Here is a 57,671-nt window from a genome sequence, read left to right as displayed (position 1 = left end):
TCCTATGCCGCATTGTTCGCCGTGAAGTGCCGGTTTTTCCAAGAGCATGTCCAAGGCATGGCTAAATAGGTGCTCCGCTCCGCTTGCTGGCCTTGATGAACCGGCTATGCTCATTGCAACACTGCTTGAGATTAGACCCTTGACAACTTTTCTAACACTCTCCTCGTTGCCAAGCCTTATCACATCGGCGTTTTTAATAACCATCTTGGCGCTCATTAGCGAGAGTGAAGCCGCATACTCGCTGTAGTATTCCCCCTTAAGCTTGTGAGCCAATTGCCAATCTTTTACAGCGGTTAGATTTGATATCATATCCCCCACACCAGCTGCTAAAAAGCGGTAGGGGGCGGTTTTGATTACCTTAACGTCCACTATAACCGCTATAGGAGGCTTTGCTTTTATGGACGTCTTTGCACCCAAATCTTTGATCGAAGCATTTGCACTCGCTATTCCATCATGAGAAGCGGTAGTTGGGAAGCTTATAAACGGGATATCCGCTTTAAATGAGCTCAGCTTTGCAACATCGATTATGCTTCCACCGCCAACACCTATTATCCAGCCTATTGAGTTGTCTTCTATGAACCTAATTACGCGCTCTACTTCCTGCATAGTTGGAGCTTTGATTGTGAGCGCAGAAACATTAAAATCCTCCTTTAAGTGTTTCTCAACCTCATTTCCAGCAATTTTCTTAGTTTTTTTGCCGTAGAGAATAAGAGCTCTTTCGTTTAATTTTAATCGCTTCGCAACTTCGCTTACTTTATCTTTTAAATTCTCACCCAAAATGACTTCACGGGGAAGCTCCATCAAGTGCATCTCACACCACTCCTAAGCTAAAGTATTGTTTTTGAAACTTAAAAACCATAGGGTTGAGAGAAAAAGCTTTAACGTTGGATGTGAACAACTAATCGGTGGTAAAATGGGAGTTGGTGAGATTTTCAGAGAATACTTTGTAAACCCAATTCTTTACAATACGGGATACAATATCGTGAATACGCTTACATACGCAATAATCCTAGGTCTCGCCGCTATGGGCATTTTTAAGGTCCTCAAAAAGCTTAACGTTAAATATGATAACGCTTTTTTTAGAGCACTCATTCCTTACATGATTTTGGGAGCATTTTCGAGAGCACTAACCGACGCTACAATAATCCCCAGGACTTTCCTAACTGTAACACCGGGCATATACTTCATGACTTTCATAATAACTTTCTCCGCTCTGCTGATAGCAATAAAAGCTTCTGAAGACTGGAGGAGAACATTCCTATACTTTGGATGGGCTTTGGTTGGTCTGGACTTGCTTTTGCTTATCACGCACCTTGACAAGGTCAATCTAACTGCAGAGCCGTTAAAGTACTTCATACCCTTCCTATTAGTTGCTGTGGGGGTAATTTATGCCCTTTCAAAGAGGATACGCTTAATTGAGGAGAATTCCTACATATTCTATGCTCACTTTTATGATGCCACCACAACATTTGTAGGCGTTGACTTTATGGGATACTGGGAGCAGCACGTCTTGCCGAGATATTTGATCGATTTAACAGGCACTGCGGCAGTAATGTACCTCCTAAAATTCACTGTCCTACTCCTAGCCCTCTACATAATGAGGGAAATCCAAGAGAGCGAAAGCGACAAAGAGCTGATGGATTTCATAAAAATGGTAATATTCATTCTCGGCTTTGCCCCTGGAACGAGAAACTTGCTTAGAATGTTAATGGGGGTTTAAGAATGTATGAGTGGAATGAAATTGCCCTGCAAATAGCAAAGGAAGTTGAGAAAGAGATTTTGCCCCTCTTCGGGAAGCAAAAAGCTGGAGAATTCATTGGCGTAAGTCCAAGTGGAGATAAAACGAAATTAGTGGATAAAATCGCCGAAAATGTTATTTTAAACTATTTGGAGCCTTTAGATGTGAATATCGTGAGTGAAGAGGTAGGAACTGTCGATAAAGGGAGCGATTATACAGTAGTAGTTGATCCTTTGGACGGTTCTTACAACTTCATACGCGGGATTCCCATATTTGGATTTAGCTTTGCAGTGTTTAAAAAAGACGAGCCATTTTACAGCATGATATATGAGTTTATGACAAAAAGCGTTTATGAAGCCATTCCTGGCAAAGGTGCGTACTTAAACGGGGAACCCATAAAAGTTAGAGAGATGAAAGAAGGAGCAGTAGCTTTAAACTTCTATACGAGAGGCAGAGGGATAGGGATACTCCAAAAAATCAAAAGAACGAGAGTTTTAGGTGCGATAGCCGTAGAGCTCGTCTATTTGGCCAAAGGAGCGACCGATGGCGTTGTAGACATAAGGAACTATGTGAGGCCTACGGACATAGCCGCTGGAGTGATGATTGCAAAGGAAGCAGGGGCAATAGTGACCGATGATAAAGGAAAAGAGCTCAAATTTAGCCTGAGTGCAGCGGAAAAGACCAATATAATAGCCGTAAACGATGAGAGGCTTTTAAAGATGATATTAGATACCATAGGGTAGAAGCGAAAACTTTAAAAATCAATGTTCACGAGCTATATTGGGCGCGCCGGGGTAGCTCAGCCTGGTCAGAGCGCTCGGCTCATAGGGTTGCTCCCTTCGGGGGAGCCTGAGAAACCGAGAGGTCCGGGGTTCAAAGCCCCGCCCCGGCACTATCCTATCAAACTTTTCTGGAGAGAGTTTTCATCAAAAGGACAAAATTTTAAAGCTGACTTTCTAATGCTTCGATATGTTGCTGACCAATCATGCCAAAGAGCGAATAGCAAAGAGGCTTTCTAAGCGGAGGAAGCTGGATAGGATATACTCTTCACTCTGGGCTTTTCTTGAAAAGGCTCATGAGATCAAGGTAAACGAAAAAGTGAGTATATTTACAGACAAGAGAAAAAGCCTCGTGTGTGTTAAGCTGAACTCTAAAATTTTAACGCTGGAGGAACTTAAGGAGGAGGTTTCAAAAATAAATGATGCCTATGAGTGTGTTTTCTTTGGAGATGAAAAGTTTGCTAAGATTACTCTCCCAAAAAAGTTCCTGAGCGAGATTGAGGATGGAGTTTACCACTTTTACATCAGCAAAGAAAAGAAAGCCCTTTACATTGGAGAGGTGCCTCCTTTTTTGGTAATAACACTGAGGCCTGCTAAAAGGCATGAAAGGGGCATGGAAAGACCAGACATGAGTGAATGAGTTTAATTCTAATGAAACCTTGAATTTAGGAGATTTTTCATCAGAAAAGCTTGCGTTGGTGCGGGGGGTGGGATTTGAACCCACGAACCCCTACGGGACGGGACCCTCAATCCCGCGCCTTTGACCAGGCTCGGCAACCCCCGCACGAGCCGATTTATTCTCCTCTCAAAAGCCCTTATAAACTTTTCTATTGGTATTAACCGAAAAATTTATAAAGGGTTTCTTCTCCTTTATGGATTGGACGCGACATGGGCCGGTAGCTCAGCCTGGTTAGAGCAGCGGGCTCTTAACCCGCAGGTCCGGGGTTCGAATCCCCGCCGGCCCGCCAACAGCGTTTCTAAAGGAACGTTTTAACGAAATAAAGAGAGTTGAGAAAATTGAGTTTTGAAAATTTAGGACTTTCAGGGAATACCCTAAAAGCTGTAAAAAGGAAGGGTTTTAAAAAACCAACTGACATCCAAAGAGAAGTTATTCCAAGACTTCTAAATGGAGAAAAAGACCTCATTGGGCAATCTCAAACGGGAACTGGTAAAACAGCTTCTTTTGCACTCCCACTCATTGAGCTGATTGAGGAGAAAAACAGACATGTGCAGGCTATAGTATTAGCCCCAACGAGGGAGCTTGCAATCCAAGTTGCTGACGAGATAAACTCGCTAAAGGGTAAGAAAAAGCTGAGTGTTCTCCCAATTTACGGAGGTCAGCCAATAGGGCCTCAAATTAGGGCATTGGAGAGAGGTGTGCACATTGTAGTTGGCACTCCTGGAAGGGTGCTCGACCACATAGAGAGAGGCACTTTGAGACTTGAGAACATTCATTATTTTATTCTCGATGAAGCAGATAGAATGCTCGATATGGGATTCATCGATGACATTGAGGAGATTTTGAGGTATACTAATGAGAACAAGCGTGTTCTCCTGTTTTCTGCGACAATACCAAGGGAAATTTTAAGGTTAGCACGAAGATACCTCGGCGAGTATGAGGTTATAAGAACAGAAGAAGAGAGCTTAGCGCCCAATTTGGTCGAGCAGGAGTACTTTGAAGTTGCCCCCTCCAAAAAGTTTGACCTTCTCTGCAGCCTCATTGGGGAGGGCTTTCATGGTATAGTTTTCTGCCAGACTAAAAAGGAGACGAGGGAGCTTTCTAAAAGGCTCGTTAAATTGGGTTACAGGGCTGAAGCTCTAAATGGCGACATTCCTCAAAGGAGCAGAGAAAACACCTTGAGGCGCTTCAAAAACAAAAGGACTAAAGTCCTCGTCGCTACGGACGTTGCCGCGAGGGGAATTGATGTTAACGACCTGACGCACGTCATAAACTATTCCCTACCCCAAAACCCCGAGGACTACGTCCACAGGATTGGAAGGACGGGGAGAGCAGGGAAGAAAGGTAAAGCGGTAACGTTTATTCGCCCTGGAGAATATAGAAAGCTCAGGTACATAGAAAAGATGGCAAAAGTGACGATTAGAAAGGGCAAAGTCCAGAACAAAGGCGTTGAAGCAGTAATGAAGAGGGAAGTAAAGAAGCACATAAGAAGAGGGAGCGAAGAATACATGAATATGGCTAAAGAGCTGTTGAAGGAAAACAGTGCGGAAGAAGTCGTTAGTGCTTTGTTGAAGATTGCTATGGGCTAAATGCATCAACATCAATTAGCAAAAGTTTCTTATGGCGGGCCCGGCGGGATTTGAACCCGCGACCTTCGCCTCCGGAGGGCGACGCTCTATCCATACTAAGCCACGGGCCCTCGCTACTAACTAGCTACCCCAAAATAAAAGCTTTTTGAATAAGCGAATAAAGGAGAAAGGGAATCAAATGTTCTCTCTCAAATCAATTATGTGTTCCATTTCCGGGCCGGTCTTTATCAGGCCGACGGGAACACCTACGCGCTCCTCAATGCCCTCAATGAACTCTTTAGCCCTTTGTGGGAGCTTGTCGTAGTCGGTGACGCCAAATGCTTCGCTGTCGTACTTGTCAAGCATTGTTATTGCGAGCATTGTGGCACCGTTGACCCTTGCGGAGTAGCGTGCGAACTCATAGTCAAACCATCCAACTCTTCTTCTCCTTCCCGTCACTGTGCCGTACTCCACTAGGCCCATTTTATCCGCCTCTTCCTCGCTCATCTCCGTTGGGAATGGGCCCGCACCAACGCGCGTTGGGAAGCTTTTGAACACCACGATAACATCATCTATCCTCGTTGGGCCGACTCCAACGTCACTCGCTATTGCTGAAGCGCTCGTATCCTTCGATGTAACGTAAGGATAACTTCCATAGTAGAGGCTTAATCCAAAGCCTTGAGTTCCCTCTATGAGGACTAAAGCACCTTCATCGAGCGCATCATTAACCTCTTGAGCAACATCCGTTAAGTATGGCTCGAGCTCCTTAATGTCCTTTGCCTGCTTTGCTATTCTCATGATCCTATCTGCATTTGCTGGGCCGCAACCGCTTCCTGTGGTTCCTATTTTACCGTGAAGGTGAGCGTTAGACCTATCCAGTTCTTTGTGCTGGGGCTCTATGATTGTGCACCTGTAGTCAATGCCCACCCTCTCTTTGACGTTGAAATCCTTGAGGTGCTCAAGCTCATGGAAGAAAACATCAGGATCAACTAAAACTCCGGCACCAACCAAAAGCCTTGCTTTAGTTTGCATAAAGCCTGTTGGCAATTGCCTTACCGCGTACTTGATGCCGTTTATGTAAACGCTGTGTCCAGCGTTTGTTCCTACTCCACCTCTTGCTATAACATCGGGTTCATCTTTTTGGGCAAGATAAGCAATTATAGAACCTTTTCCTTCATCTCCCCATTGACCGCCGACGACTATGTAGCTTGGCATTTTTTCTTCACCTAAAAGGGTTATCCATAGGTATGTAGGTGGCATCTTTAAAATGATTGTGGTTGAAAATTGACAAGAAAATGTTAAACTTCCCTCACCATTACAACCCACTTGCCTTCGGTTCCTACTTTCTTAAATCCCCAGCGCTCATAGAAGCGTATGGCATTTTCGTTTTTTACTCCAACTTCAAGAGCTATCTTTTTGCATCCTTTTAAATAATCTAAACAGGCCTCCATTAAAGCACCGCCGACATGGTGGCCTTGATACTCTTTATCAACCACGAGCTCCCCGATATAGCCAACCCTTTCACCCAAAAACTTATGATACCAGTCCCTCGCGCAGACGGCAAAGCCTACTATGTTATCCCCAATTTTAGCGACAAAAAAGCCATCTCTCATTTTTTTCAGGTACCAGCTTAAGTACCTCCTAGCATATCCCACGCCTTCTCCACCGTACTCTCTTAGCCCATCATAACCCTGCATGTAAATCTGAACTAACCTCTCAAGTATCTCCTCATTCCACTCCTTTAGCTTCTCAATTTTTAGACCATTCATACCTATTTGAAACTGAATGCAAAAGGATTTATAAATCCTTAGTTGGTTGTAATAGACAGATTTTTATCCTCCGGTACGAAGGTATAAGTGAGAAGGAGAAGGTGATAGTGATGCCAAAGAAACAGCCCAAACTCTGTGAAATCTGCGGTGCTCAAATAAGAGGGCCTGGACACACCATAAAGCTCGAAGGAGCGGAACTCTTAGTCTGCAACAGCTGTTATGAAAGATACTCAAAGAAAAAACCCGGAACCTGGAGCCCTATGCCTACAGGAAGAGAAAGGAGAAGAGAGGTTTCAAGACCAAGACCTAGACCCAAAACAATGCCCAAACGCGAGAGGCCGCTATACACCGAGGACATTGTTGAAGACTACGCTGAGATAGTGAGCAACGCCATTAGAAAGAGCGGACTGAGCTATGAGGAGCTCTCCCATAAAGTCGGACTTTCCGTCAATGTGCTGAGGAGAATTGCCCACGGCGAGTACATGCCTACCATCGATGATGCCAAGAAGCTCGAGAGGTACTTTAAGATAACACTCATTGAGCGTGTGGAAGAAGTCCACGAGGAGAAAGCAAAGATTCCAAAGGACTACGAGCCAACTCTGGGCGATATAGCGAGGATTAAAGTTAAGAAGAGAAAGAAGTGATCACTCTTCTTCGTCTTTACTTTCTCTTCTAATTTCCTTAGGCTGGTGGAAGCCTTTGAGCTTCTCGAGAGTGCCCCAAAGGCGCAGAAGTTCACCGTGAACCTTGCTCTGGGGAGGTATTACTATTATGTGAGCTGGAGGATGAATTTCCCTCAAGCGCCCTATTGCTTTTGCAGGGGGCAGGTCTATCTGTGCTACTACATGAGCGCTGTACCTTTTTTTGGGCTTCTCTCCCACCACTTTCTCAAAAGCCCAATCTGAGAGTGCAGGAGGAACTATCCTTGGCTCTCCCCTAATCTTCATCCCGCCGTATCTCACAAGATCAGCTAAGGCCACCATGGCCTTTTGGAAGTCGTCTGTTCTCACTAAAACCATCGTGTTTTTCATGATTCCTCACCATCCATAACTTCTTAGAGCCCCTATTTAAATGTATGCCCATGGAGTTCAATTTTAAACACTGAGAGTTGGAGTTACTACAATAATAAGCAGCTAAAGATGAACAAGAGTTAGTTTAAAGCACTAGATTTTGTCCTTTTATACGGTTAAGTTTAAAAAGGCTGGGGGGAGTATATAAAAGGAGGGTTTTTAAACCCACTAATCGGGGGTGTAATTTGTGGTAGATATGAGCAAGGTAAAGCTAAGAATTGAGAATATCGTTGCCTCTGTGGACTTGTTCACTTCTTTGGATTTGGAAAAAGTAATAGAGATTTGCCCGAACTCTAAGTACAATCCCGAAGAGTTCCCCGGAATTATTTGCCGCTTTGACGAGCCAAAAGTTGCTCTTCTCGTTTTCAGCTCAGGAAAGCTGGTCGTTACTGGAGCTAAGAGTGTTGAAGACATTGAAGGTGCAGTTTCAAAGCTCGTTGGAATGCTCTCAAAGATTGGAGCAAAGTTCCAAAGGGCACCTCAAATAGACATTCAAAACATGGTGTTTAGCGGTGACATTGGTATGGAGTTTAACCTCGATGCCGTTGCTTTGGCCCTTCCAAACTGTGAGTACGAACCAGAGCAGTTCCCCGGCGTTATTTATAGGGTAAAAGACCCGAGAGCTGTTATCTTGCTATTCAGCTCCGGTAAAATCGTGTGCAGTGGCGCTAAAAGCGAACACGACGCCTGGGAAGCTGTTAAAAAGTTGCTCCACGAGCTTGAGAAGTACGGACTAACAGAGAGCTGGGAGTTCTAAGCTCTTTTCTCTTTAACTTAGCTTTTTCACGAGAATTAAAATTTAGAAAAGAAGAAAAATCAAAGCCCTAAAATCTCTTTTGCGGCCTTGATTCCCAGGTCAAAGGCCTTCATGTTCATATCCACGGCCTTTGGTGGAACACTTATTCTTATGACTTCCCTCACGTGATCTTCCCCAAGGGGGAACTCTGGGACTTGGGTTAATGCTCCGATGAGAACTGTGTTGGTTGTAACGACGTGGCCCGCCTCAAGAGCAAGCTTCTCAGCGTTGAAGCCTATCCACTTGGCCTTAAAGTCCTCCTCAACGACCTTCTTAATCTCTTCAATGCTTGGGTATGTAGCTTTGCCCATTGAAACTTGAACTGGTGGAATTGGGCTTGTGTTAACGACAACCATTCCTCCCTTTTTGAGGTAGTTGATGTATCTTAGGGCCTCAACAGGCTCAAAGGACATTAAAACGTCGGCCTTTCCTTCGGGCACCATTGCTCCATAAACGTCCTCACCAAAGCGGACGTAGGAGATAACGCTTCCAAACCTTTGGCTCATTCCGTGAACTTCTCCCAATCTTACCTTGTGGCCGGCTCTAAGAGCAGCCCAACCAAGGATGTTTGAGGCCGTGAGAACACCTTGGCCTCCAACACCTGTGATTACAATGTTATACTCCCTCATTGCTCTCCCCCCTCAGTCTCAAAGGCCCCAAATGGACACACTTGCGCACATCCTCCGCAGCCCCAGCACATGGTTGGGTTGACCTGTGCGACTTTCTTCTCCTCGTTCCAATAGATAGCTGGACAGCCGTAGGTGTTTATACATACCCTACATCCCGTACACTTCTCCTCGTTCACGTAGTAGATTGGCCACTTCTCCTTCTTCTTCCTCATCTCGCCAATCTTGTGGAGGGCACATATTCTTCTTGAGACGACGACGCTAACACCTTCAACTTCAAGAGCCTCTTTTATTGTCTCGTAGGTCTTCTTAATGTCGTATGGGTCAACCACAGCAACATAATCTGCACCCATTGCCTTTGCAACTTCCTCAATTGGGATTTGCTTACCCATTCCGTGGGGTGTTTGTCCTGTGCTTGGGTTTGGCTGGTCTCCAGTCATTGCCGTGACAAAGTTGTCGAGGACAACTATGAGGACGTTGGATCTGTTATAGATTGCATTTGCCAAAGCTGGAAGTCCAGTGTGGTAGAACGTTGAGTCTCCAATTGTGGCAACAATAACCTTCTTCTCCTCATTTCTCTGGCTCTCGTTAATGGCACCGTTTTGAGCAATGCTTAAACCGTGAGCGATTCCTATTGAGCCTCCCATAGCGACGGTGGTATCAACAGCGTTGAGCGGTGGGAGCAGACCAAGGGTGTAACATCCAATATCACTCGGATAGATTGCCTTTCCTTTCGTGGCCTTCTTTATGGCGTAGAAGCTGTTCCTGTGTGGACAGGCTGGACAGAGGCTTGGTGGTCTTGGTGGGACCATAGCCTTAACTTTCTCATACTTTTCGTCGAGCTCCTCATAGTTGATTGGCATCTCCAATCCAAGGAACTTTGCAATGGCTTCAACGGCTCTTCTCGTGGTCATCTCATAAATCCTTGGAACTATCTCTTTGCCCTTAATCTCAATGCTGAGCTTCTTATCAAAGGCCCATGTCTTTATCTGCTCCTCAACGACAGGTTCGAGCTCCTCAACGATTAGAACTCTCTCAAGGCCGTCCATAAAGCGCTCAACGAGCTTGAATGGGACTGGGAATGGAGTACCGAGCTTAAGAACCTTTACATCCTCAACGCCGAGCCAGGCTAGAGCTTCCTTAACGTAGGCATAGCTCAACCCCGGAGCGATGATACCAACTTTTGCATCCTCTTTGCCTTCAATCCAGTTGAATGGACACTCCGCGAGTTCCTCCCTAATCTTCTCAATCTTCTCGAGGATCTGTGGGTGGAATCTCCTTGCATTTGATGGAACGTCAACGAAACGAGAGGAGTCCTTCTTGAAGTCACCAAACTTTCTCTTTGCCTGCTTTATCTCCTCAGGGAGCTCTCCTAGCTCAATGTCTCCTCTTGCGTGTGAAATCCTTGTTGTGGTTCTCAGGATAACCATGTGCTTGAACTTCTCGCTGAGCTCAAAGGCGTATTTGGTCATTTCCTTGGCCTCATGCGGTGAGCTTGGCTCCAAAACTGGGACGTTTGCAAACTTTGCATAAACCCTTGTGTCCTGCTCGTTTTGTGAAGACCACATGCTTGGGTCGTCAGCGACCATTATGACAAAACCGCCTTCAACGCCCATTCCAACGGCGCTCATGAATGTATCGGCGGCTACGTTAAGACCTACGTGCTTCATTGCGGTCATGGCCCTTAAGCCGCTCCAAGCGGCCGCTAAAGCCGTCTCAAAAGCCACCTTCTCATTGGTTGAGTACTCCATGTAAACGCCAGCCTTCTCAGCAACCATTGCCATGGTGTCCGTTAGCTCAGAGCTTGGGGTTCCTGGATAAGCGGCGTAAACTGCTATGTTTGCCTCAAGTGCACCTCTAGCTATTGCCTGGTTTCCTAAAAGGAGAACTTTTTCTCCCGGCTTGTCCCATAAAACCATATCAGTTACCTTTGCCATTCAAACCACCTCATTCATTCCCATTTTTAATCTCACCGAATTTAGCCAAAGCGTAAGCAGCTATTCCAACGTCTTCGGGGCGCTCATAAGAGGGAATGCCTTCTCTTTCGAGGAGCTCTTTTGCTTTTTCACTAACATAGCCAGCCATGAAGAGTCCCAAGACGGGCTTTCCGTTGTTTACTTCCTTCACCGCTCTAATTACTCCCTCGGCATGCTCTGTAGGGGTCATGCCCGCGAACGTTGGAACAACACAAATAGCTATTAGAATATCAACATTCTCATCCTCAAGGAGGAGCTTTGCTGTCTTGTAGTAATCTTCGCCTCTAGCGCTTGCTATCATGTCCACCGGGTTCTTAACGGCTGCCATTGGAGGTAGGAACTCCCTAAGCTTTTGCATGGTCTCTTCCTTCAGGTTAGCTAACTTTAGGCCGTGCTTGTCTATCTCATCGGCCGTTAAAACACCCGGCCCGCCGGCATTCGTCATTATAGCCACGCGCTTGCCCTTTGGCAGAGGTTGGGTGAAGGCCCTCGCCATGCTCAGCATCTCGTCGATATTGTTGGCCACCAAAACTCCGCTCTGCCTGAATGCAGCATCATAAATGGCATAGCTTCCCGCCAAGCTTCCCGTGTGCGATGAAGCCGCCCTAGCACCGCTTTCACTCTTTCCAGCTTTTAGGGCTATGATGGGCTTCTTCTTGCTGACTTTCTTTGCTATCTCCATGAACTTCTTACCATCCTTTAAGCCCTCGATGTAGAGAGCTATGGCTTTGCTTTCTTCATCCTCCGCCAAAGCTTCCATTAAGTCGCCAAAATCCAAGTCGCTCATGTTTCCAACGCTTATGAACTTTGAGAATCCTACATTTTCTTTGATAGTCTTGTAAACGATTCCTGCTCCCAGAGCACCGCTTTGAGAAACGAAAGCCACACTTCCCTTCACAGCGTTCGTTATGAACGTGGCGTTCATGTTATTGTGAGTGTTCATTATTCCAACACAGTTTGGTCCAATTATGCGCATGCCGTACTTATGGGCTATCTCCACCAGTTCCCTCTCTTCCCTTTTGCCTTCTTCGCCCATTTCACCAAATCCTGCCGTAATGAGCACAATTCCCTTCACTCCCTTCTCTCCACAGTCAATGACTGCCTGCTTAACGAAGCGCTTTGGAACGACGATAACTGCCATGTCAACTTCATCGGGGATGTCCTTGACGTTCTTGTATGCTTTGACGCCCTGAACTTCCTCCTCTTTAATGTTGATTGGATAGACTTTGCCGCCATAGTTTTTGAGGTTTTTGAAGACTTCATAACCCAACTTTAATGGGTCATTGGATGCTCCGAGCACTGCTATTGAGCGTGGATTAAAAAAGTAATCGAGCGTCATTTTTACAATCACCGTATTTCACCTCGGTGAAAGTCTATATAAGTTTTCCGAGAATAGACAATTAGTCGTTTTTGCCCACAAATAGGTAAAAGTAACGCTTTAGTGAGCATAAAAAGGCACTGATGCCTTGGTATTTTTAAAGTTTAAAAACAGAGAACACAAAACCTTTAAGTTATCTCAGGTTATTATATGCTTTGGAGGTGATTGTGATGGTGGAGATTAGGTTTTTGGGACATGCGGCCTTTGAGATTAAAGGAAAAGAGAAGACCATTTTGATTGATCCCTTCTTGACAGGGAACCCGAGCGCCGCAGCAAAGCCTGAAGAATTTGAAAAAGTGGATTTAATACTAATTACACACGCACACGGCGACCATCTCGGTGATGCTGTTGCAATTGCCCAAAAGACAGGCGCTAAAATTGTGGCCATGTACGACATAGCAAACTATCTTGTGGAGGGCAATGCGGGTATAACAACGATTGGCATGAACTACGGCCCAACTGAAGTGGATGGCGTTAAAATCGTTCAGGTGCCGGCATGGCACTCAAGCAGCAACGGTAAGTATGAGATAGGAACAGCCTGCGGGTTCATAGTGGAGCTCGATGGCGTTAATATTTATCACGCTGGAGATACTTACGTTTTCAAGGATATGGAGCTCTTCGCTGAGCTTTATGGAATAGATGTTGCTCTGTTACCAATAGGTGGGCACTTCACGATGGGGCCGAGAGAAGCGGCTAAAGCTGTGGAACTGCTCAAACCAAAGTACGTTGTTCCAATGCACTACAATACGTTCCCCCCAATAGCTAAAGACCCGGAGGAGTTTAAGGATCTCGTAGGTGGAAAAGCTCAAGTGGTCATCCTCAAGCCGGGAGAGAGCTTCGAGCTTTGATTCCTTTATCTTTTATTAAAGAGGGATGAAGAAAAGCCAGGACCCTGAAAAAAATGATGATCGGTTAGGGCTTTCGGACCTCAGAGACGAATCTCCTTTATTAGCTTCACTATGAACGTCTTTCCTACTTTTTCCCTCGATATGAGCTGCTTTTTCTCAAGCTCTTGGATTATTCTGCTCACTGTAGGTCTTGAATAGTTGGTCATCTCAGGCAAGTCCTCCTGCTTTACAGTGCCACCAGCTTTTAGTATAGCCTCTATGACTATACGCTCTTTCTCTGTGAGCACTTCCACAGGAACTACGTTAGCGCTCCATCTCTTTTTACCATAGTACACTACAACAGGGAGTGAAAGGACTAATGCAAGAACTGCACCCATTATTAAGTATTTGTACGGAGATTCAGGCGCTTCCTCTTTAGGCTTCCTAGGAAGGGTATCCAAATACTTAGCGTACCAGAAAACAGTGTATCCTTCTGCTTCAAGTTTTTCTTGTATGTTTGATGAAAGCCCCGCTCCAACCATTACAACCTGAGTTACCCCCAACTCCTTGAGGGCATTTTCAGCAGGTTCGGATAAGTCGTTGTCGAGCGTTAGTAATAGCGGAGCTTTATACTCCATCGCAAACTTCGCCGCCACCAAAGCGGAACCATAATCACTTGAACTCGCTAAAAACACGATGTCTGAATGGGAGTAAAAGTGAGTAGCTAACCTCTCAGCTGTGTCGGTTCTATATTCTCCACCAACCCTCTTAACGTTGAACCCCATCCGCATAAGTTCATTTTCAACCTCTGCACTAACAGCATTTGTATTTCCCACGATTAGGATCTCCTTCCATCCCAATTGGGCATAAGAGTAGAGCTGGGCTTTCGTTTGCTCATCAAGTTGCGTTGGGTTTACAGGGAGGATTGGTATGTCAAATGCCGCAGCATAGGGCAGAGCAACAATATAATCAATGAGATTATCATTCCTCACTATGATAATATCGTAATAGACATTCTTATCATTCTGGGCACTCACCGCAGAGAGGGGAACCAGTGAAGCCAGCAGTATGCCAAGTATAAAAAGCACTTTCCTATCCAACATTATCCCTCCTTATAATGATTAAGGAAAGATGCTTAAAAAACTTTTTAGAAAACGAACCAAGAAGAGAAAAATCAAATTAGAATCACTTGAAGAGGTGACCGTGGGACTTGTTAACGTGCTTTACATAATCTTTGCTCTTTCTAAAGAGCATGCCGCACCTTGGGCACTTAAAGAAGGTTTCTCCGTCTCTATCTTTAACTTTAATAGCCTTCAACACCGCCATCCCAATCCCCCCATTTAGATGCTCTAAGAACCTATCTTAAAACTAGGGGTTTGATGGATGGCGGGCCCGCCGGGATTCGAACCCGGGACCGCCGGCTTAGAAGGCCGGCGCCCTATCCTGCTAGGCCACGGGCCCATGTCAAGCTTAAATCAAAGAATAGTATTTATAAATCTTGCGGTGCCGCGTTTTAAAAAGTGATGAAAGATTACTCGAGCTTTGATTTAACTTCGTAAAAGAGATTGTCTTCCCCCAAATTGGCCTTCAGCTTTTCAAAGTTCTCCCAGAGCCTAGGAATCCTAGATTTTGCCCGAATAAGCATTTGATTTCCCATCTCAACACTGAAAGCTAAGTGCTCATCCGTTGCTAAAATCCTCCCATCCTTTCCCAGAGGGGCGGTTAGATACTCCGTTCCGTTTATCTCAACCAGAACCCTGCTTCCTTTTAAAGCCTTGAAAGTCGTGTACTTAAAGCCTGACGCTAGACCAAGCTCGTGGACTTTCTTTGCTAGTCTCAAGTCTTCCGCTACGATGTGAAATATCGGAGGCTGGGACTTTAGGGATATCATGCCCCTCTCAGCATTTTTTAGGCTTTCCTTTGCTTCTTCAAACATAATTGGGGCGTGCTTTTTTAAGAGCCATCTGCTTAGGGGCTTTGAGCCTAGGTACGGCTCCTCTAAGATGCCTATCCTTCCGGAGCATGATGAGGTTGTATAGATACCTTTGATGGAGTTTATGAGCATGAGGAGGTCTATTATATCTGCATCTACTTTTCTCTCCTTCAGTGCGGTGAACAAGCTCACGAGCGCTTCTCTCTTTGCTCTCACTATGCTCACCCCTGCTTGAATTAGTTTGCGAAAACTTTATAAATCTATGCCCATGAGTAAGTGTCGGCTTCCGAAGGAAGCGGCATGGCCGGGGTGGTGTAGCCTGGTTAGCACAGGGGACTGTGGATCCCCTAGCCCGGGTTCAAATCCCGGCCCCGGCCCCATACTTCTCACAAACTTTTGCCAAGCAAAAGTTTGATCAAAGCTGGTATGTCCATTTTAGAATTCTGTTTTTCGAGTTAGCTCCCTTCAAACTTGCTCGTTTTACAGTGTTTTACTGATGAGAGCGTCCTTCGGACGTTGGGGGGAGAAAAACAAGTTAGATTCGCTGGTTTCCACTTGAGCTTAAATTAAAATTTCCGTTTTTTGAAGACATACAAACTCTTCAAACCTTACGCTAACGCTCAAGTATCCTATCGGATGGCGGAATGTTTCGAGGTTGTTATTCAAAATTTAAAGGTTAAAACAGACTTTCAATCAGTTTGTAGTCCTCTTCTGGAATTTCTCTCATGGCTTTACCCATCAAATGGCCGCTCCAACGCTTCTTGTTTGTGATGAATTTTAATTTTGGAATCAAAGGCTTAAACTCAACTTCGCCAAGCTTTATGGGCTTGATTTTGACTCTTAATGGATAAGTCTCGTTTGAGTGAGGTGGAGACTTGAAGATTTTTGTGGAGTCACTGTAAACCTCGCTCACAACTTCATAAATCCCAACGATTTTTGGTTCTAAGATTTGTTTGTCTTTGCGCTCCTGCTTGACGTAGATGAGGAGCTTATCACCGGGCTTTACTTTTGCTATTGTGTTCTTGTGCCTCTTTGGCACGCCCCAAACATTCTTCTTCTTGACAACTTCCCAATTGTCTCTATTAGTTATGCAGAGCCAGTAGGCCATAATAATCACCACAATAAACTTGCATTTGATCAATTTAAACCTTAACTTCTCTCAAATTTTGCCATACCTCATTCCACTCTAGGAGGAGCCAAAAAAACCTTAGCTTCTTTTTAGCTTCGGCATAATCGGGATAGTAAGTCTTTACAAGCCCCCAAAACTTGTCTCCATGTTTCGGTGCCCTCAAATGGGCGAGTTCATGGATTATCACGTAATCCCTTAACCCTTCGGGGAGCGCCATTAATGCTAAGTTAAAGCTCAAATTCCCTTTTTTAGAGCAGCTTGCCCATTTTGTCTTCTGGAACCTGATGTACACTTTACGGTACTTAACATCCATGATAGAAGCAAAGAGACGGACTTTAAAGTCAAGCTCTTCCCTAAGTCTATCTTTAAGCCACTTCTTCAACACTTTAAAGTCACCGTAGGGCAGGGAGACTACTTTAAATTTAGGATTAACAAAGAAATCCTCACCTTGGATTAAGGAGTAAAAGTCGCCGTTAAAAAGAAACTTGCTCGAGAGCGGGCCGAACTGCTTTTTAATTTGTTCAAGTTCATTGAGCTTGCTCTCTATCCAAGCCCTTTTTTTCTTTATAATATCTTCTGGGTCTTGGCTTGGTGGGACTATTACTTTAACATTACCTTTGGCATTTATTTCTATCCTGGGATTCTTCACATTTCTGACAACCACTTCATAATTTAGCTCCAACGCTTCAACACCTCAAGAACCTCATCCCTTGCCTTTATGATGTTGTCTATTCTCCCCTGGTATCTGCGAACTAGGAAAAGCATGGTTGCCCTAGAGACATCACTTACTACATCAGCTTTTTCCTGCCACCGAGAGAACCTAAATCTTTCAGTTTCCTTGAGAAGGTCTTTAATATCTCCAATCAGTTTTTGGGTGTCGCTCCTAACGTGGCGCTTTAGCACAGTTACAAGGGAGTACTCAAGCTCACTCAAATTGAGTGCCTTTCTTTCCTTCTCCCTTTCCTGGATTGTTTGAGCTACACCAAGTATTTCTTCATAAAGCCGCTCTATGTCTTCTTTTCTCTTCTTCCATCTGTCTATAATGCTCTCCACCTGCTCAACTAAGTCTTCCGTAATTGGGCCTTTGTGCGTGTTTATGTAGTGCCTAACTGCAAAGAGCAGATCGTAAAAGGCCCTTTCTTTGTGGGTCTTTTTCATTACCTTTTTCAGAAACTCTTCATCGAGCTCTATTATTGGGAATTCGCTCTTAATCCTTCCCACATCTACCGTCTCATGAATGAACTTGAGGGCTTCGCTGAGGAACTCGTCCATTTTTTGCTCAATCTCCGGATCGAGACCATTAATCTTTGAATTATAGGCATAGTAAACCTCCGTGAGCCATGAAAAGGTATCCCTAAACTCCCACCTATCCTCCTTTAGGAGTTTGTAATAATACCTGATCTCCTTGTATAGCTTTTGGAATTCCTCCCACGTGTTGTTTTGGAAAAGAAGCTTTACAGCCTCCATTATTACCTCCCTGTCATCACTTACCACAACTCCCTCAAAGAACTTCATGGCTTCATTTATCTTGCTTCTAAGCTCCTTCTTAATTTTATCAACGTCGTAGGCAACGCCCTTTATATCTCTCTCATCATAGATTTCCAATGCCTTCTTAAGATCTTTAAAGACTCCAACGTAATCAACGATGAGACCAAAAGCTTTGATGTTCTCCCCATTCTTAAAGAACGGCCTGTTTGTCCTTGCTATTGCCTGGAGGAGGCGGTGCTCCTTTAAAGGTTTGTCCAAGTACATAGTTTGCAGTATGGGAGCATCAAAACCAGTTAAAAGCATCTCCGTCACGATTAGTATCTTTGGATGCTCCTTATTCTTAAACGCCGTGACTATCTCTTCTCTTATCTCTTCGTCGCTCTTATTTTGAAACCTCTCTTTGAGTTCATCGTGGTACTTTTCCACTATCTCGGGATCGTTTTGGTTGAATGTCATCACCACTTCGCTGTACTCTTTAGGAAGAATATTGTCGAGAGCTCTCTTGTAGAGAACACAAGCTTCCCTATCGACCGCAACCACCATGGCCTTAAATGGATTAACATTCTCCTGATAATGCCTCGCGATGTCCTCAGCTATTACATCAATCCTTTTCGGATTCTTTAGGAGCAATTTTATCATGTCCAACTTCTTTCTAAGCTCTTCTTTGACCCTCCCACGATACTCTTCCGGAATTTCTTCGAGCTTAGACGAGAGGAACGCCTCCAAGTAATCCTTTTTTAAGTGGACCCTCTCTTCGAGCCTTGCTTGATATGCTATTTTAACAGTGAAACCATCGGCAATGGAGTCTATTATGAAGTACCTGTCCAGGTAGGGCTCATCATCGTAGCCAAAAGTTGCATAGGTGTCCCTTTCCTTCTTTGATATTGGAGTTCCCGTAAAGGCAAAAAATGAGGCGTTTTTAAGAATGGTGCGCATTGTAGAGGCTAATTCCCCGTACTGGGTTCTATGGCCCTCATCAATGAAAGCTATAACATCCCTGCGGTTCATTATTGTTTTTCTCCTTTTGCTCACCTTTTCAAGGGCCTCTTTAACCTCCCTTAGCTCTTCTTCTCTGAACTTATGGATTAGTGTTATGAAAATGCCCCTCTTCCCATCCGAGTGCATCAGAACCTCTTTGAGACCTTTTATAGAGCTTATGACTTCAAAGCTAAGCCCGACGGCTTTAAGCTCTCCAGCAAGCTGCTCCTCAAGCTCTCGCCTATCAACAACAAAGAAAATCGTGGGGTTCCCTAAAAGGCGCTTAATCTTGTAAGCGGAGAATATCATAGTTAAGGTTTTTCCGCTCCCCTGCCAGTGCCATATCAATCCTTTATTCCTCTTGATCTCTCCTTTCGCATAGCTCACCGCTCTCTCGACCACTTTGCCCACTGCTCTATACTGCATATATCTTGGAAGCACTTTTGTAAAAACTCCCTTATTCTCGCGGTAAAAGATGAAGTATCTCAAAATGTCGAGGATAGTTGAAGGAGTTAGGAGCTCGGCAAGGTTGTCGAGGTCGTCAAAGCTTTCTCCTTTCCACTCGTAGACCGGCACATCTTTGAGCCATGGAACAATGGGGAAATAAACCACCCTATCACCAATCCCAACGCCAAACTGGACGTACTTGAAAAGCTCAGGCATCTCTTTTTCATAGCCCTTAATCTGCTTGTAAGCTTTTTTCCAGCTCTTCTTTAACCGCTTACACTCAATTATCACGAGAGGGATTCCATTGATGTAGAGAACAATGTCTGGAATTTTTGTTTTAAATGGATATCCTACTTGGTTAGCAACCAAAAACTCGTTGTTATTGAGGTTTTCGTAATCTATTAGCTGGACGGTTTTTATGGTGTTGTCCTCTTTGTCCTTTAGGGGAACGCCTTCTTTTATGTAGTGGAGCATTTTTCTTGACCCTTCGACTCCTGAAGGAGTGATTTTTAGGATATTAATAACTTCATTGGCTTCATCTTCGCTGATGTTGTTTATCCTCATTAGAGCACGCTTTAATCGAGAAGTTAAGAGGGGCTCTTTTTCATTTTCAAGGACTTCGATTCCTCGTTTGTAATGCCAGCCCTTAGAGGTGAGCCTTTCGATTGTGGGTTTTTCACATTGAGAGTATTCGGGAGTTTGAGCGGGCATGGGGGTCACCTGTTTATTGATAAACAAAGCGGGCATTAAAGAGCTCGGATGTTTATGATTAAACCATTTCCCCTTGAGGTTGTACTCCATACATGGCCAGTCTTAAATCATTAATTAGCCTTCTAAGATTAGCAAGAGGCCCAGTATTCGAGATTATTTCATTGTATAACTGTGGATCTATAGATTGCACTGAAGTTAAAAGGCGATTATATGGATGCAATAGACCTATGAATTCAGTTAAAGTTATCTGTGATCCATTACCTAGCTTCATTTTGAGTCTTTTATCGAGTTTGATGAGTTTATTCACTATACTCTCGTTATACCTAGCAGCTTCAAACAAGTAGGCTAATTTGATATTTCCAATCTCTAAACTTTGTCTAAGTATTTTTGATTCAAGGATAAATTTAATGTATTCCTCTGTTGCTCCGCTTACTGTTGGAAGACGTTCTAAGAGCACATCAATTGTTGTCTGATATGGGTAAGCGACAATGATAATAGGATTGGATGGAGGTGAGAATTCATTAAACCATCTAGTAAATATTTTTTTATGGGTTTCTTCGATATTTGGGTCATTTTGAACACTCTCGTATAAGTGAGCAACATAGTTTCGATACTCCTCTATGATTTTGTCTTCCAAGTTTTTGGAGTTCTTTCGAGGGATTACGAGGAATAATGAAAATCCCGGACTAGGGTTAAATGGAATGACCTTGTCTATTGTATCCCACTCTGAAACTACTGAGAGCATAAAGTGTCTAAAAATCGTAGAAATGCTTGGGAATGGTCGGTACTGGGTTGGATTTTTCTGATCAAGAATATTGCTAATGATATATTTTAACCTTTTGTCAATTTTATCTAGTGCTTCGCCTCGTTCTATTACCAAAAACGCTAAAGAAAGGTTATCGAACAATTGTTTTTCAATCTCGGACAGAGTTAAAATTCCTCTGCGCTCAAGAGCCTTAAAGAAATCCAAAATTAGAGGAGAGAAGTACTTCTCCATAAGTTTGATTGTAGTTTGAGCAGTTTTCTCCCGGTTTATTCTCAAGGTAGTTTCGTGATACTTCTTCATTAGCCAAATAACCAATATGATTCCGGTCGTTACAACTAAGAACTCAGGAATAAAACACTGAATGTTGGTGCATAAACTATGTACTGTATAAACTGCTACTAGATATGCGAGTGAAACTAAAGGAAGTGGGCCATTCTTCGTAAGTTCTTTCCAAGTATCCCACTCATTATCCTTTCTCATATAATCTGGCCCTCCAAATTTTAGGAGATGAATCGGGGGACGGGGGGATTCGAACCCCCATGACCGCGCCCTCCTAGGGGTGGCCCTCCCGAGCCTCTACCCCCGGGCCTCCTTCTCCCTCCTTCCGTCGCCCCCAGAAGTCCGGAGGAGGGCCGCCCCCCATCTCGGGAACCTTGAAGTTGCTCGAACCACCATGTCAATCACCCCAACGACTGCTGAAACTATGTCGGGGCTGACGGTTCCCGAGATCATCAGGAGCAGGAGGCCCACCGGGATGTTAACGGTATATTGTTGTCATTATTTATGCTTTTCGGTTGTAACAGATACCCTCCTCCCCGTCAGCAAATCCTTCATAAAGCCCTTCTTAATCCTCTCAAGCTTTTCCTTGCGCTTTCTCAGGAGTTCGAGCTTTTTATCAACGGTCATAAGGATTTCAGCGATTTTCTTTTGCTCTTCGAGGGGTGGGAGAGGAATTCTAAAGTTTTTGACATCTTCTTTGTAAAGAGCTCCCAAAGTTGTTGGAGCATTTCTACGTTTAAGCTCTCTTTTTCCAAAAGGAGATGTAAAATAGTAATACAGAAACACATTATCCACAAGTTCATTTTTTAGTTTTAACAGATATAAATTAGGGCCTAATGTTGCAGGCATTTTAACATGAGGCATAATGTAAACCTTCCCGACTTCTCCTCGTTTTACCATTAACAACTCTCTACCAAATAATTTTGTCTTTCTAAGAAATTCATAGCTTTCTTTATCCACGTACCTTACATCACCATCGGGAGGATATTGCTTATGTTCTAAGTCTGTAGCTCTTACATACCATGCATAATTTGGTGTGTCATATACTCTTACGTTTTCTTTTAATTTAGAAAAACTACCATTGGCCTCATAGTCTGTTAATAGTTCTAAAACCTCTCTAACTCTTACAACCTTCCACTCCTCAGGAATCTCCCCTAGCTCGGTCTTCTTGAACCGCTCGTGCTTGATTCCTTTGGTCAAAAGCCTCTGCATCAAGCCCTTCTTTAAGCGCTCCGTCTTTTCGATTGCTAAGTCTGTTTTTTCAATCGCTTCATCAACAGTTCTCAAAATCTCGACGATTTTCTTTTGTTCGGGGAGAGGTGGGAGGGGAAGAAGCAAAGCATTAAGAACATTTTTATCCACGTGGGGTATCCCAGTGCCTTTTGTTTGACCTTTTAAGAAAGGTTCCCTATGTTTTAAAAGATAAAATAGGAACAGCGAATCATAAACATCTTTTTTCAAGAATATTTTTACCATAGTTGACGACAATACACCCTTCTTTGCTAAAAAGAACTCGCCAGCATTAGAGCCATCCCATAAAAGAAGGATATTCCCATCTTCGACTATAATTTCATTCCCAGTTATCTTTACAAATTGAGTTGGATTGTTGTTCCGTAAATATTCTGTCGAGAGATATGGCAACCATCCATCTTTAGGCTCTTTTGCGACGATTTTTGGTTTTTTGCCTTTTATATAACCGATTATCTTTCCTAACTTCACAACTTCCCAATCCTCTGGAATCTCGCCGATTGGGGTTTTTTTGAACTTAGTTTCACTCATCATGGAAATCACCTGTTATTTTCTTAATTTCTTCCCTCAGGATTAAGATAGCAAAACTAAGTACTTTTCCAGCATCTTCCTTTTTGATAGGCTTCCCCTCATGGATAAACTTATTCCTCTTTGATTTTAAATCCATTAGCAATCTGTATACATCTTCATCTAGCTTTCCAGTTAGGTTTAAGGTCTCTAAAATATGGTCTGTACGCCACAAAAGCGAGTTTGTAAGCTTTTCTCTTCTTCTTTTTGAAAGGTTCCTTCTTCTAATGAAGTTTTCCCAAAGTTGGGATAGGTATTTTTCAATTACTATCCAAGTAGCTATAAAAGCCTGTTGATATTCATGCTCTTGATAGTGTGTAAAACCACTAAGCAAAAAGATTATTTCATCTGCTAGTTCTTTATTTTTGCTTATTAATTCAGCTATTTTTATTGCTTCTTTGATATCTTCTTTTGGAATAACTTTCTCTCTTTTTAGATGGAATACATGCTTAGAAACAATTGGGTCAACTTGGTAAGTTCTTAAAGTCGTAAGAGGAATTCTCATTCCTGCAATTTCCATTGTAGTTGGGTTGACTTCAATACTAGCTATTTCGGATTCTCTCACAAAATAGCAACTGAATTTATCTAATAAGAGTGCAGTTCCAAAGATGACATTTATCCACTTTAGGACATCTTCTTTATTTTCGTGTACTATTCCAACAAAGCCATCAGAACGAATAATTAATGGTTTATTATTAAATTTAGTTTTAAGCACAATTTTTGGAATAAAAAAGTTATTTCCCATAACTTTTTGGACAAACGAAAACTCGGGAGCTTCACCTACCCAAACAGGTGGATAAACATAAGTACCATAACCCTTAAGGCGTTCTTCTTTTTTCTTAGGTTTAGCTGTTGAACTAACCTTACCCTCCTCTCTGTGTTCTCTTGCATTTCTTTTTGCATCATCGATGATTCTTGCTATTATCTCTTCTTGAGTTAACTCGTCAATACGACCATAAACTAATTGGCACCATCCGTTACTAGGGAAAGATATGCCCATCCCTAATCCTTTTGGTATTCTAGAAAATACTAAAGATTCAATTTGTTGTCTGAAATTACTTAAAATTCCTACAAAAATATCGGAGTATTTTATAGTGCCTTTTTCGGCACCATAGTAAGGAGAGTCTGGCGGAATTGTACGTTCCCATCTTTCTTCATTCATGATTTTCTCGAGCTTAGGAAAGAATTCATATCCTTTGTATGGTCCATTAATTATTACCTCCATATCCTTTCGTGTAGAGTCATGGGTAATTATGATTATTTGCCATTCGAGTGGCTCATTAACCCAGAAAACTTCAATTTGGCAAGGTGCTTGATAACCTGTATTTCCAACAAAGAATTTTTCTTCATCACTAAGTTTGTCATATTCTTCTCTAAACTTTCCAATTAGTCCCAAAAACCATTCTTGCAACTTTTGCTTCTCTCGCTCATATTTTTCCTCATGTTCCTGCATTAGTATTGACCCCCTATCTTAATACAGAATAAAAAACTAAAAGAACATTTATCCCTGTCATAATTAAAATAAACCAAGTTAATCTTCTCATTTCCTTTGTCATCCTTGCAACTTCCTCGCTAAGCCTTAACGCACGTTCGTTAAGTTCAAGGCTTCTCTTGTTAAAATAGTAGTTGGTTAAAAACTCGTAACCATCTTTTGTAACCTTTAACAGTTTATTATTGTATTTTCCCGCAAGATGAGTTATTTTTCTTTCTAATTCAGCTTTTTCTCTTTCAGAAATTCCAGGAACTTTTAACAATCCCTCACTTATTAATAATGAAAATAATTCCCAATCATACTCTTGATTATGGGCATTTCCCCACTCGGTAATTGTCCTCTTACCATCATAAAAGAACTCAAGGACTTCAATCATCTTTTTAATCCTCTCACTTTCCCAAATCTCTTTTGTATTCATTACTAGCTGCCTCCTACTTAATTGCAACCATTATTATAATTCCTTTTCTAGGTTCATCGGGAAGCGGAGCAGGATATAAATGAATCCTTTTTGCATTTGTTTTTTGCTTTATTTTCTCTTCTAGTGTTCCCATTCTCTCACTTCCTAGCCTTCCCATGTTAATTCCATCAATTCTCTTAGCCTTTTCGTCAACACCAAAAAAGTAAACTTTCACTGGACTTTCCGTAAATTTGGTATTTAAATCATCAGCAACTTTTGTAGCTATTTCATTATTGTCCCCCTCAAAGAATTCTCTTGCTTTAAACTCGACAACTATATCCTCTTTTCTTAATAGAAGGGTCGGTACTCTAATAAAACTGAGCATTTTAGAGGAAAGTCTTTCCAAGAAAAATGCTATTTTCTTATCTGAATTCCCTGCTACAATTATTTTAAGAGCGGAATAAATTAACAATTTATCAACAAGAGAACCACCGCTTTCAGCTTGATTTATTATTTCAAGTATCGACTTACTCGCTTCTGAAAGAATCAGATTATTGTAGATTTCCAATGAGCGAATAACAACAGGATCAGCACTAAACATATCTCCAGGATGAAAAATGCGTAGCTTTTCTCCGTTAAGTAGCTTTACTGCAAGTTCTCTTAGAAAGCTTTCTTTTATTTCAATTTTGTTCTCTGTGGCGAAAATTGGGAGTATGACATCAAATTCTTTTGGTATTGTTCGTTCAGCTTTAGTATTACCCGGGAATATTGCCCTTATCTTCTCTTTATCGTCTATCACTCGGGCAATTATACTATCTAGAGAGTTTAGTATAGCCCAATATTTTTCTTGTATCCGTTTAATGTCGAAGTACTCTATTGTAAAATCTTGAATAAACTCTTCCAAATCTTTATATGGCTTTTTACCTGCCCGAATTGTTTCTATGGCAATGCCTTCTAATGGTCGTTCAAAAATAATCCAGCCATCTCTCAATTTAATACCCTCTATGTGGCCCTTTAACAACTTATAGAGTTCATCATGAGGTAATTCTAATGCCATTTTAATGCCATTAATTTCCCCTTCAATTCTATACTTGCCTCCCAAATAAGAATATGCCTCTTTTTTGGGCAGTCTTAACCAATCTACAAAAAAGGTGGTTTTATATTTTTCATGGTACTTAACTTTAATTCTGCCGTCTTGTTTTTTAATGAATGCAATGAATCTAATAACATTATCACTATCGAGCATTCTAGGCAAAATTTCCCAATTTGGGGTTATTGTAAATTCTCCAAACTTGCTATGACACAGTAAAAGCACATCTTTGGCTAAAAGTAATATACCATACTTTTCTTCCTCTCTCATTCTAGATCTCATTTCATCTGTGAATTCGTTAAGTAAAAATTGAGCATGTTGAACATCAATTTCGGGATAGGAGTATAGTAATGAAGTTATCCAGAATTTTCTATTTTGTGTTAGCCTCAAATCGTCAAAATCCTTCGACACATGGGAAGAGGATAAGATTTCATTTAGGACATTGGCAATAGCCATTCTTTTTTCTTCAGAAGATATTTCTCTCTGACTTACTTCACCTGTGTTTGATTTTACACGTCTATAAAACACAATGATTGGCGGTGAATTACTGTTAATAATTTCCCTAAGTTCGGGAACATAATCTAGTAGAGTGCTTTGTTGAGGAAGTGTTGACTGTAACACAATATATTCACCTAACTAAATCTACAACTAATTTCTTAAATATTTTTTTCTTTTCTTTGATTGGAATATTATACCCTCAATATAAAGAGGAGAGTAAAACTAATACCCCAACTCCCTTAAATACCCCTCAATCCTCTCATCCACAGACCTTAGCTCCTCATTAATCCCCCTCAGCTCCTCCCACTCGGCTTTAACGTCAATCTCCTCCTCTTTCTCCATTGGGAAGACGTAAAGAGTGACGTTGAGGTTGTAGTCGTTTTCTTTTATCTCGTCTATGCTTACCACCTTAGAAAAGCCATCTCCATCTTTAAACTCATTGTAAGCCTCCACTATCTTCTCGATATGCTCCTCTCCCAAGCGGTTCAGCTTCCTAATTTCGGGATGCTTCTCGTACTCAAGGGAAGCATTTATGAACAAAACTTTGCCTTTTCTTTCCTTTGGCTTTGCCTTGTTGAACACCATGATTGCTCCCGGCGCTCCAGTGTTGTAGAATAGCTTTTCAGGAAGCAAAATCACACACTCAAGCAAATCCTCCTTCACAATCTTTGACCTTATTCTCTTCTCTGCTCCTCCTCTAAATAGAGCGCCGTTGTCTATTACAATACCGACTCTTCCTTCATCCTTGGCACTTGCGAGCATGTGCTGAATCCATGCCCAATCCGCTGAATTGTTGGGTGGGGAGCCATACTCAAAGCGCTTCTCCCTAAATTCGGCCTTCTTTAGCGTCTCCTCGCCGTAGCCGTCTTGGTTCCACGGGGGATTGGCAATAACAACATCGAAGCGCTTGAAGGTGTTTCCTTCCTTAAAGGCCGGCCTTAAGAGAGTATCCCCAACAGCAAGTTTGGCATCCTTGATTCCGTGAATCATCATGTTCATCTCGGCCAATGCGTAGGTCGTTGGGTTCACCTCTTGGCCGTAAAGGAAGAGCCTTTTGGCTTCGCTTTCCCCAAACTTCTCTTTAACATGGATGTGGCTTGTGATTAGCATACCACCGGAGCCTAAAGCAGGATCGTAAACCTCTTCTCCCGGCCTTGGATCAAGTATCTCAACTAAAAGCTTGATGACCTCTCTCGGTGTATATACCTCCCCTTCTTTGGCCTTCTGCGGGGCAAAATATCTTAAAATCCATTCGTAAGCATCACCCAAAACGTCTGGAGAAGCGTTCTTCAAATCAAGGCCGCTGAAGAGCTCAAAGAGCTGCTTGAAAATCTCGGCGTTGTCTTTGTGGAGCATGAACTCCATGAAGTCAAACCTATCCACAACACCCCTTAGATTTGGGTTGAGCTCTGCAAGTTTCTTTAAAGCCTCTGACAGAGTTTGGGGAAGCTTTTCAACATCTTTCTCCCTTAAGTCTCTCCAAAGATACTCGTGGGGGTAGCTTATCGTGTAAGATTTTTTGTCTTGAAGGGCAATTTGTTCAGCCGTTTTTCTATCGAGGCCTTCCTTCATCAGCTTTTTAACATATTCCTCAAATTCCTTCTCCCATTCGTCGCTCAGACGCTTTAAGAAGAGCAGAAGAAGAATATACTTATAATCGACACGAGTTCTTATTAAATCCGCGGCCTTTTTCAAAACCCTCTCAAGTTCTTCTCTTGTAAGACCATTCTTGGCATTAATGTAATCGGTAAGCTTCCTATCCATGATACCACCAATAGAAATCTGAAATAGTCCTTTATTATATTTGCTCATCACCACCTTACACTCAACAGCTCTCCAAAAAACAGAAGAATAAAATCGCCTAAAACACAACCCCAATAACAATCGAATTAACGTTCGTGCCCGTTGGTCCCGTGATTAAGAGAGCTTTTCCCTTTTTGAGGGCCTCGTAGGCGTTGTGGGCCTTTAGATATGCTTCAACATCAACCCCTTCCCTCTCAAAAAGCTCTAATGTGTAAGAATCAACCAATCCACCAGCGGCATCCGTTGGTCCGTCCGTGCCGTCAGTATCCATAGCTAAAAATGCCACTCCCCTCAAACCTTTAATTTTGCGAGCAATGCTTAGCGCAAACTCCTGATTTGGCCCGCCTTTTCCAGCTTCGCCCTCTATTGTAACGGTAGTTTCACCTCCGGCTATCAAAACGCATGGTCTTTTGAACGGCCTGTTTTTGTGGTAGATTTCCTCCAGGATGGAGCCGAAGGCCAGAGCAACCTCTCGAGCTTCTCCTTCAAGCGTCGTCGTTAAAATATAAGCGTTAAATCCTAACTCTTCCGCTTTCCGCTTCGCTGCTTCGCAAGCTATGGAAACGCTCCCTATGATGAAGTTGTGCACCCTTGGTAGTTCCTCTTTAAGTGTCTCCTCCCTTTCACCTTTGAGACCCTCTCTTATATGTGACCTAACACTCTCAGGGAGCTTTTCCCAGACGTTGTAGAGCTTCAAAATCCTCTGAGCGTCTCTAAAAGTGGTGGGGTCTTTTACAGTCGGGCCCGAGGCGATGGCCTCCAATGGATCGCCCACAACATCTGAGAGGATTAAGCTTACCAACGTTCCCCTAATGCTCTTTGCCAATTTGCCACCTTTAACCTTTGAGATGTGCTTTCTAACGGTGTTTATCTCATAAATCCTGGCGCCGCTCTTCAGCAAAAGCTCATTCGTCTTTATCTTGTCCTCCAAGCTTATCCCATCCTCAGGGAGTGTGAAGAGAGCGGAACCCCCGCCAGAAATGAGCACAATGAGCAAATCCCCTTCATCCACTTTTTTAGCCAGTTCCACTCCTTTCAAAGCCCCTTTTAAAGAGTTCTCATCTGGAATTGGGTGGCCAGCTTCGATGACCTCGATTTTCTTTAGTGGAGCGGCGTAGCCGTCTCCGAATGGAGAGGTATAACCGTCCCCGAATGGGGAGGCGTAGCCGTATTTTGTAATGGCCACCCCCTCTTTGATTCTCTCACCTAAAACGTCCTCAACGGCTTTTGCCATTGCACAGGAAGCCTTTCCAAACGCTAAAACGTAAACATCCCCCTTGAGGTGGAACTTTTTTCCCTCAACCACAAGCTTATCCCCATCGAACTTTAGGGAGCGCTTAACGGCTTTATAGGGGTCTGCACTCTCGATAGCAGCTTTTGCAATCTCAAGAGCAGCTTTTTTAGCATTGATATCCCCACAGCTCAAAAGGTCGCTCTCATTAATTTTCATCCTCACCACCAGAATGGGCTCATCCCTTGAGAATCAGCCTGTCCGCTTCAATGTCCTCCAAAGAAGCGTTCCAGCCGCCGACGACATACTTCTTACCATCTTTTGTCCTCACAGTTATATTGGAGACGACTTTGGCACTATCCTCAAAAAAGTCTTCTATGATGCCTTCTATGTGTATGGGTTCTTTCGTGTGGACGAACTTGCCGAAGATTTCAATCTCTGCCCCGACCAAGTTGAAAGACCTTATATCCTCGACGAGCTGCCTTATGTGGATGTACTCCTTCGGGAGCTCAAGCTCCTTCTTTTCTTCGTAGACAGTTTTTCCTGTGGGCCACAAAGCATGGTAGAAGTAGCGGTCAAACATGAAGAGCAGGTTGTTGTCCCTCACTATCAAGCCGTAGCCGTGTAAGGTGGAGCCACTTGATGCCATTGCCTCATTGGGAACGTATATGCCCATATCCTTGTCTTGGATTATTATTAGGGGATCAGGGACTTCTCTAAGTTTTATCTTTGGGGCTATAGGCGGGACTTCGCCTTTTCCATAAACAAAGAGGTGAACGGTTGCATTTTTCTTAGCTTCCAGCTCCTCTTTAATCTTTCCCAAAAATGAAATGGGGACGGCGATTGAAAGGTGAAGCTTAGCGTTTCTTATAGCAGTTTTTATATACTCCTCAAGGGTTATCTTGCTCTTTACGACCATGACGTTCCCTATGAGCTCTTCGCTTGGATGGTACATTCTCTCGAGCTCCTTCTTGAGAAGGGAAATCTTCTCGATATAGCTCTTCTGCATGGCGTTTAGAACTCTCTCTGGATTTACGGGAACTACTTTTTTAGGCCTCCCTCCACTCGTCGTTACGAAGCCTTTGCTCATTAGGGTTCGTATAACGTCGTATATCCTCGGCTGGGGAACTTTTGAGAGAGTAGCCAATTCGCCAGCTGTTAGTGCTCCTCTCTTAATTAGGGTTAAGTATGTCCTAATTTCATACTCGTTGAGATCCAACTCCTTCAGCAGCTGTCTAACCTCTTTCTCGTCCATGTTCTCGCCTCAAATCAACGCTTTCTTAGTGTTTTTATCAAAGATGTGTATGTTATCGAGGTCTATAACTATTTTAATCTTTTGTCCTACGGGTACTGGTATGTGACCCGGTAGCTTGACCTTTATTATCTTGCCGCCAATTTTGGCGTGCACTATGGTGTCAGTTCCAAGAGCCTCTATAAAGTCCACAATGCTGTCCATCATAGACATCCTCTTAACGTGTTCGAGTGTTGAAACACCTTCCACGGTCATGTGCTCAGGCCTAATGCCCATAAGGACAGTCTTGTCAACATGATCCCTCACTAGCTCTCCAAGATCTTCGGGAAGGGTTATTTCAAAGCCTTCTCCCTCAAGAATTATGCCGCGCTCGTTCTCCTTAATGCTCACTTCTAAAAGGTTCATCTCAGGCGCTCCAATAAACGTTGCAACAAAGACTGAGCGCGGCTTTAAGTAAACTTCAGTTGGCGGCCCTATTTGAAGCACCTTTCCATCCTTCATAACCGCTATTCTATCGCCCATTGTCATTGCTTCCACCTGGTCGTGGGTGACGTAAACCGTGGTCACTTTAAGCTTCTCCTGGAGCTTCTTTATCTCTGCCCTCATCGCCACTCTCAGCTTTGCATCCAAATTCGATAGAGGCTCATCCATTAGGAGGACTTCGGGCTCTACAACGATGGCCCTAGCAACAGCTACCCTCTGCCTCTGACCACCGCTCAGCTGAGCAGGATATCTATCTAAAAGCTCCCCTATCTGCAAGAGCTCGGCCGCCCATTTTACTCTCTCTTTAATTTCCGCTTCTGAGTACTTCTTAATCTTCAGGGGAAATGCAATGTTATCGTAAACTTTCATGTGGGGCCATACTGCATAGCTCTGGAAAACCATGGAGATGTTCCTATCCTTGGGCGCCAAATAGGTGACATCTCTATCTCCAAACCAGATTTTACCTTCTGTGGGGGTGTCTAAACCAGATATCATTCTAAGCGTTGTCGTCTTTCCACAGCCGCTCGGTCCAAGCAAAACTAAGAATTCTCCATCTTTTATTGTCAGATTTATACCATCAACAGCCTTTACTTTACCATTATCGAAATACTTCTTCAGATTTTCAAGCCTTACCTCCACCATAATAACACCTCACTTAAGGGTTATACCCCACATGCTGATCAGATACTTCCTTGCAAAGAATATGAATATCATGGCAGGGATCGTCATGATGAATGCAGCCGCAAATCTATAGTAGTCGGGTGCCGCCCCTCCGCTCGAACCTGCCATTATCGAAAGTATTTGAGCTGGCAGAGTTCTGTGATAGAGCGTTAGCACTGAGGCAACGAAAACTTCGTTCCAAGACATGACAAAGGTGAACATTGCTGCAGCGGCTAACCCGGGGAGTGCCAAGGGAAGTGTTATCTTTAAAAACGAGCCCAGGCGCGTGAGCCCAAATACCATCGCCGCTTCCTCGTACTCCTTTGAAACACCTGCAAAAATGCTAGATGTGATGAGCACCACGAATGGGAGGGCCATAGCTGTGTGTGCTAACGCCACTCCAAGCAATGTATCCACTAAGCGGAGCCTTATATAAAGCACCACCAATGGAATGGCCATCACGGGTATTGGGAACATCCTGAGGGCAACTATTGAGAGTTTTAGTGTGTCCTTTGCTGGGAAAACGAACTTAGCAATGGCATATCCTGCAGGAACTCCTAAAGCGAAGCTTATGAGTATTGTAATGAGGGCTACGATTACGCTGTTCTTTATGCCGTCCCATGCCCCAAGGGTGAAGAGTATGATTTGAACGTATTCCTTCGTGAAGTGTGTGGGAATGATTTTGCTGGGATCATAGTAGTCGAGCTTTGAAGAGAAGGCGTAGAGGATTGCCACGATTAGGGGGAGTACTACCCATATCACAAATGTAAAAACTACAGAGTAGAACGCTATCCTCTTCAGCAGGAACTTTGTTTCGTCGTTCATACCTTCACCTCCAGGTATTCAGCCCTAAGGAACTTTATGTACAAAGCCCCAAGGAGTATGGAGAGGCCTGCTATGACGAGGGCATATATAGAGGCCACCCCATAGTCGTGAATCTCCGTGAGCTGGTAAAATCCTTCTCCGGCCAAAACGGGAATATCCCTACCGGCCAAAATCCATACTATACCGAAGACCTGCATAGCAAAGAGCGTTCTAATGATTAGGGCACTCTGTATGCTGGGCTTTAGCATGGGGATAACGATTCTCCTAAGCTTCATCCAGTAGCTGGCCCCAAAGACATCCGCTGCCTCAAGGTACTCTTTGCTTATCATCTGCAATCCGGCGAGGATTATTACGAAAACTATCGAAGTGGCTCTCCAAACCTCTGCCAAGACTATAGCCAAGAACTCCATGCTCCTGAATTGATAGCCGAAAAAGTAAATTGGCTGGCTTATGATTCCAATATTTATTAAAAGCTTGTTCAGGAAGCCGTAGGGTGAGAGCATAGAATACCAGATCAAACCGGCAGCAACATCGCTTATTGTAAGGGGAATCACCAAAGCATATATGGCCAGATCCCTACCCCTAAAAAAGCGGTTCATGATTAGAGCAAGAACAACCGCCAAAGCCAGTTGAGTAGGGACTATAGCAATGGCCAAAGCGATTGTATATTTGAGGGCGCTCCAAAAGTAGTAATCACTAATAGTTTTGCGAACGGTATCTAAAGAAAATACACCATTTTTAGTGAATGCCAAAAATAGAGCCTGAACTAAAGGATAACCAACAAAGAACAATAAGTAAGCAAAAGCGGGTAAAATTAAAAGATAGGGGAGAAGAGACTTCCTCTCCATAGCCCCTCCTCCTTCATGGAACCTCTATTCCTACTTCATCAAAGAGCCCTTTGAGCTTTGGCCCAAGCTCTTTGGTGACTGTGGCTGGGTCTTCTCCCTTTAGGACGATTCTCTCGAATGCCGTTCTATAGACATCCTTGAATTCTCCTCCCTTTGCTCCCAAGTTCGGGATCATGGCAACTACTGCATCAGGTGTTCCTGCTTGAGCGGCTACACCCTCTGCCAATATCTTTAGCGGCCCCTCGGGTAAAGCTCCACTCGCTTCCTTAACTGTTGGGAAGAATCCAACTTTCTCAAGGACTTTAACTTGAGTCTCAGGCTTTGTTAGGTAGTCGATGAGTTCCCAAGCAGCATCTGCGTTTGGAGCATCCTTTGGAATTGCCAAGCCAACCACGACTAAGATGAATCCTCTTCCTTTTGGCCCTCTTGGAACGGGAACTACTACGAAGTCGTCTGGCTTCTCAACTATAGCAGTCTTTATTCTCGCAGTGTGATCCCAAGCAATTAAAACCTCTCCTTTGAGAAGTGGGTCGCTCATAGCATCCCAAGTGGTGCTCGATGGGTGCACGTATGGCCAGAGCTCTTTGAGATAGTTCCACATTGGAGCTGCATCGGATGAGTCGAATGCTTTAGCTTGATAGCCTGTGTATGCTGGATAGATGTATCCATGGAGGAATCTAACGAAGAGTCCCTTTGGTCCTGCCGGGAAGCCAACTTGTGGTGAACCTGTCTCTTCTTTTAGCTTTTTAGCCCACTCTAAGAACGCATCGTAGGTCCACTTATCAGTTCCCTTCATCACATCATCCTTTGTAAGCCCATCGGGGAGGTAGTCAAAGGCTTTCTTGTTGACAACCATGACGTATGTAGCGCTCATCCATGGGATGTACACTTTCTTTCCACCTATTGTTGAGTACTTTTCGAAGGTTGATATGAAAGTCCTTCCTTCGAGCTTTTTGTCGCTTAAATCCATGAGCCATCCCTTAGAGTTAAAGTAGTCCAATCCACCGTGGAGCTCACCAATGAGATCAATGGTAACCTTTCCAGTTTGCACTTCACTCTCAAGCCTCATGGACAAGTCCGAATAAGAAATTGGAACAAACTCTACCTCAATCCCTGTCTCATCTGTAAATTTGCTCAAAAGCTCATCCTGGACAAAAACTCTCTCCTCGGGCGGATTGAGCTGTGTTGACAGCCAAAGAACTTTTGCTTCCTCCTTTTGTCCGCCTATACAGCCGCTTGCCACAATGGCAAAAGCCATTACTCCAACTAAAAACAAACCTAGTATGCCTTTCTTCACGGCACATCACCTCAGCGATTCATAATAATTCTTTATCCTCTCGTATATAAGCCTTATGATGTAAACCACTTTAAGTAGTTGCAATTTGAAAAAAGGAATAACCCCTCCAAAAACTAAAAATAAGATTTAGAAGGAGAGTTTAATTGCCTTTCCATGCTTTGAAGACTCGTAAGCTGCTAAAACTATCGCTAAGTTCTTTTTAGCATCCTCTCCTGTTATCGGAGGCTCTTCATCTTTTAGGATGGAGTTGATAAATGAAGACACTATGCTCTTTACATCCGGCCTTTCCCAATAGATCTTCTCAGCCCGCTCCTGATAAACTGTAAAGTCAGGATAAGCTGTCCTAACGTCCAAAAAGCCTTCTTTTCCAACCAGATAGTATTTTATTTCAAGTCCATATGAGTAGCCCCTTGGATTGCCCCAACCAGCACTTAAAAGCGCTATGACCCCATTTTTGAACTCTAAGAGGGCAGTTCCAATATCATCAACAGGAAAGCCATAGAGCTTTGACCCTATTTCCGCATAGATCTTTTTAGGTTCGCTCTTTATGAGCCAGAGGAGAGAGTCTATACCGTGAGGAGCTGTGTCCATAAAGCCTCCTCCGCCTGATTTATCTATGTCCAAAAACCAGCTCATATCGAGGCCTTGGAGGAATATTGGAGGCTTGACGTATTCTGAGATGGCGTTTATGTACTCAAGTTCCCCTATTTCACCTGCTTCTATCATTAGCTTGGCCCTAATTAGGGGCGTTGTGAAGCGCGGGTTGAATGGAACCATCAGCTTAACACCATTCTTTTTTGCAACCTTGATTATTTCATCCGCATCATCAAGCGTTAAAGCAATGGGCTTCTCTAGGAGAATATGCTTCCCCTCTTCCGCAGCCCTTATTGCGACTTCCTTGTGTCTGTAAGTTTCAATGGCTATGTAAACAGCATCTATGCTCTCATCCTTCAATAGAGCCTCATAATCGTCATAAAACCTAGCTTTGTACTTCTTAGCTTCCCCTCTTGCCACATCTGAGTTCGAACCATCCCCGGAAATTGCATAAAGACGGGCTTTCCTATTTTCCCCTATCATTTGAGCATACCTCAAAGCGTGGGGGTGGGCGTAGCTTATTATCCCAAAGTTAATCTTTTTCATAATGTTTCACCCCCAAATTTAACCGCTTTTCCCCTTTTGGCAGATTCTACACCTTTCTCCGCAATTTCAAGTGCTACCAAAGCATCGTTGGCTGTTATCATAGATTCTACATCCCTCTTTATGCACTCAAAGAAGTATCTGAGCTCTCTCTCAAAAGCATCTGGAAACGTGGAAAGAAGCGGAGAGAAGCGAGGCATCTCAAACTGACTCTTGGCAACTCCAACCACCGGCGTGTCCATCGGAGTATAGCGTATTCTTCCGTTCTTGCCTATTATATCAAGATGGTGGTAAAACACACCATAGCGTGCTGGATATGGATAAGCCCAGCTCACTTCAGCTATTCCAACCTTGCCACCCTCAAACTTAATCATCATGATAAAGTGGTCGTAAGTGCTGTTTACTTTTGCCTCCTCCTTTATCATTTTCCCAATTGCAAAAACCTGCACAGGTTCGCTTTCAAAAAACCACCTCAGGAAATCAGTAACATGGACGCCTAGATCAATGGCAACTCCACCGCTCTTCTCTTCATCCCAGTACCAATAGTGGACCGGGAAAGGAAGACCTTGAACTTCACTCTTCTTGATCTGCATCGGAAGGATGTTCCTCTTCTTTATTACCTCTTTAATTTGGACCCACCTCTTGTCAAAGCGCCTAACGTGCCCCACGAAGAGCCTTAAGCCCTCTTTCTCAGCGGTTTTTATCATCTTCCTCGCTTCGCTCGTCTTCAAGGCGATGGGCTTCTCAACTATCACGTGCTTCCCGCTTTTTAGAGCCTTGATAGCGATTTCTGCGTGAGTATAGGTAGGGGTTAGAATTTGTACAACGTCCAAGTCCAAATCAAGAAACTCGTCCAAATTAGTATAAGCCTCTGCTTTGAACTCTTTAGCCCCGTCCTTTGCTCTACTTTCGTTAATATCCATACAGGCGGTTACTTTCACTCCACTTATCTTCTTCAAAGCATCTTTGTGCGCTAAATTGAAGATATTCCCACACCCAATCACCCCAACCTTTAAAACCTCTGCCATAGCTTCCCCCTTATTCATGTAGTCAACAAAAAGTATATAATGATTTCTCATTATAAACCACTTTAGATGGTTGTATTTTGGAGGGAATAAAAATGAAGGTCATGGTAGGAATACCCAGCTACAATAATGCAGACACAATAGCTTTTGTCGTTAAACAGGCTGCGGAAGGCCTCAAAAGATACTTTGATGGAGGAATCATAGCGAACGCTGATGGAGGAAGCAGCGACAACACAAGAAGCGTTGTTCTTAACACGAGAGTTCCAGAAGGCGTTGAGGTAATGAGCTTCACTTACAAGTGGCCTATACCCGGAAAGGGAAGTGCTATGAAAGAGCTAATGGAATTGGCAAAGGAGAAAGAAGTAGATGCCATCGTTTTTGTGGACAGCGATTTGAGGAGTATAACTCCAGAGTGGATTCACAGCTTTGCAAAGCCTATAATGCACGGCTATGACTTCGTTGCTCCATACTACATAAGGCACAAATACGACGGCACTATTACCAACAACATCGCTTATCCAATGACTGCTTCGCTCTACGGCTGCAACGTTAGACAGCCCATAGGTGGAGACTTTGGCATTAGTGCAAAGCTTTTTGACGTTTACTTAGATAACGAGGAGGTTTGGAAAAGCGACGTAGCGAGGTTTGGTGTTGACATTTTCCTAACGACAACAGCTTTGGCTGAAGGCTTTAAAGTTGTTCAGACAGCTCTTGGCCTAAAGATACACAACCCCAAAGACCCAGCCGCTTCCTTAGGACCAATGTTCAATCAAGTCGTGGGCACGCTGTTCATGCTCATGAAAAAATACGAAGAGAAGTGGAGAAGCACCAAAGAGATTTCCGATGTGCCTATTTTAGGGAAACTCGAAAAGAAAGAGCCAGAAGAAGTTAAAATCAACCTAGAAAACTTAAAAAAGAAGGCGAAAGAGGGCTTTGAGAAAAATAAGCCAATTTTAAAGAAAATTCTCTCTAGAGAGACATTTGAGGGCGTTGAAAAAGCCATAAAAACCTTTGACTTGGATGATGTGCTTTGGAGCCATGTTCTCTTTGATGCTGCGGTTGCATACAAGGAAGGACTATTAGAAAAGCCCGAACCGTTAGTTCCTCTATACTTCGCTAAGACCGCGGACTTTGTGGAAAAGACAAGAGAAATGAGCACATTAGAGGCTGAAGAACTCATAGGGGAGAGGGCTGAAATATTTTTGAAGGAAAAAGATTACCTTTTGGAAAGATGGGGAGTCTAAAGCAGCACTTTTCTTCCTTCTTCATACTTTTTAAGCTCGTCCACAGTTGGAACGCTCCAAGCCCCTCTTTTGAGCGTCGAAAGTGCAGCAACAAGATTGGCAAAGCGACCTATTGTCAAGAGCTCCTCTCTTTTAAGCTTTAAGCTTTCAAGCTTGCCTAAATAGTGCAGAGACGTCAAAAGAGCGGCCATAAATGCATCTCCTGCCCCAGTCGTGTCAACTGGCCTTACATCATACGCGGGCACATTTACATTAATATTATTATGTATTAGTTCGCTACCCTCAGAGCCTTTTGTAATCGCCACGAGCTTAAAGTCAAAGTCTTCTAAATTTATTCCTCTCTCCTCCAAGAAAGCCAGCTCACCGTCGCCTATTTTAACAATATCCGCAAGTTTTAGCCCTTTCTCAAGGTCTCTAAGCATCTCATCTTCCCTTCCACGCCACAGGTCAAGGCGAATGTTCACGTCATAGCTTAAAGGTACTTTTCCTTTAGCTTCCTTGAGGACATCAAACGCTGTTCCTCTGCTTGGTTCTCTCGCAAAGAGAACGCTTCCAAAGTGGAGAATTTCAGCATTTTGAGTAAAGGAATAATCAACATCCTCCTTTTTCAAGTTGAAGTATGCCACTCCATCGTAGAGAATAAACTCCGGTTTTGCTCCAATAAGTTGAACAAATACAATCCCAGTGTGCTTTTCCTCATCAACAGAGATGTAAGAAGTATTAACGCTTTCCTCCCTGAGCTTTTCGATTAAAAACTCCCCAAAAGGATCCCTGCCAACTTTGCTTATCAAAGCAGAGCTAATGCCTAAGCGTGCAATTCCTACAGCCACATTGGCTGGTGCTCCCCCAGGGTGCTTCTCAAAGCTCTTAACATCCTTTAAGGGCCCTTCTTCTTTGGCTATTACGTCAATCAAAACCTCCCCAATAGCGAATATCATACTACCCACCGATTAAACTTGTAGGCGATGGTTTAAAGCATTAGCTAAAGCATCACTTATAATTTTATATACTGCGAGTATAACACTTCCTCATCTGTGTCTTAAATATGACATTATAAACCATAATTGACAGTAATTTCAGAGAAATACACCACTCACCATAAAGCATATATACTAAAAGTATACAACATCTGTTGAGGTGTTCCCCGTGAGAAATGGGAAGTCGATATTAAGTTTGTTTTTAGTTGGATTAGTAGCTTTTGCAGTAGTAGCAAGTGGATGTATAGGCGGTGAGGAAACAACCACCACACCAACCGAAACAACTACTACCCCAGAACAGGTAACCCTGACAGTTATAGGCCCGTGGTCAGGGGCTGAGTTTGACGCGTTTAAGAAGGTCATTGATGCTTTTGAAAGCAAATATCCCAACATAAAAATTGAGTATAAAACACAAAGAGCAGAAGATTTAGCAACAATCTTACCGCTTCAATTTGACTCAAAAGAGGCCCCAGCAGATGTCATAGCCATGTGGGGATGGTTCATAACAGACATGGGTAAAAAAGGTCACGTCATGGAGCTTAATGACATAATAAATAAGGATGACTATGTAAGCGGAGTTCTAGACGCCGTAACAGCTGACGGCAAGATTTATGGAGCTCCATTTACAGCAGGAGCTAAGCCCGGTTTCTGGTATAGAAAATCCTTCTTCGAGAAGCATGGACTAACGCCTCCAACAACTTGGGATGAATTTGTTGCACTTCTTGAAAAGATAAAGGGTATCGAGGGTATAAAAGCTCCAATTGTAACAGGTGACAGCGTTGGATGGCCTATTTCAGATGTCACTGAACACTTCTTGATAACCTTTGGAGGCCCTGAGCTCCAGTACAAGCTTATAAACGGTGAGGTTAAGTTTACAGATCCTCAAGTTAAGGAGATATTCGAGAACAGGATAGTTCCACTTCTAAAGGCCGGCTACTTTAGCGAGCCAATCGAGTGGACCTCAGCAGTGACAGCGTGGTGGAATGGAGATTACGCACTCTACTTCATGGGTACATGGCTAACAGGAATGGTGGATGATCCAACAGACCTCGGTATGTTCACACTACCTGGCGCTAAAGGAATGGTAATGGCTCCTGACTACTGGATGATACCAAAGTACACCAAACACCCTGAAGAGGCCAAGCTTTTCGTGAAGTTCCTAGCCACCGAAGGCCAGAAGATACATGTAGGGACCAATGCTGGAAAAGTAGCCACCTATAAGAATGTGCCAATAGACGCCTACTGGGAGCCAATGAGAGATGTGGCAAAAGTAGCCCAAGGAGCTGTGACAGTTCCTGACTTGGACGACAGCATTGGAGGAGAGTGGCAGCAAGCCTTCTGGGATCAGCTAAAACTATTGTGGGTCGAGCCTGATAGACTGGACGAGATATTGAAAATCTTAGATGAGAAGTTCCCTAAGAGCTGAAGGAGGGCTAATGCATGAGAAAGCCCAGAATGTCTCTTACCCCTATTTTCTTTCTTTTGCCTGCTTTGGCTCTAATGCTGCCTTTCGTGATTTATCCAATATTCAAAACAATATACTTCAGCTTTTTGTCTCCCGACGGAAATTTTGTTGGATTAAAAAATTATTTCCAAGTTTTAGGCAGTTCTGATATTGTTAATCTAGATAGATTCCCAAGCTCATCCCCTCCATGGGGTGCGTTAATACACAATTTTGTTTGGATTTTAATTCACCTTCCAATAACTGTGTTTTTAGGCCTCCTACTGGCACTTCTGTTAAGAAGAGAGGAGGTAAAGGGAAGCTCAATAATCAAATCAATCGTATTTTTGGGTATGGTCATTCCTATGATTGTTGGAGGTATAATCATACGCTTCTTGTTTGAAAAAGGAGTTGGCGTAATTCCTACTATTTTTAACCTGTTCGGATTTGAAAGCCTATACAAAACATGGACCGCATATCCCGATACCGCCCTGTTCGCCGTAATACTTGGATCAATTTGGCTTTGGACGGGCTTTAGTATGCTCATGTACTCCGCAGGATTAGCAGCAATACCTAAAGACTACTATGAAGCCGCTATTATAGATGGAGCCTCACCAATACAGATATTCTTCTACGTCACATTCCCACTGCTCAAGCCGGTTACTATGGTAGTGGTATCAATGACATTGCTTTGGGAGCTGAAGATATTCGACATCGTATACGTGGCAACTGGAGGAGGACCGGGAGGAGCCTCAACGGTTCTAGCAATTCAAATGTGGAACTACTTCGCCAGACAGCTAAATTACAACTACTCTGCGGTCGTAGCAGTGCTGCTTACTCTCTTAACAATGATACCTGCACTGTGGCTCTTTAGAAGAGGGAGGGAGTGATAAAAATGACATCAAAGAATCTTATAAGCTACAAGCTGAGGAAATCAATTATCTCGAATCTAATAGCTTGGATTTTCGGTCTTATTTGGTTAATCCCCTTCTTAGGAGTCTTAATGGCCTCTATCAGGCCTTTTAAGGAAATACTATACGGCTGGTGGAATTTTGACGAGCTTCATCTATCCCTTCAAAATTTCATTAACGCTTTAAACCACCCGATGTTTCCAATGAAAGACGGTCTCCTCAACTCTCTCACTATAGCAGTGCCCAGCACTATCGTTCCACTCATTATAGCAGCTCTTGCCGCATATGCCTTTGCCAGATACAGCTTTCCAATAAAGACCTACCTCTTTGCCTTCATAGTGTTCCTGCTGGCAGTGCCCCAACAAATGACAGTTGTGCCTTTGTACTTCCTCCTCAGAAATATGCACCTGCTGAACACGTTTAGAGGGTTAATCCTTGTCCACTCAGCTTGGGGACTAGCGTGGATAATATTTTTCATGAGGAACTACTTCTCCCTACTCCCCGTAGATGTTGAAGAAGCCGCCAAGATAGATGGTGCATCGGACTTTAAAATATTTTATAAGATAGTGCTACCTATGGCGCTTCCAGGACTCATATCAGCAGCCATCCTTCAATTTACATGGGTTTGGAGCGACTTCTTCCTAGCGTTAGTGTTCCTACAAAATCCCTCAAGATACGTTGCAACCCAGAGACTCCCTCTCCTTAGAGGACAGTACTTTGTGGATTGGAGCTTACTCTCAGCAGCTTCAATATTGGTGATGATAGTGCCCTTGTTTGTCTATGCTGTGTTCCAGAAGTACTATATAAGCGGTATGATAGGGTGGTCTACAGAAAAATGAAGTTTCATTTATCTTTAATTTAAAACAAATAGGAGGAGATGCTATGTTTAAAGTTGAGAAGTTTGGAGGAGAAGGCAAGAAGCTAAAGGACTATGAAGAGATAATCGGAATTGAAGCAGTCGAAAGAATTAGGGAAAAGGGTGAAGCCCTAAAAGGAAAGAGCTTCGCAAATGTGAACTCCACAGCTTATGGCGGTGGTGTTGCAGAGATACTCCACAATCTTATTCCACTGATGAGGGATGTTGGATTGGATGCAGAATGGTTAGTTATTGAAGGGGTTGACGAGTTTTTCAACGTAACTAAAAGCTTTCACAACGCTCTGCAGGGCAACAAGGAGCTTAAGCTGACTGAAGACATGAAAAAGCTCTACATAGAGACAAATAAGATGAATGCCCAAGATTTTGACTTAAGCAGCTTTGACTACGTTTTGATCCACGACCCACAGCCAGCCCCTCTCATAGATTTCTACGATAAAAAGCAGCCTTGGATATGGAGGTGCCACATCGACCTAAGCGATCCCAATAGAGAGTTTTGGAAGTTCTTAAGAGGATTCGTTGAGAAGTACGACCGCTACATCTTCCACATGGAAGATTACGTGCAGAGCGACTTAGACCACAGCAAAGTCGTTATAATGCCGCCCTCAATCGATCCTCTAAGCGAAAAGAACATGGAGCTCAGCGAGAGCGAGGTTCTCAAAATACTCGAGAGGTTTGACGTTGACCCTGAGAAGCCAATAATAACCCAAGTTTCACGCTTTGACCCATGGAAAGGAATATTTGACGTTATAGACGTTTACAGAAAAGTCAAGGAGAAAATCCCAGATGCTCAGCTTCTTTTAGTAGGTGTAATGGCTCATGATGATCCAGAAGGTTGGGTTTACTTTGAGAAAACGCTGAGGAAGATAGGAGAGGATTACGACGTTAAAGTCCTCACAAACCTAATAGGAGTTCACGCCAAAGAAGTCAATGCCTTCCAAAGAGCAAGCGATGTTGTACTTCAAATGTCCACCAGGGAGGGCTTTGGCCTAACCGTAACAGAGGCAATGTGGAAAGAGAGACCAGTCATTGGAAGGGCAGTTGGAGGAATAAGGCTCCAAATAGTGGATGGAGAGACTGGATTCCTTGTTAGAGACGTCAATGAAGCCGCAGAAAAAGCAATATACCTCATTAAAAACCCAGATGCTGCAAAAGAAATGGGCGAAAAAGCTAAAGAGAGGGTTAAACAGAATTTCATAATAACCAAGCACCTCGAAAGGTATCTCGACTTGCTTAATTCCACTTAATTTATTTTTTTAGGTGATGAAAAATGGAAATCCCACCGGAAATATTTCATGCATTAAGCGAAATTGGCTTTACTAAATATGAGATCCTGACCTATTGGTCGCTTTTAGTCTATGGGCCGAGCACTGCCAAGGAAATATCTGTGAGGAGTGGTATTCCATACAACAGAGTTTACGATACCATAGCATCTCTGAAGTTGAGGGGATTTGTCACAGAGATTGAAGGACGTACTAAAGTATATGCTGCTTATTCACCAAAAATAGCATTCTTCAGGTTTAAAAAAGAGCTTGAAATGGTGAGAGAAAAGCTGGAAGAGGCTTTAAAAAATGCCAAGCCCGAGAGTCAAAAACCCGCCATCTGGAGGAGCAACAGCTTTGAAGAAGCTATTGAGATGTTTAGAGAGATATTAGACTCTGCCAAGAATGAAGTTATAGTTGTTGTCCCAAGCGAATTTTTTGATGAAATAAAGCAAAACTTGCTCAAAACGTTGGAAAGGGGAGTTACTGTTTCTCTATACACAGATGAAGTTTCTAATCTCTTAGACTTTAAAGATAAAGGAAATCTTTTTGTGAGGCAGTTTTACAAGCTCAACCACTTAATTGGTATGAGAGATGGAGAAGAGGTTGTCAACATCCAGAACGTAAGCTTTAGGCCGAAAAATCCCCCAAGCTTTAGAGCAACATATCCCGAGATTATCTTCTCCCAGTACAGCCTGATTATCGAGATATTTAAAGAATCTTCTCTTGAAGCTGAATTTATAAACAATCCACAGGATATACGCTTCTTTGCAATGTTCCACGCAGTGGATTTCGTTAAAAGACACATAAAAGACAGGGCAATATTAGCAGAAGTAGAGGGTAAAAACCTCAAAACAAACAAATTGGAGACAATACATGGAAATATCATAGGATATACCCTTTCTTTTAAAGAAGCCATCAACAACATTCATTTGGAGTCTGAGAATGGTGTGGTAAAGCTTGGAGGAATGTTTGCCGTATTAGAGGATTACGAAACAACTAAGATTAAGCTAACAATATCTTGAGGTGTTTGGTGTGGCGGAGGTTCGTTTGGAAGGAGTTTGGAAGATTTTCGGAGACTTTGCAGCTGTTAAAGAGATGAACCTAAAAATCAAGGATGGAGAATTCATGATCTTACTCGGACCAAGTGGGTGCGGTAAAACTACAACTCTCAGAATGATATCAGGTTTGGAGGAACCCAGCAAAGGACAGATATACATCGGCGATAAACTCGTAGCCGACCCAGAAAAAGGCGTATTCATCCCACCAAAAGACAGGGACATTGCAATGGTTTTCCAGAGTTACGCCCTCTATCCGCACATGACGGTTTATGACAACATTGCATTCCCACTTAAACTCAGAAAAATCCCAAAACAGGAAATCGACCAGAGAGTTAGAGAAGTCGCAGAAATGCTAGGCTTAATGGAGCTCCTTAAAAGAAAGCCGAGGGAGCTTTCTGGTGGTCAGAGGCAGAGGGTTGCTCTGGGAAGAGCAATAGTGAGAAAGCCTCAAGTCTTCCTCATGGACGAGCCCCTTTCAAACCTTGACGCTAAGCTTAGGGTTAAGATGAGGGCAGAGTTAAAGAAACTGCAGAAGCAGCTGGGAGTTACTACAATTTACGTTACTCACGACCAAGTGGAAGCAATGACGATGGGTGACAGAATTGCAGTTATAAATGCGGGAGAACTGCAACAAGTTGGCACCCCTGATGAGGTTTACAACAATCCTGCTAACATATTTGTAGGTGGTTTCATTGGCAGTCCACCAATGAATTTCCTAGATGCCACACTTACGGAGGACGGCTGGGTTGATTTTGGAGACTTCAGACTCAAGGTGTTGCCGGATCAAATTGAAGCACTAATGGAGCAGGGGTACATAGGGAAAGAAGTTATTTTTGGTATTAGGCCCGAGGACATTTATGATGCGTTCTTTGCTCAGGTTAAGATACCCGGGGAGAATATGGTCAAAGTTAAAGTGGAAATTGTGGAGAACCTCGGCAGTGAAAAGATTGTGCATTTGAGGGTTGGCAATCTCATGTTTTTTGGAGCTTTCCCCGCAGAGTCAAAAGTTCGCGAAGGAGCAGAAATTGATGTGGTATTTGATATGAACAAAATCCACATCTTTGATAAGGGCACTAAAAAAGCAGTTATATAATCCCTCATCCTTTATTTATTATTTAGAGTTTGCTGTTTGGTTGGTGGTATTATGTTGGCGGTTGCAACTTTTACAGACCCACGAAAAACTTCTCTATCTTTGGAGAGGGAAAAAGCCCTCATGGAAAAGCACCAAAGGCTTATCCATGAGCTCAAAGATGCAGGTTTTGAAGTAGTTGATGTTAATAAAAAGCTCGGGAAGTACAAAGCCCTTGAAGAGGGAAGAAACTTTGGAATAGATAGCAAAAGCGAAGCCTTGCGTGCTTCAGAAATTATCAACTCAAAAAGCGTGAGCGGCGTTATTTTAGGATTGTGGCACTGGACAGAAAGCAATTTAATAACACTTTTAGCCAAAGAGATAAACAAGCCGCTCCTGCTCTATGCAGACGACGACCCAGCGTGGGCTGGTTCAACGTGCATAACTTCAGTTGGAGCTTCTCTATGGGAGAGTGCCGTTAATTATCATGCGCTCCACCATACCCGCATAAAGGGAGATTTAGAGAAGGTTAAAGCATGGGTAAGGGCTGTTGAAGCAGCCTCAAAGCTCTCCAGGAAGTCACTCCTCCTGTTTGGAGCACCTTATACGCTCGGAATGGAGCATCTAATGGACGATTTGCCGAGGCTTAAGCGTTTCATTGGCGACTTCCTCATGCTCGATCAGTATTTAATAGTGAAAAAAGTCGATGCAATGCTCAGCGATGAGAGACTTAGGGTACGGGTAGAGGAGTTCTTTAGTTGGCTAACTTCTAAAGCTAAAGTAAAGTTCGACGATAGTATGCTCACACACGAAGCCCTAAGAAGACAGATAGCCATTTACTTAGCTGCTAAAGAGATTTATGAAGAATACAAAGACGAAGTTTCCGGAGTTTCCATTAAGTGTCAGCCCGAACTCTCGGAAGTCTACGGCGTTACCGCATGCTTAATTCCTGCTTTGTTCCCATTCAACTTAGACGCTATGGGCGAGAAAGAGGTAATCCCCGCGACATGCGAAGGCGACGTTAAAGGAACTATAAGCTCAGCCTTGCTCTTTTACCTAAGCGGAAAGCCACCCCTCTTTGGGGATATAAAGTATGTTGACGATGAGCTTGTATTGATAGCCAACTGCGGAGCTTCATCGCTCTACTATGCGAAGCTAAGCAAAAATCCGGAGGAGAACTTAAAGGCAACGACACTCCAGGGACAGTGCCAAGGAGCGAGCGGTGGTGCTCTAACGTATAGAACTCCAAAAGCAGAGCTAACTGTAGCGAGGCTCATTAGGATCGGAGGGGAATACTACTTGCTCTATTTCCTCGGCGAAGGTCTTGAAATAGGCAAAGAGATCGAAGAAAAGCTCAAGTGGGGCAAACAGTGGCCACATACAGCGATAAAGAACCCTCTGGACAAAAACACTTTCATAAGCATTATGGGTGCAAACCACCTCTCGGCTGTGCCTGGGGACTTTAGGGAAGAGCTCAAGTTTGTCGCAAAGCTGTGGGGAATAAAAGCTGTGAATTTAGCCGATGAGAACGAAGTTAAAGCGCTTTTAAGCTCCCTATGACTCTAGAGTTGCTGAATCTTTTTTATATTTTCTAAATTTGCCAACACGTTTATAAAATGCCAAAACTCACTAATAACGATGCAGATGAAAGGGGTAAAGCTACTCTTAATACTCCCTCTCGCATTCCTTTTCATCTTCTTCTACCTCCCCATGATTAGCATACTTCATGAAGGGCTTTGGGAGAACGGATTTACTCTGAAATATGTCGTAGAAGTGCTTTCCAACAGCTACCATAGGGGAATAATCTACTTCACCCTGTGGCAGGCCCTCGCTTCCACGCTCTTAACTTTGGCTCTAGGTCTCCCTGGAGCATATATCTTTGCAAAATACGACTTCCCAGGGAAGAGTACTGTAAAAGCCATTCTAACAGTCCCATTCGTCATGCCAAGCATAATGGTAGCTCTTGGATTCATTCTACTCTTTGGAAAGCAGGGGTTTTTTACACAGCTCATTGGGAGAGATCTGGGTATTCTCTACTCCTGGAAGGCCATACTTTTGGCTCATGCCTTCTACAATTTCCCGGTAGTTGTTAGAATGGTTTCCTCGCTCTGGCAGCGCATAAATCCCCACTACGAGGAAGTTGCTATGAGCTTAGGGGCCAAAGGGTTCACGCTCTTTAGAAAAGTAACCCTCCCAATGCTCCTTCCGGGAATATTTGCCTCTTCAATGCTCACATTCATATTCTGCTTTATGAGCTTCTCAATTCCTCTCATACTGGGCGGCTATAAATACGCCACACTTGAAGTGGACATATTCACTTCAATCATGACCCTCTTAGATTTTAAGCTCGGCTCTGCCCTCGCAATAATCCAGATAGCTCTAAGCTTCACATTCATGTATGTTTACATAAAGAGCCTCGACCTGTACTCAAAAGCGGAGGAGCAGAGGATTTTCAGGACACCAAGACCACTGTCATTCAAAGAAATCCTAAGCTTAAGGGGAATTTTAATTGGACTTTACTCATTGATAGTGCTGGTTTTTATAGTCTCGCCTCTCCTAGCTGTTCTCTACAACTCCTTTAACTATAACGGGAAGCTCAGCCTAATATGGTATAGGCGGGTCTTCAGCGAAGCCTATAATCCAATCTTCGGTGCGAACAGCATTACCGCGATTAAAAACTCGCTCCTCTTCGGTTTTTCAACTGTGATACTCTCCACCCTGCTGGCCCTAAGCGTTTCATATGCACTCCACCGCTGGGAGTTCAAAGGCAAAAACCTCTTTGATGCCCTGGTTATGCTCCCTCTGGGCTCTTCGGCCATCACGCTGGGCTTGGGATACATAAGAACCTTCCACAAAGAGCCCCTCCACCTCCTCGGGAGCTGGTATCTGATAGTTTTTGCCCACACGATAATAGCTTACCCCTTTGTTTTAAGGGCCATCTCAGCGGTGCTTAAAAAAATCAAGCCCAACCTAAAAGAAGCCGCTCTGAGCTTGGGAGCGAAGGAGTGGGTAGCTTTTCTAAAGGTCGAGCTCCCCTTAGCTCTAGGTGGAATAATCGTAGGAGCAATATTTGCATTCGCCATGAGCATAGCTGAGTTAGGAGCCACATACATGCTCTACAAGCCGGAATACACCACCATCACGATAGCTATATACCGCTTTTTGGGCTCGAGGCAATGGGGAAGCGCATCGGCAATGTCAGTTCTCTTGATGATTGTAAGTGCAGTCAGCTTTCTCATAATTGAAAGAATAGGTGAGGAAATATGGTGAGCGTTGAGCTTAGGAACATCACGCTTATTAGAGAAGGCTTTGAGCTTAGAATCAAGCACTTAAAAGCTAAGGAAGGAGAGTTTTTAACCCTCCTGGGGCCGAGCGGCTGTGGAAAGACGACGACACTTAGGATAATAGCCGGATTTGAGAAGCCAAGCACTGGAGATGTGTACTTTGGGGAGAAGCTCATGAACGGTGTGCCCCCCTATGAGCGCGGAATTGGCATAGTTTTTCAAGATTATGCCCTCTTTCCGCACATGAACGTTTTTGAAAACGTGGCCTTCGGCTTAAAGTTAAAGAAATTCCCAAAGAGAGAAATTGAAGAAAAGTTGAGTGGGCCTTAAGGTTGGTTGGATTAGAGGGTTTTGAAAAGCGCTATCCAGAGCAGCTGAGCGGAGGTCAAAAACAGCGTGTGGCATTAGCTAGGGCTTTGGTAATAGAGCCCAAGGTTCTACTCTTAGATGAGCCCCTCTCAAATCTCGATGCAAAGATAAGGGAGCGCTTGAGGGGAGAGATTAAGCGGATTCAAAAAGAACTCGGTATAACGACGATTTACGTTACACACGATCAGGAGGAGGCAATGGCCATAAGTGATAGAATAGCGATTATGAATGTCGGGCACATCGAACAAGTAGGTAGACCATTAGAGCTCTACTATAAGCCAAAAACAGAGTTTGTAGCGCGCTTTTTAGGGCTCTCAAACATTCTCGAGCTCGAAGCTAAAGAGGGAAAAGCATGCTTAGGTAATTTGTGCTTTGATGTGGGAGTTGAGGGAAAGATTAAAATCTTTTTCAGGCCGGAGAGTGTTTTCATAACTAAAGGTGAAGATGCGGAGGTTTTGAGCTACGAGCTCTTGCCCGGCAGAATAAGGATGAAGCTCAACATTGAAGGGGAGGAAATCACAGCAGAGCGCTTTTTGGACGAAGTCCCATTCCGCGTGGGAGAGATGCCCAAAAGGGTGGGCGTTAAAGTCAGCTCCTTTTCCCTTTTATAACCATCACAGCGGCTAAAACCATGGCCAAAACAATCACCAGGGCACTGCCGGTTATTTTAGCGCTTGCCTCACACACAACACTGGAAGAACCCGGAATGTCCATTTCAACGTGGCAGAGCACTTCTCTTTTCACATTGACATCCTTTACCTGTGTGTTTATCTCGTGGGGAATCGCTTCCACGTCCTTTCCCTTTAACTCGACATGCACCTCCCGAAACTCAATGGGCCTTTTGGCGGCATTCCCCTCACGACAGATGGAGCACCACCATAGGTCGCCGTTTAATGGTATACGCATTATAAGTGCCTTCCTCTCACCATAAGAGGAAAAATCGCGGGGGAATTTGCCCAAAAATCCAGCCAAAAAGATTTCTGATGTTACTTCTACATCCCCAACATCTCCATTATCCCCTCCGCATACCCAGTGCCATAGAACGTCCCCCTCACCATCAACGCCCAGAATCGAAGGGAAGACCTTAAGATACGACGCATGCCCGCTAATCGGCTGAAGCTCCCATATTATGCCACCTGCTATAAGGTGGCCCTCCTGCGTCATATCAATGGATGTCAGCTTTCCTTCTTTCCAGTAGGAATAGGCCCCTTTAATGCTGCCTTCCTCATCCAAGAAGAGCAGCCAAGAGTCTTTAAGCAACTCCTCATACAGGGGCTTGTCGTCTATGTAATCTACCAAATTTAACCTGTATTTGTTGCCTGCGACCACTATCCCCTCAGATGTCAGAACAATATCATTGGGAACGTCGCTGTAAGAACCATCATACGCCTTGGACCATTCAATCCTCCCGTTCTGGCTTATTTTTAATATTAAAATCACCTTATCGGTGCCAAAAGACGTCGTGCCCGCCACCACAATATCTCCATTTTGTGCAAGAACAACAGCCCTGCCCTCGTCATCGTACCCCGTCCCGTATATCCTGCTCCTAAGGACGCTTCCGTTTTCGTCAAGCCAGAGAACCCATATATCACTATCCCCCTTATCAGGCCAAGATGTCCCCACTGCGATTATCGCTCCATCTGGATCCACAGCGACTTTAGCGGGCACAAAAACCCCATTTCCGACATATCTCTTCTGCCACTCAACTTCCCCATTCCCGCTTAGTTTTGCTACATATGGATTTGGTCTACCACCAACGAGCACTGCGCCTCCTGAAAACGCCTCAATATCAACACCTTTAATATCCTTCACCCACAAAATGCTGCCGTTTTTATCAACAGCCATTGTGAATGTCCCAGTCACCATAATGTTCTCATCGACCAAGGTCATTCCTTCAAGCCATGCATACCTCTCCGTGTCATAATCCACCACCCAGTATTGCCCGGCACCCGAAAATGGGATGACCATTAAGAAAAAAGCCAGAGCCAGCAATACCCGTTTCATACATTACCCCCTGCTTTCGTACACATCTCTTTTGTTTTCATGTTTATATATTTTTTTATTTGAGTGTTAAAAACACTGTACGGTTTTTAACATATATATGTTGAAAAACCTTAAATATTGTGTCAGTTTTTATCACTTTTGTATCAATCCTCTGGAGGTGAGAGAATGGGATGGTTTGAGAATTACTTCGAGTTTGATAAGCATAAAACTGATATGAAAACCGAGGTTTTAGCGGGTATAACAACTTTCATGACAATGGCTTACATCCTCTTTGTGAATCCCGCTATTCTAAGCGATGCCATTGGGAAAGAAGCTTTTCCATCCTTAGTTACAGCAACCGCATTGGCCGCGGGATTGACAACTATTATAATGGCCCTCTATGCTAAGAAGCCCTTTGCGCTGGCTCCGGGTATGGGACTCAACGCCTATTTCACATACGGTGTCGTTTTGGGAATGGGCTACTCCTGGCAGGTGGCTTTAGCGGCCGTCTTTGTTGAGGGTATAATATTCATAGTCCTCTCGCTCACAAGGGTGAGGAGCGCTGTAATCCACGCGATTCCGCTCTCACAAAAATACGCCATTGGAGCAGGTATAGGACTTTTCCTGACCATAATTGGAATGCAGGAGATGGGCTTCGTCGTTGACAATCCCGCCACGTTGATAACTCTTGGAGTACAAAACTTCGCTACAAAAGAGCTTTGGTTAGCTTTGTTTGGTCTCTTTTTGACCGGAATTTTAATCTCAAGGCGCATTAAGGGAGCTTTGTTGATATCAATCATTACCACAACTATAATTGGAATAATTTTAGGGGTTACTCCAATGCCCGACAAGCTCTTCGCCATGCCCACATTAGACCACACGCTCTTTAAGCTCGATCTCAAGGGGCTCATGAACGTCGGTGCTCTGGGTGTAATCTTCGCATTCTTCATGGTTGACTTCTTCGATACATTGGGAACGATAACAGGACTCAGCGCTAAGGCAGGATTCTTGACGAAGGATGGAAAAGTGCCAGATGCCGAGAAAATCCTTCTCACAGATGCAGTTGGAACAACAATGGGTGCTTTATTTGGAACATCCACCGTTACAACATATATAGAAAGCGCCGCGGGCATAGAAGAAGGCGGAAGGACAGGAATGACGGCTTTGATAACAGGTGCTCTTTTCTTAGTTATAGGACTCTTCATATCCCCATTAGCTTCAATAATCCCCTCCTACGCCACAGCACCAGCTTTGATAATTGTGGGTTACTTCATGCTCAGCGCAATAAGAGAGGTTGACTTCGACGACCCAACGGAAGCTATCCCCGCGTTCTTAGTGCTCGTAACAATACCATTCACGTACTCAATAGCAGATGGTATAGGCATGGGCTTCATAAGCTATGCAGTGATAAAAGCATTGAGCGGAAGAGGAAAAGAAGTACACCCACTCTTGTACGTGCTCGCTTTAGTATTCGTAGCATACTTCCTCTATCTTGGAGGAGTTATTGCCCTCTGATTTTTACGATTTTTCAATATTTTCTTTTATGAACTGCTTAATGACATAGGGGCACTGTTCTTGGATATACTTCGCAAACTCTCTGATTCTCTGAGCCGTAATCTCGTGAACGTAATGCTCAAATTGGCAAGCGTCTTCTTCGGCTATCTCTGGAGGAATAGCCAAGATTTCTGTGAAGAACTGCATCAGGAGCATATGTTTTGAATACGTGCCCTCTGCAATTTTCTTTCCTTCTTCTGTTAGAAGTATCCTATCATACTTTTCATAGTGGACTAGACCCTTTTCATGGAGCTTTTTTAGAGCATCTACGACGCTTGGTGGCCGTACTTTCAGCACTTTAGCGATGTCCTTTACCCGGATAATACCTTTGTTTTTATAAAGCATGTACATGGCTTCCAGATATTCCTCTTCTCTCTTCGTTATCTCCACCAAACTCACCAAAATTAGTTTAGCCTAAATAATTTAAGTGCTTTTTGGTGCCCACCCAGAGAAAAACTTTTAAACATAAAGTTATTACTTTTGATCATGGTCAAATATCAAAAAGTAATTTTAGTATTTCTCTCACTGCTATTTTTAGTTAGCATCAGGGTTATTGGAAACGCTATAGAGCCCAAGAATATCGAAAAAGCATCTAAAGGGGATGTAATAGAGTTCACGGGAATTTGCGTTTATTCTAAAGGAGATTTTAGTATATTATCTAACGGTAATGAAACCATAAAAGTTCAAAAAGGCTTGCGTGAAGGCGAAATTTACACAATAAAGGGCAAACTTAGTAGTGAAGAGCAAAACTGGGTATATCCATTGAATATAAGCGTGAGCATTCCAAATTTCCCTTTAACTATTCTCGAAGGTTCTTATTGGAAAGAAAATTCCAAGTGTTATGTATTTGAGGATGGAGAAAAGATAAGGCTAAATAGATGTATAAACGTTCCAAAAGGATACATAGTGAGGCTAGAGGGAATATTCTCAGGCAGCAAATTTTTTGTGGTAAACTTCACATCCCTTGGAGAACCCCATGAGCCATTGGATAATCATCCTTTTTTTCGTCCGAGGAGTAGTCATATATTCAGGCAATCCCTCAACCATTTGGAACGGAAAGGAGGAGATAAGAGTTTACCTCCCTTACAATACTTCACTGCCTTTGGGAAAAGAGATGAGAATTTTAGGAATAGCAAGACTTTATTCAACGCTCACCATATACGTACAAAGTGAGGAGGACGTTGAGATATTAGGAGATGCTCCAGAAAAGCCTCTCGGAGGAGAAAGCATCGGGGAAATTGCAGTGGGCATGTGCCAAGTTTTAAAAAGCTCCACATATTTAAAGCTGAACTGCACGAAGTTGAAGCTCTACAATGCAAAGGCTCGGACTGGAGATATTATAAAGTTCAGAGCTTTGAGAAGGAAGAACTCACTCTACTGCCTCAACTGCATCGTTGTTAAAAAGCGGGAAGCTTTGGAGAATTCTATATGTCAGCCCCAAAAGGAAGGCATTATAAAAATAGAAGGGAACGTTTCATGGATTAAAATTTACAAAAACGGCTTTGGACTGGCAAACATAACTAACAACAACTGCTGGATTCTCTTAAAACTCAAAAAGAGCTTAAATTTGACGCTATCACAAAACCAAAGCATTGTGGCTTTTGGCGAGTTCACCACATACAGGGATATGCCCGCGCTTAAGATAGACGAGAGGGAGGATGTATGCTTAAAGAGTTCTTCTTAGGGCTGTTAGGGGGAACATTGAGTGGAGTCACACCAGCTCTGCACGTTAACACTTTAGGAGCTCTTTTGAGCAAGCTCAACACAGGTTTTGGCAGCTTTGAATTTGTGCTTCTCGTTTATGTAATGGGGCTCACTCACACATTTTTGGATGCGATTCCCTCTACGTTCTTGGGAGTTCCTGAGGAGGATACGTCTTTATCAGTTTTACCTGCACACAAGCTAGTTCTTCAAGGAAAGGGCTTAGAGGTAATAAATATTGCTCTAACTTCAAGCATGCTTGCAGTGCTTTTTTCGATCCCTTTAATACCTATTTACTCCACCATTGCCTCACTCTACAAGCCAGAGATTGGAAAGCTCTTCGTTTTAATCTTAGCTATATTTCTAATTCTCACTGAAAAGGGAATAAAAAAGCTCTATGCACTCCTAATTTTTCTCTTTGCTGGAACTCTGGGGATATTAATTGATGAATTGCCTTTAAAAGAGCCTTACTTTCACATTTTTGTGGGGCTCTTTGGCGTTCCTGCAATATTGCTGGGGATGAAATCTAAAAAAGTCGAAATCGGGGACGAGCGGATTGAGATGTCCAAATGGAGCATTTTGGGATTTTCTCTTTTGGGAACATTTTTAGGGGCACTGGCATCTTTACTGCCAGCATTCACTTCATCCCAAGCTGCTCTGATTGGAAGCTTCTTTTCGAAGGAAGAAAGATCTTTTTTAACGATAGTATTCTCCGTAAACACTGCAAACTTTTTCTTTTCCATGGAAAACTTTTACTTGACTGAAAGAGCACGAAACGGGATTTTAATCCTCGTGAAGGAAGCCTATCCCATTCTAAACCAAAATGAGTTCTTAATGTTAGTACTGTCCAGTTTAGCTACAGCATTCGTTGTCGTCGCTTATGGGTTGGGTTTAACAAAAATTCTCGGAGGTGTGATGTTGAAAGTGGACTACAAAAAGCTGAGCCTCGGAACGTTGGCCTTTATAGCAATCCTATCCCTTTATTTTGATGGGATTCTGGGCCTGTTCATTCTCTCAGCAGCATCACTAATAGGTTATACCGCCGTTGTGCTGGGAGTTAAGAGAACAAACTGCATGGGAGTTTTAATGCTCAAAATTTTAATTAAATAAAAGAAGAAAAGTCAGGCCTTGTGGCTGTCTAAAATCTTGCGGAATTCGCTAAAATTAGTTAATATTCTCTTTCCATCTAGGGTCTCAAAATAAATTTTCTTTATTCTAATATTCTTAAGAGATTTGTACTTCATTAAAGGCGGATCGTATGATCCTGGTTCTACAACCATATCTTCAGTGAAGTATGTTTTTAAGTCAGGTTCACCTATATACTTCCAAACTCTATAGAAAACCTGCGGATCTAAGTGGACTTCTCCTTCTACCTCAAGATAGTCGGCGCCTATGTCTTCCAAAAACTCCTTTATTACCTCAAAGTGCATAGAAATCACCATATGATATATAGGGCCCAAAAGTTAAATACCTATCGCTTGAGGTAGGTAAAGGTGAGATTTTGAGGTGAGGATTATGAGTGAGAAAAAGGTTTACGTTGACGCCCAAGCTTACAGAGCAATTGATAAAGGAGCTATGATAGTTTTCAAGAAAGGTGTAATTAGAACGGAAGGCGAGATAAAGCCAGGAGATGTTGTGGAGGTTTACTCACGAGCAGGTAAGTTCCTTGGAAAGGGCTTTGTCAATCCGAACTCCAACATAATGGTGCGTCTCCTAACAAAGGAGAGAGATGTAGAGGTAAACAAGGAGCTATTTAAAGAGCGTCTTAAAAGAGCAAACGAATACAGAAAGCGTATTTTAAGATACGAAAAAGCATATAGGATGGTTTATGGTGAAGCGGACTATTTACCCGGCTTAATAGTCGATAGGTTCAATGAAATTGCTTCGCTCCAAATCTCAAGCGTGGGAATGGAGCGCTTTAAGCTCGATGTCGCCGAGGCAATAATGGAGGCCGAGCCCGAGATAGAAACAGTTTTTGAAAAGAACACAGGGAGAGCTAGGAGAAGAGAAGGTTTACCAGAGATAGAGCGCGTCCTCTTGGGCAAAGAAAAGTATAGAACCATTATAACAGAAGGTAAAGCAAAGTTCATTGTGGATATGAGAGGCCAAAAGACAGGCTTCTTCTTAGACCAAAGGGAGAACAGGATAGCCCTGGAGAAATATATTAAAGGCGGAGAGAAGGTTCTCGATGTATTTACCTATACAGGGGGCTTTGCCATACACGCAGCTGTTGCTGGAGCCGAAAAAGTTGTGGCTGTTGATAAATCGCCTAGAGCAATAGCTCAAGCAAAAGAAAATGCAAAGCTCAACGGTGTTGAGGATAGAATGGAGTTCATCATAGGATCTGCCTTCAGCGAGATGGAGCGCCTCCAAAAAGAGGGTGAAAAATTTGACGTGGTTATTTTGGATCCTCCCGCCTTTGTCCAGCACGAAAAGGACTTAAAGAAAGGCCTTAGGGCTTACTTCAACGTCAACTACCAAGGGCTCAAGCTCGTGAAGGATGGAGGTATTTTGGTCACTTGCTCATGCTCCCAGCACGTTGATATGCAGCTCTTCAAGGACATGATAATCGCTGCCAGCGCCAAAGCAGGAAAGTTCTTGAAGCTCCTAGAGCCCTACCGCGTCCAAGCGCCAGACCACCCAATACTAATGGCATCCAAAGACACTGAATACCTCAAGTGCCTCTTCCTCTATGTGGAGGACATGAAGTGAGGTGAAAGTGTGGACATCCTCGTCAGGGAAATTCTCTTTCATGAGTTCAAGCACCGCTTAAATGAGTATAAGAAAGAACGATTCAACCGCTTGATTGAGCGGACTCCCCTAATTCAGATTCTTTTTGCTTCCCTTATCTTCCTCTTCTTTTCAATTGTATTTCTAAGAGCAGAAAAAATGCTGGGAGGGGGAGATGTTGTTTTTTCATCACTCATTGCATCTCTTCTAATTTTCATAACTCTAATGGCAATGCTCCTTTCAGTTGAGTTCCTCCATGCTCTCGGCCGCGTTGGGGCTTTAAAGCCTCTTTTAGCGCTTCCCATAAAGACTAGGTTTCTCCCATTCAAAACTTGGCTCAAATACTACGCCTCTCCCCTCTTCATAATGATGCTTCCATTTTATCTCAAGTCCTTTCACTATTCATGGAAGGTCCCAACTT

53 protein-coding genes, 6 tRNA genes and 1 pseudogene (2 of these 60 cut by a window edge) are annotated in these 57,671 nt (G+C 43.3%); 26 read left to right on the top strand and 34 right to left on the bottom strand.

Going from position 1 to position 57,671, the window contains the following annotated elements; all coding sequences use genetic code 11:
- A protein-coding gene (locus PAP_RS05295) for an NAD(P)-dependent glycerol-1-phosphate dehydrogenase (protein WP_048165030.1) crosses the window boundary here: on the bottom strand, positions 1-810 show its 5' portion. 231 nt of this gene lie to the left of the window's left edge; only the first 810 of its 1,041 coding nucleotides appear in the window; its start codon is at positions 808-810; its stop codon lies off the left edge, out of view.
- A gap of 103 nt (positions 811-913) precedes the next feature.
- On the opposite strand from PAP_RS05295, the gene PAP_RS05290 reads away from it, so the two are divergent.
- From PAP_RS05290 to PAP_RS05275, 4 genes are all read left to right on the top strand, one after another.
- Entirely contained in the window at positions 914-1,720 is an 807-nt protein-coding gene (locus PAP_RS05290; RefSeq protein ID WP_048165029.1) for a DUF63 family protein, read from the top strand.
- Between the two features lie 2 nt (positions 1,721-1,722).
- Positions 1,723-2,481, top strand: coding sequence for a bifunctional fructose-bisphosphatase/inositol-phosphate phosphatase (locus tag PAP_RS05285; RefSeq protein WP_048165028.1), 759 nt, complete (start codon positions 1,723-1,725; stop codon positions 2,479-2,481).
- A gap of 45 nt (positions 2,482-2,526) precedes the next feature.
- Positions 2,527-2,630 (top strand) — tRNA-Met (locus tag PAP_RS05280).
- A 77-nt stretch (positions 2,631-2,707) separates the two neighbouring features.
- Positions 2,708-3,157 (top strand): hypothetical protein, encoded by a 450-nt coding sequence (locus PAP_RS05275; protein WP_048165027.1) that lies wholly within the window; start codon positions 2,708-2,710, stop codon positions 3,155-3,157.
- 56 nt (positions 3,158-3,213) lie between these two features.
- On the opposite strand, the gene PAP_RS05270 is transcribed toward PAP_RS05275, so the two are convergent.
- Positions 3,214-3,301: transfer RNA gene (locus PAP_RS05270), tRNA-Leu, on the bottom strand.
- A gap of 106 nt (positions 3,302-3,407) precedes the next feature.
- On the opposite strand from PAP_RS05270, the gene PAP_RS05265 reads away from it, so the two are divergent.
- Both PAP_RS05265 and PAP_RS05260 read left to right on the top strand, forming a co-directional pair.
- Positions 3,408-3,485: transfer RNA gene (locus PAP_RS05265), tRNA-Lys, on the top strand.
- Between the two features lie 49 nt (positions 3,486-3,534).
- Positions 3,535-4,785, top strand: coding sequence for a DEAD/DEAH box helicase (locus tag PAP_RS05260; RefSeq protein ID WP_048165026.1), 1,251 nt, complete (start codon positions 3,535-3,537; stop codon positions 4,783-4,785).
- Positions 4,786-4,817: 32 nt separating this feature from the next.
- Here the strand turns inward: PAP_RS05260 and PAP_RS05255 are convergent.
- The 3 genes from PAP_RS05255 to PAP_RS05245 form a co-directional block, all read right to left on the bottom strand.
- Positions 4,818-4,895 (bottom strand) — tRNA-Arg (locus tag PAP_RS05255).
- A 64-nt stretch (positions 4,896-4,959) separates the two neighbouring features.
- The gene (locus tag PAP_RS05250; RefSeq protein ID WP_048165025.1) at positions 4,960-5,979 is read right to left on the bottom strand and encodes an adenylosuccinate synthetase; all 1,020 of its coding nucleotides are present in this window, start codon (positions 5,977-5,979) and stop codon (positions 4,960-4,962) included.
- A gap of 83 nt (positions 5,980-6,062) precedes the next feature.
- Positions 6,063-6,533: a GNAT family N-acetyltransferase gene (locus tag PAP_RS05245; RefSeq protein WP_048165024.1), complete on the bottom strand. Its 471-nt coding sequence runs from the start codon at positions 6,531-6,533 to the stop codon at positions 6,063-6,065.
- A 110-nt stretch (positions 6,534-6,643) separates the two neighbouring features.
- Here PAP_RS05245 and PAP_RS05240 point away from each other — a divergent pair, with 110 nt between their 5' ends.
- On the top strand, positions 6,644-7,177 hold the full coding sequence (locus tag PAP_RS05240; protein WP_048165023.1) for a multiprotein bridging factor aMBF1: 534 nt from the start codon (positions 6,644-6,646) through the stop codon (positions 7,175-7,177).
- Here PAP_RS05240 and PAP_RS05235 read toward each other — a convergent pair whose 3' ends face one another.
- Entirely contained in the window at positions 7,178-7,564 is a 387-nt protein-coding gene (locus PAP_RS05235) for a DUF356 domain-containing protein (RefSeq protein ID WP_048165022.1), read from the bottom strand.
- A 226-nt stretch (positions 7,565-7,790) separates the two neighbouring features.
- Between PAP_RS05235 and PAP_RS05230 the strand changes: the two genes are divergently transcribed.
- Positions 7,791-8,360 carry a TATA-box-binding protein gene (locus PAP_RS05230; RefSeq protein WP_048165021.1) on the top strand — a complete coding sequence of 190 codons (570 nt, stop codon included), beginning with the start codon at positions 7,791-7,793 and terminating at the stop codon, positions 8,358-8,360.
- 59 nt (positions 8,361-8,419) lie between these two features.
- Here PAP_RS05230 and PAP_RS05225 read toward each other — a convergent pair whose 3' ends face one another.
- From PAP_RS05225 to PAP_RS05215, 3 genes are read right to left on the bottom strand one after another with little or no spacing between them, the layout of a single operon-like run.
- Positions 8,420-9,028, bottom strand: coding sequence for an indolepyruvate oxidoreductase subunit beta (locus PAP_RS05225; protein ID WP_048165020.1), 609 nt, complete (start codon positions 9,026-9,028; stop codon positions 8,420-8,422).
- A complete protein-coding gene (iorA, locus tag PAP_RS05220) occupies positions 9,025-10,962 on the bottom strand; it encodes an indolepyruvate ferredoxin oxidoreductase subunit alpha (RefSeq protein WP_048165019.1) in 1,938 nt (645 codons plus the stop codon). The genes PAP_RS05225 and iorA overlap by 4 nt, the downstream gene beginning before the upstream one ends.
- A 10-nt stretch (positions 10,963-10,972) precedes the next feature.
- Positions 10,973-12,340 (bottom strand): acetate--CoA ligase family protein, encoded by a 1,368-nt coding sequence (locus PAP_RS05215; RefSeq protein WP_048165018.1) that lies wholly within the window; start codon positions 12,338-12,340, stop codon positions 10,973-10,975.
- 209 nt (positions 12,341-12,549) lie between these two features.
- Between PAP_RS05215 and PAP_RS05210 the strand changes: the two genes are divergently transcribed.
- Entirely contained in the window at positions 12,550-13,227 is a 678-nt protein-coding gene (locus tag PAP_RS05210; RefSeq protein WP_048165017.1) for a metal-dependent hydrolase, read from the top strand.
- A gap of 80 nt (positions 13,228-13,307) precedes the next feature.
- Here the strand turns inward: PAP_RS05210 and PAP_RS05205 are convergent, their stop codons facing one another.
- The 4 genes from PAP_RS05205 to taw3 all read right to left on the bottom strand — a co-directional run bounded on the left by PAP_RS05205 (position 13,308) and on the right by taw3 (position 15,355).
- Entirely contained in the window at positions 13,308-14,309 is a 1,002-nt protein-coding gene (locus PAP_RS05205) for a cell wall-binding repeat-containing protein (RefSeq protein WP_048165016.1), read from the bottom strand.
- A gap of 82 nt (positions 14,310-14,391) precedes the next feature.
- The gene (locus PAP_RS05200) at positions 14,392-14,532 is read right to left on the bottom strand and encodes a DUF7128 family protein (RefSeq protein ID WP_048165015.1); all 141 of its coding nucleotides are present in this window, start codon (positions 14,530-14,532) and stop codon (positions 14,392-14,394) included.
- 58 nt (positions 14,533-14,590) lie between these two features.
- A tRNA-Arg gene (locus tag PAP_RS05195) sits at positions 14,591-14,667 on the bottom strand.
- A 70-nt stretch (positions 14,668-14,737) separates the two neighbouring features.
- Positions 14,738-15,355: a tRNA(Phe) 7-((3-amino-3-carboxypropyl)-4-demethylwyosine(37)-N(4))-methyltransferase Taw3 gene (taw3, locus tag PAP_RS05190; protein ID WP_048165014.1), complete on the bottom strand. Its 618-nt coding sequence runs from the start codon at positions 15,353-15,355 to the stop codon at positions 14,738-14,740.
- Positions 15,356-15,442: 87 nt separating this feature from the next.
- Between taw3 and PAP_RS05185 the strand changes: the two genes are divergently transcribed.
- Positions 15,443-15,519 (top strand) — tRNA-His (locus PAP_RS05185).
- 296 nt (positions 15,520-15,815) lie between these two features.
- On the opposite strand, the gene PAP_RS05180 is transcribed toward PAP_RS05185, so the two are convergent.
- The 17 genes from PAP_RS05180 to PAP_RS05100 form a co-directional block, all read right to left on the bottom strand.
- Positions 15,816-16,247 (bottom strand): EVE domain-containing protein, encoded by a 432-nt coding sequence (locus tag PAP_RS05180; protein ID WP_048165013.1) that lies wholly within the window; start codon positions 16,245-16,247, stop codon positions 15,816-15,818.
- A 34-nt stretch (positions 16,248-16,281) separates the two neighbouring features.
- Positions 16,282-16,950, bottom strand: a complete 669-nt coding sequence (locus tag PAP_RS05175; protein ID WP_048165012.1) for a M48 family metallopeptidase — start codon at positions 16,948-16,950, stop codon at positions 16,282-16,284.
- A complete protein-coding gene (locus PAP_RS05170) occupies positions 16,941-19,892 on the bottom strand; it encodes a type I restriction endonuclease subunit R (RefSeq protein ID WP_048165011.1) in 2,952 nt (983 codons plus the stop codon). The genes PAP_RS05175 and PAP_RS05170 overlap by 10 nt, the downstream gene beginning before the upstream one ends.
- A gap of 58 nt (positions 19,893-19,950) precedes the next feature.
- On the bottom strand, positions 19,951-21,138 hold the full coding sequence (locus PAP_RS05165) for a hypothetical protein (RefSeq protein WP_048165010.1): 1,188 nt from the start codon (positions 21,136-21,138) through the stop codon (positions 19,951-19,953).
- A 297-nt stretch (positions 21,139-21,435) separates the two neighbouring features.
- The gene (locus tag PAP_RS05160; RefSeq protein ID WP_236626967.1) at positions 21,436-22,719 is read right to left on the bottom strand and encodes a restriction endonuclease subunit S; all 1,284 of its coding nucleotides are present in this window, start codon (positions 22,717-22,719) and stop codon (positions 21,436-21,438) included.
- A complete protein-coding gene (locus tag PAP_RS05155) occupies positions 22,709-24,205 on the bottom strand; it encodes a hypothetical protein (RefSeq protein WP_048165009.1) in 1,497 nt (498 codons plus the stop codon). Before PAP_RS05155 ends, PAP_RS05160 begins: the two co-directional genes overlap by 11 nt.
- A gap of 13 nt (positions 24,206-24,218) precedes the next feature.
- A complete protein-coding gene (locus PAP_RS05150) occupies positions 24,219-24,662 on the bottom strand; it encodes a hypothetical protein (protein WP_048165008.1) in 444 nt (147 codons plus the stop codon).
- A 13-nt stretch (positions 24,663-24,675) separates the two neighbouring features.
- Entirely contained in the window at positions 24,676-26,352 is a 1,677-nt protein-coding gene (locus tag PAP_RS05145) for a hypothetical protein (protein WP_144367996.1), read from the bottom strand.
- A 99-nt stretch (positions 26,353-26,451) separates the two neighbouring features.
- Positions 26,452-27,993, bottom strand: a complete 1,542-nt coding sequence (locus tag PAP_RS05140) for an N-6 DNA methylase (RefSeq protein ID WP_048165006.1) — start codon at positions 27,991-27,993, stop codon at positions 26,452-26,454.
- 97 nt (positions 27,994-28,090) lie between these two features.
- A complete protein-coding gene (locus PAP_RS05135; RefSeq protein ID WP_048165005.1) occupies positions 28,091-29,482 on the bottom strand; it encodes a glycerate kinase type-2 family protein in 1,392 nt (463 codons plus the stop codon).
- A gap of 19 nt (positions 29,483-29,501) precedes the next feature.
- A complete protein-coding gene (locus PAP_RS05130; RefSeq protein ID WP_048165004.1) occupies positions 29,502-30,518 on the bottom strand; it encodes a TrmB family transcriptional regulator in 1,017 nt (338 codons plus the stop codon).
- 9 nt (positions 30,519-30,527) lie between these two features.
- Entirely contained in the window at positions 30,528-31,640 is a 1,113-nt protein-coding gene (locus PAP_RS05125; RefSeq protein WP_048165003.1) for an ABC transporter ATP-binding protein, read from the bottom strand.
- Between the two features lie 9 nt (positions 31,641-31,649).
- A complete protein-coding gene (locus tag PAP_RS05120) occupies positions 31,650-32,483 on the bottom strand; it encodes a carbohydrate ABC transporter permease (protein WP_048165002.1) in 834 nt (277 codons plus the stop codon).
- Positions 32,480-33,331 (bottom strand): carbohydrate ABC transporter permease, encoded by an 852-nt coding sequence (locus PAP_RS05115; RefSeq protein WP_048165001.1) that lies wholly within the window; start codon positions 33,329-33,331, stop codon positions 32,480-32,482. The genes PAP_RS05120 and PAP_RS05115 overlap by 4 nt, the downstream gene beginning before the upstream one ends.
- 13 nt (positions 33,332-33,344) lie before the next feature.
- On the bottom strand, positions 33,345-34,589 hold the full coding sequence (locus tag PAP_RS05110) for an ABC transporter substrate-binding protein (protein ID WP_084177570.1): 1,245 nt from the start codon (positions 34,587-34,589) through the stop codon (positions 33,345-33,347).
- Between the two features lie 165 nt (positions 34,590-34,754).
- Complete coding sequence (locus tag PAP_RS05105; protein WP_048164999.1) at positions 34,755-35,768, bottom strand: Gfo/Idh/MocA family protein; 1,014 nt, start codon at positions 35,766-35,768, stop codon at positions 34,755-34,757.
- Positions 35,765-36,793, bottom strand: coding sequence for a Gfo/Idh/MocA family protein (locus PAP_RS05100; RefSeq protein WP_048165952.1), 1,029 nt, complete (start codon positions 36,791-36,793; stop codon positions 35,765-35,767). Before PAP_RS05100 ends, PAP_RS05105 begins: the two co-directional genes overlap by 4 nt.
- Before the next feature lie 92 nt (positions 36,794-36,885).
- Here PAP_RS05100 and PAP_RS05095 point away from each other — a divergent pair, with 92 nt between their 5' ends.
- Positions 36,886-38,034 carry a glycosyltransferase family 2 protein gene (locus PAP_RS05095; protein ID WP_048164998.1) on the top strand — a complete coding sequence of 383 codons (1,149 nt, stop codon included), beginning with the start codon at positions 36,886-36,888 and terminating at the stop codon, positions 38,032-38,034.
- On the opposite strand, the gene PAP_RS05090 is transcribed toward PAP_RS05095, so the two are convergent.
- Entirely contained in the window at positions 38,031-38,972 is a 942-nt protein-coding gene (locus PAP_RS05090) for a carbohydrate kinase family protein (RefSeq protein WP_048164997.1), read from the bottom strand. The genes PAP_RS05095 and PAP_RS05090 overlap by 4 nt on opposite strands.
- A 208-nt stretch (positions 38,973-39,180) precedes the next feature.
- Here PAP_RS05090 and PAP_RS05085 point away from each other — a divergent pair, with 208 nt between their 5' ends.
- The 9 genes and pseudogenes from PAP_RS05085 to PAP_RS05045 all read left to right on the top strand — a co-directional run bounded on the left by PAP_RS05085 (position 39,181) and on the right by PAP_RS05045 (position 49,893).
- Positions 39,181-40,437 (top strand): ABC transporter substrate-binding protein, encoded by a 1,257-nt coding sequence (locus tag PAP_RS05085; protein WP_048164996.1) that lies wholly within the window; start codon positions 39,181-39,183, stop codon positions 40,435-40,437.
- 14 nt (positions 40,438-40,451) lie between these two features.
- On the top strand, positions 40,452-41,342 hold the full coding sequence (locus PAP_RS05080; protein WP_048164995.1) for a carbohydrate ABC transporter permease: 891 nt from the start codon (positions 40,452-40,454) through the stop codon (positions 41,340-41,342).
- Between the two features lie 5 nt (positions 41,343-41,347).
- On the top strand, positions 41,348-42,202 hold the full coding sequence (locus tag PAP_RS05075; RefSeq protein ID WP_048164994.1) for a carbohydrate ABC transporter permease: 855 nt from the start codon (positions 41,348-41,350) through the stop codon (positions 42,200-42,202).
- Between the two features lie 43 nt (positions 42,203-42,245).
- Positions 42,246-43,484: a trehalose synthase gene (treT, locus tag PAP_RS05070; RefSeq protein WP_048164993.1), complete on the top strand. Its 1,239-nt coding sequence runs from the start codon at positions 42,246-42,248 to the stop codon at positions 43,482-43,484.
- A 23-nt stretch (positions 43,485-43,507) separates the two neighbouring features.
- The gene (gene trmB / locus PAP_RS05065) at positions 43,508-44,524 is read left to right on the top strand and encodes an HTH-type sugar-sensing transcriptional regulator TrmB (RefSeq protein ID WP_048164992.1); all 1,017 of its coding nucleotides are present in this window, start codon (positions 43,508-43,510) and stop codon (positions 44,522-44,524) included.
- A 10-nt stretch (positions 44,525-44,534) separates the two neighbouring features.
- The gene (locus PAP_RS05060) at positions 44,535-45,653 is read left to right on the top strand and encodes an ABC transporter ATP-binding protein (protein WP_048164991.1); all 1,119 of its coding nucleotides are present in this window, start codon (positions 44,535-44,537) and stop codon (positions 45,651-45,653) included.
- Positions 45,654-45,704: 51 nt separating this feature from the next.
- The gene (locus tag PAP_RS05055) at positions 45,705-47,189 is read left to right on the top strand and encodes an L-fucose/L-arabinose isomerase family protein (protein WP_048164990.1); all 1,485 of its coding nucleotides are present in this window, start codon (positions 45,705-45,707) and stop codon (positions 47,187-47,189) included.
- Between the two features lie 78 nt (positions 47,190-47,267).
- Complete coding sequence (locus PAP_RS05050) at positions 47,268-48,899, top strand: ABC transporter permease (protein ID WP_048164989.1); 1,632 nt, start codon at positions 47,268-47,270, stop codon at positions 48,897-48,899.
- Positions 48,893-49,893, top strand: a pseudogene (locus PAP_RS05045) (ABC transporter ATP-binding protein). Before PAP_RS05050 ends, PAP_RS05045 begins: the two are co-directional and overlap by 7 nt.
- Here PAP_RS05045 and PAP_RS05040 read toward each other — a convergent pair.
- Positions 49,871-51,286 carry a hypothetical protein gene (locus PAP_RS05040; RefSeq protein ID WP_048164988.1) on the bottom strand — a complete coding sequence of 472 codons (1,416 nt, stop codon included), beginning with the start codon at positions 51,284-51,286 and terminating at the stop codon, positions 49,871-49,873. The pseudogene PAP_RS05045 and the gene PAP_RS05040 overlap by 23 nt on opposite strands.
- 165 nt (positions 51,287-51,451) lie before the next feature.
- Between PAP_RS05040 and PAP_RS05035 the strand changes: the two genes are divergently transcribed.
- Complete coding sequence (locus PAP_RS05035; protein WP_048164987.1) at positions 51,452-52,780, top strand: NCS2 family permease; 1,329 nt, start codon at positions 51,452-51,454, stop codon at positions 52,778-52,780.
- Between the two features lie 3 nt (positions 52,781-52,783).
- On the opposite strand, the gene PAP_RS05030 is transcribed toward PAP_RS05035, so the two are convergent.
- Positions 52,784-53,209: a metal-dependent transcriptional regulator gene (locus PAP_RS05030; protein ID WP_048164986.1), complete on the bottom strand. Its 426-nt coding sequence runs from the start codon at positions 53,207-53,209 to the stop codon at positions 52,784-52,786.
- Between the two features lie 96 nt (positions 53,210-53,305).
- Between PAP_RS05030 and PAP_RS10220 the strand changes: the two genes are divergently transcribed.
- The 3 genes from PAP_RS10220 to PAP_RS05020 are packed head-to-tail and all read left to right on the top strand — an operon-like array spanning position 53,306 to position 55,630.
- The gene (locus PAP_RS10220) at positions 53,306-53,992 is read left to right on the top strand and encodes a hypothetical protein (protein WP_144367995.1); all 687 of its coding nucleotides are present in this window, start codon (positions 53,306-53,308) and stop codon (positions 53,990-53,992) included.
- Positions 53,934-54,503, top strand: a complete 570-nt coding sequence (locus tag PAP_RS10095) for a hypothetical protein (RefSeq protein ID WP_144367994.1) — start codon at positions 53,934-53,936, stop codon at positions 54,501-54,503. Before PAP_RS10220 ends, PAP_RS10095 begins: the two co-directional genes overlap by 59 nt.
- Positions 54,482-55,630, top strand: a complete 1,149-nt coding sequence (locus PAP_RS05020; RefSeq protein ID WP_048164985.1) for a tripartite tricarboxylate transporter permease — start codon at positions 54,482-54,484, stop codon at positions 55,628-55,630. Before PAP_RS10095 ends, PAP_RS05020 begins: the two co-directional genes overlap by 22 nt.
- 11 nt (positions 55,631-55,641) lie before the next feature.
- Here the strand turns inward: PAP_RS05020 and PAP_RS05015 are convergent, their stop codons facing one another.
- On the bottom strand, positions 55,642-55,950 hold the full coding sequence (locus PAP_RS05015) for a DUF5748 family protein (protein WP_048164984.1): 309 nt from the start codon (positions 55,948-55,950) through the stop codon (positions 55,642-55,644).
- A gap of 85 nt (positions 55,951-56,035) precedes the next feature.
- Here PAP_RS05015 and PAP_RS05010 point away from each other — a divergent pair, with 85 nt between their 5' ends.
- Complete coding sequence (locus PAP_RS05010) at positions 56,036-57,232, top strand: class I SAM-dependent rRNA methyltransferase (RefSeq protein WP_048164983.1); 1,197 nt, start codon at positions 56,036-56,038, stop codon at positions 57,230-57,232.
- A 9-nt stretch (positions 57,233-57,241) separates the two neighbouring features.
- Positions 57,242-57,671 carry the beginning of a hypothetical protein gene (locus PAP_RS05005; protein ID WP_048164982.1) on the top strand. It continues 1,034 nt past the right edge of the window, so 430 of the gene's 1,464 nt are visible here — the first part of the coding sequence; it begins with the start codon at positions 57,242-57,244; the stop codon falls past the right edge of the window.

The sequence above is a fragment of the Palaeococcus pacificus DY20341 genome, assembly GCF_000725425.1.
GTDB classification, from domain to species: domain Archaea; phylum Methanobacteriota_B; class Thermococci; order Thermococcales; family Thermococcaceae; genus Palaeococcus; species Palaeococcus pacificus.
This window is presented reverse-complemented; position numbering and strand designations above follow the sequence as displayed.

Excerpts from the sequence above, each read along its gene's own strand:
- PAP_RS05290 (WP_048165029.1), top strand. The coding sequence starts at position 914 with ATGGGAGTTGGTGAGATTTTCAGAGAATACTTTGTAAACCCAATTCTT.
- PAP_RS05285 (WP_048165028.1), top strand. The coding sequence starts at position 1,723 with ATGTATGAGTGGAATGAAATTGCCCTGCAAATAGCAAAGGAAGTTGAG.
- PAP_RS05275 (WP_048165027.1), top strand. The coding sequence starts at position 2,708 with ATGTTGCTGACCAATCATGCCAAAGAGCGAATAGCAAAGAGGCTTTCT.
- PAP_RS05250 (WP_048165025.1), bottom strand. The coding sequence starts at position 5,979 with ATGCCAAGCTACATAGTCGTCGGCGGTCAATGGGGAGATGAAGGAAAA.
- PAP_RS05245 (WP_048165024.1), bottom strand. The coding sequence starts at position 6,533 with ATGAATGGTCTAAAAATTGAGAAGCTAAAGGAGTGGAATGAGGAGATA.
- PAP_RS05240 (WP_048165023.1), top strand. The coding sequence starts at position 6,644 with ATGCCAAAGAAACAGCCCAAACTCTGTGAAATCTGCGGTGCTCAAATA.
- PAP_RS05235 (WP_048165022.1), bottom strand. The coding sequence starts at position 7,564 with ATGAAAAACACGATGGTTTTAGTGAGAACAGACGACTTCCAAAAGGCC.
- PAP_RS05225 (WP_048165020.1), bottom strand. The coding sequence starts at position 9,028 with ATGAGGGAGTATAACATTGTAATCACAGGTGTTGGAGGCCAAGGTGTT.
- iorA (WP_048165019.1), bottom strand. The coding sequence starts at position 10,962 with ATGGCAAAGGTAACTGATATGGTTTTATGGGACAAGCCGGGAGAAAAA.
- PAP_RS05215 (WP_048165018.1), bottom strand. The coding sequence starts at position 12,340 with ATGACGCTCGATTACTTTTTTAATCCACGCTCAATAGCAGTGCTCGGA.
- PAP_RS05210 (WP_048165017.1), top strand. The coding sequence starts at position 12,550 with ATGGTGGAGATTAGGTTTTTGGGACATGCGGCCTTTGAGATTAAAGGA.
- PAP_RS05205 (WP_048165016.1), bottom strand. The coding sequence starts at position 14,309 with ATGTTGGATAGGAAAGTGCTTTTTATACTTGGCATACTGCTGGCTTCA.
- PAP_RS05200 (WP_048165015.1), bottom strand. The coding sequence starts at position 14,532 with ATGGCGGTGTTGAAGGCTATTAAAGTTAAAGATAGAGACGGAGAAACC.
- PAP_RS05180 (WP_048165013.1), bottom strand. The coding sequence starts at position 16,247 with ATGGCCTACTGGCTCTGCATAACTAATAGAGACAATTGGGAAGTTGTC.
- PAP_RS05170 (WP_048165011.1), bottom strand. The coding sequence starts at position 19,892 with ATGCCCGCTCAAACTCCCGAATACTCTCAATGTGAAAAACCCACAATC.
- PAP_RS05165 (WP_048165010.1), bottom strand. The coding sequence starts at position 21,138 with ATGAGAAAGGATAATGAGTGGGATACTTGGAAAGAACTTACGAAGAAT.
- PAP_RS05160 (WP_236626967.1), bottom strand. The coding sequence starts at position 22,719 with ATGATGAGTGAAACTAAGTTCAAAAAAACCCCAATCGGCGAGATTCCA.
- PAP_RS05155 (WP_048165009.1), bottom strand. The coding sequence starts at position 24,205 with ATGCAGGAACATGAGGAAAAATATGAGCGAGAGAAGCAAAAGTTGCAA.
- PAP_RS05150 (WP_048165008.1), bottom strand. The coding sequence starts at position 24,662 with ATGAATACAAAAGAGATTTGGGAAAGTGAGAGGATTAAAAAGATGATT.
- PAP_RS05140 (WP_048165006.1), bottom strand. The coding sequence starts at position 27,993 with ATGGATAGGAAGCTTACCGATTACATTAATGCCAAGAATGGTCTTACA.
- PAP_RS05135 (WP_048165005.1), bottom strand. The coding sequence starts at position 29,482 with ATGAAAATTAATGAGAGCGACCTTTTGAGCTGTGGGGATATCAATGCT.
- PAP_RS05130 (WP_048165004.1), bottom strand. The coding sequence starts at position 30,518 with ATGGACGAGAAAGAGGTTAGACAGCTGCTGAAGGAGTTGGATCTCAAC.
- PAP_RS05125 (WP_048165003.1), bottom strand. The coding sequence starts at position 31,640 with ATGGTGGAGGTAAGGCTTGAAAATCTGAAGAAGTATTTCGATAATGGT.
- PAP_RS05120 (WP_048165002.1), bottom strand. The coding sequence starts at position 32,483 with ATGAACGACGAAACAAAGTTCCTGCTGAAGAGGATAGCGTTCTACTCT.
- PAP_RS05115 (WP_048165001.1), bottom strand. The coding sequence starts at position 33,331 with ATGGAGAGGAAGTCTCTTCTCCCCTATCTTTTAATTTTACCCGCTTTT.
- PAP_RS05110 (WP_084177570.1), bottom strand. The coding sequence starts at position 34,589 with ATGGCTTTTGCCATTGTGGCAAGCGGCTGTATAGGCGGACAAAAGGAG.
- PAP_RS05105 (WP_048164999.1), bottom strand. The coding sequence starts at position 35,768 with ATGAAAAAGATTAACTTTGGGATAATAAGCTACGCCCACCCCCACGCT.
- PAP_RS05100 (WP_048165952.1), bottom strand. The coding sequence starts at position 36,793 with ATGGCAGAGGTTTTAAAGGTTGGGGTGATTGGGTGTGGGAATATCTTC.
- PAP_RS05095 (WP_048164998.1), top strand. The coding sequence starts at position 36,886 with ATGAAGGTCATGGTAGGAATACCCAGCTACAATAATGCAGACACAATA.
- PAP_RS05090 (WP_048164997.1), bottom strand. The coding sequence starts at position 38,972 with ATGATATTCGCTATTGGGGAGGTTTTGATTGACGTAATAGCCAAAGAA.
- PAP_RS05080 (WP_048164995.1), top strand. The coding sequence starts at position 40,452 with ATGAGAAAGCCCAGAATGTCTCTTACCCCTATTTTCTTTCTTTTGCCT.
- PAP_RS05075 (WP_048164994.1), top strand. The coding sequence starts at position 41,348 with ATGACATCAAAGAATCTTATAAGCTACAAGCTGAGGAAATCAATTATC.
- treT (WP_048164993.1), top strand. The coding sequence starts at position 42,246 with ATGTTTAAAGTTGAGAAGTTTGGAGGAGAAGGCAAGAAGCTAAAGGAC.
- trmB (WP_048164992.1), top strand. The coding sequence starts at position 43,508 with ATGGAAATCCCACCGGAAATATTTCATGCATTAAGCGAAATTGGCTTT.
- PAP_RS05055 (WP_048164990.1), top strand. The coding sequence starts at position 45,705 with ATGTTGGCGGTTGCAACTTTTACAGACCCACGAAAAACTTCTCTATCT.
- PAP_RS05050 (WP_048164989.1), top strand. The coding sequence starts at position 47,268 with ATGCAGATGAAAGGGGTAAAGCTACTCTTAATACTCCCTCTCGCATTC.
- PAP_RS05040 (WP_048164988.1), bottom strand. The coding sequence starts at position 51,286 with ATGAAACGGGTATTGCTGGCTCTGGCTTTTTTCTTAATGGTCATCCCA.
- PAP_RS05035 (WP_048164987.1), top strand. The coding sequence starts at position 51,452 with ATGGGATGGTTTGAGAATTACTTCGAGTTTGATAAGCATAAAACTGAT.
- PAP_RS10220 (WP_144367995.1), top strand. The coding sequence starts at position 53,306 with ATGGTCAAATATCAAAAAGTAATTTTAGTATTTCTCTCACTGCTATTT.
- PAP_RS10095 (WP_144367994.1), top strand. The coding sequence starts at position 53,934 with ATGAGAATTTTAGGAATAGCAAGACTTTATTCAACGCTCACCATATAC.
- PAP_RS05020 (WP_048164985.1), top strand. The coding sequence starts at position 54,482 with ATGCTTAAAGAGTTCTTCTTAGGGCTGTTAGGGGGAACATTGAGTGGA.
- PAP_RS05015 (WP_048164984.1), bottom strand. The coding sequence starts at position 55,950 with ATGCACTTTGAGGTAATAAAGGAGTTTTTGGAAGACATAGGCGCCGAC.
- PAP_RS05010 (WP_048164983.1), top strand. The coding sequence starts at position 56,036 with ATGAGTGAGAAAAAGGTTTACGTTGACGCCCAAGCTTACAGAGCAATT.